This window comes from Pseudomonas sp. WT-JTC, assembly GCF_056711565.1.
In genome coordinates this window covers 576,374-634,044 of sequence record NZ_CM160042.1, presented here as the reverse complement: position 1 = coordinate 634,044, position 57,671 = coordinate 576,374, and the positions used below count along the sequence as shown (strand labels likewise).

52 protein-coding genes (2 of these 52 running past the window's edge) are annotated in these 57,671 nt (G+C 60.2%); 27 read left to right on the top strand and 25 right to left on the bottom strand.

All coding sequences use genetic code 11. From position 1 onward, the window contains the following. The 9 genes from urtC to ureC all read left to right on the top strand — a co-directional run. Positions 1-1,010 carry the 3' portion of an urea ABC transporter permease subunit UrtC gene (gene urtC / locus AC06G5_RS02780; RefSeq protein ID WP_413425484.1) on the top strand. Its footprint begins 70 nt before the window's first position, so the window shows 1,010 of its 1,080 coding nt (coding positions 71-1,080); its start codon lies beyond the left edge, outside the window; it ends in the stop codon at positions 1,008-1,010. Further along, complete coding sequence (gene urtD, locus AC06G5_RS02775) at positions 1,007-1,876, top strand: urea ABC transporter ATP-binding protein UrtD (protein WP_413425482.1); 870 nt, start codon at positions 1,007-1,009, stop codon at positions 1,874-1,876. The genes urtC and urtD overlap by 4 nt, the downstream gene beginning before the upstream one ends. Positions 1,877-2,005: 129 nt before the next feature. Then, the gene (gene urtE / locus AC06G5_RS02770) at positions 2,006-2,704 is read left to right on the top strand and encodes an urea ABC transporter ATP-binding subunit UrtE (RefSeq protein ID WP_413425480.1); all 699 of its coding nucleotides are present in this window, start codon (positions 2,006-2,008) and stop codon (positions 2,702-2,704) included. 198 nt (positions 2,705-2,902) lie between these two features. Then, a complete protein-coding gene (locus tag AC06G5_RS02765) occupies positions 2,903-3,742 on the top strand; it encodes an urease accessory protein UreD (protein ID WP_413425478.1) in 840 nt (279 codons plus the stop codon). 58 nt (positions 3,743-3,800) lie between these two features. Then, positions 3,801-4,103 (top strand): urease subunit gamma, encoded by a 303-nt coding sequence (locus tag AC06G5_RS02760; protein ID WP_007945249.1) that lies wholly within the window; start codon positions 3,801-3,803, stop codon positions 4,101-4,103. A 9-nt stretch (positions 4,104-4,112) separates the two neighbouring features. Further along, positions 4,113-4,646: a GNAT family N-acetyltransferase gene (locus AC06G5_RS02755; RefSeq protein ID WP_413425476.1), complete on the top strand. Its 534-nt coding sequence runs from the start codon at positions 4,113-4,115 to the stop codon at positions 4,644-4,646. A gap of 6 nt (positions 4,647-4,652) precedes the next feature. Beyond that, positions 4,653-5,192 (top strand): GNAT family N-acetyltransferase, encoded by a 540-nt coding sequence (locus AC06G5_RS02750; protein ID WP_413703660.1) that lies wholly within the window; start codon positions 4,653-4,655, stop codon positions 5,190-5,192. Next, the gene (locus AC06G5_RS02745) at positions 5,192-5,497 is read left to right on the top strand and encodes an urease subunit beta (RefSeq protein WP_413703661.1); all 306 of its coding nucleotides are present in this window, start codon (positions 5,192-5,194) and stop codon (positions 5,495-5,497) included. Before AC06G5_RS02750 ends, AC06G5_RS02745 begins: the two co-directional genes overlap by 1 nt. 141 nt (positions 5,498-5,638) lie before the next feature. Further along, positions 5,639-7,339, top strand: coding sequence for an urease subunit alpha (ureC, locus tag AC06G5_RS02740; RefSeq protein ID WP_413703662.1), 1,701 nt, complete (start codon positions 5,639-5,641; stop codon positions 7,337-7,339). A gap of 69 nt (positions 7,340-7,408) precedes the next feature. Here ureC and AC06G5_RS02735 read toward each other — a convergent pair whose 3' ends face one another. Then, entirely contained in the window at positions 7,409-12,694 is a 5,286-nt protein-coding gene (locus tag AC06G5_RS02735) for an NEL-type E3 ubiquitin ligase domain-containing protein (RefSeq protein ID WP_480458950.1), read from the bottom strand. A gap of 245 nt (positions 12,695-12,939) precedes the next feature. On the opposite strand from AC06G5_RS02735, the gene AC06G5_RS02730 reads away from it, so the two are divergent. Continuing rightward, positions 12,940-14,067 (top strand): sensor histidine kinase, encoded by a 1,128-nt coding sequence (locus AC06G5_RS02730; RefSeq protein ID WP_413425466.1) that lies wholly within the window; start codon positions 12,940-12,942, stop codon positions 14,065-14,067. Between the two features lie 138 nt (positions 14,068-14,205). On the opposite strand, the gene AC06G5_RS02725 is transcribed toward AC06G5_RS02730, so the two are convergent. Next, positions 14,206-14,511 (bottom strand): chaperone modulator CbpM, encoded by a 306-nt coding sequence (locus tag AC06G5_RS02725; RefSeq protein ID WP_413425464.1) that lies wholly within the window; start codon positions 14,509-14,511, stop codon positions 14,206-14,208. 27 nt (positions 14,512-14,538) lie between these two features. After that, complete coding sequence (locus AC06G5_RS02720) at positions 14,539-15,486, bottom strand: DnaJ C-terminal domain-containing protein (protein WP_413703663.1); 948 nt, start codon at positions 15,484-15,486, stop codon at positions 14,539-14,541. 297 nt (positions 15,487-15,783) lie between these two features. Here AC06G5_RS02720 and AC06G5_RS02715 point away from each other — a divergent pair, with 297 nt between their 5' ends. Further along, positions 15,784-17,058 carry an Hsp70 family protein gene (locus tag AC06G5_RS02715; protein ID WP_413425460.1) on the top strand — a complete coding sequence of 425 codons (1,275 nt, stop codon included), beginning with the start codon at positions 15,784-15,786 and terminating at the stop codon, positions 17,056-17,058. 136 nt (positions 17,059-17,194) lie between these two features. Here the strand turns inward: AC06G5_RS02715 and AC06G5_RS02710 are convergent, their stop codons facing one another. From AC06G5_RS02710 to AC06G5_RS02700, 3 genes are all read right to left on the bottom strand, one after another. Continuing rightward, entirely contained in the window at positions 17,195-18,208 is a 1,014-nt protein-coding gene (locus AC06G5_RS02710; protein ID WP_008016836.1) for an AI-2E family transporter, read from the bottom strand. 170 nt (positions 18,209-18,378) lie between these two features. Next, positions 18,379-18,687, bottom strand: a complete 309-nt coding sequence (locus tag AC06G5_RS02705) for a PsiF family protein (RefSeq protein ID WP_111284342.1) — start codon at positions 18,685-18,687, stop codon at positions 18,379-18,381. A gap of 64 nt (positions 18,688-18,751) precedes the next feature. Next, entirely contained in the window at positions 18,752-19,546 is a 795-nt protein-coding gene (locus tag AC06G5_RS02700) for an AraC family transcriptional regulator (RefSeq protein ID WP_413425457.1), read from the bottom strand. Between the two features lie 97 nt (positions 19,547-19,643). On the opposite strand from AC06G5_RS02700, the gene AC06G5_RS02695 reads away from it, so the two are divergent. Further along, positions 19,644-20,531 (top strand): DMT family transporter, encoded by an 888-nt coding sequence (locus tag AC06G5_RS02695; protein ID WP_413425455.1) that lies wholly within the window; start codon positions 19,644-19,646, stop codon positions 20,529-20,531. A 118-nt stretch (positions 20,532-20,649) separates the two neighbouring features. On the opposite strand, the gene AC06G5_RS02690 is transcribed toward AC06G5_RS02695, so the two are convergent. From AC06G5_RS02690 to AC06G5_RS02680, 3 genes are all read right to left on the bottom strand, one after another. Then, on the bottom strand, positions 20,650-21,540 hold the full coding sequence (locus AC06G5_RS02690; RefSeq protein WP_413425453.1) for an esterase/lipase family protein: 891 nt from the start codon (positions 21,538-21,540) through the stop codon (positions 20,650-20,652). A gap of 106 nt (positions 21,541-21,646) precedes the next feature. Then, a complete protein-coding gene (locus AC06G5_RS02685) occupies positions 21,647-21,952 on the bottom strand; it encodes a DMT family transporter (RefSeq protein ID WP_413425451.1) in 306 nt (101 codons plus the stop codon). Then, positions 21,953-22,591: an FMN-dependent NADH-azoreductase gene (locus AC06G5_RS02680; protein ID WP_413425449.1), complete on the bottom strand. Its 639-nt coding sequence runs from the start codon at positions 22,589-22,591 to the stop codon at positions 21,953-21,955. Between the two features lie 110 nt (positions 22,592-22,701). Between AC06G5_RS02680 and AC06G5_RS02675 the strand changes: the two genes are divergently transcribed. From AC06G5_RS02675 to AC06G5_RS02665, 3 genes are all read left to right on the top strand, one after another. After that, on the top strand, positions 22,702-23,616 hold the full coding sequence (locus AC06G5_RS02675) for a LysR substrate-binding domain-containing protein (RefSeq protein ID WP_413425447.1): 915 nt from the start codon (positions 22,702-22,704) through the stop codon (positions 23,614-23,616). Between the two features lie 188 nt (positions 23,617-23,804). Beyond that, positions 23,805-24,575 (top strand): hypothetical protein, encoded by a 771-nt coding sequence (locus AC06G5_RS02670; RefSeq protein ID WP_480458949.1) that lies wholly within the window; start codon positions 23,805-23,807, stop codon positions 24,573-24,575. A 78-nt stretch (positions 24,576-24,653) separates the two neighbouring features. Beyond that, a complete protein-coding gene (locus tag AC06G5_RS02665) occupies positions 24,654-25,340 on the top strand; it encodes a hypothetical protein (protein ID WP_413703664.1) in 687 nt (228 codons plus the stop codon). A gap of 74 nt (positions 25,341-25,414) precedes the next feature. Here the strand turns inward: AC06G5_RS02665 and AC06G5_RS02660 are convergent, their stop codons facing one another. Beyond that, positions 25,415-27,484, bottom strand: a complete 2,070-nt coding sequence (locus tag AC06G5_RS02660) for an AsmA family protein (RefSeq protein WP_413425441.1) — start codon at positions 27,482-27,484, stop codon at positions 25,415-25,417. Between the two features lie 380 nt (positions 27,485-27,864). On the opposite strand from AC06G5_RS02660, the gene AC06G5_RS02655 reads away from it, so the two are divergent. The 7 genes from AC06G5_RS02655 to AC06G5_RS02625 all read left to right on the top strand — a co-directional run bounded on the left by AC06G5_RS02655 (position 27,865) and on the right by AC06G5_RS02625 (position 33,151). Then, the gene (locus tag AC06G5_RS02655; protein WP_413425358.1) at positions 27,865-28,419 is read left to right on the top strand and encodes a WD40 repeat domain-containing protein; all 555 of its coding nucleotides are present in this window, start codon (positions 27,865-27,867) and stop codon (positions 28,417-28,419) included. Between the two features lie 172 nt (positions 28,420-28,591). Then, positions 28,592-29,224, top strand: coding sequence for a TetR family transcriptional regulator (locus tag AC06G5_RS02650; protein WP_008016847.1), 633 nt, complete (start codon positions 28,592-28,594; stop codon positions 29,222-29,224). A gap of 268 nt (positions 29,225-29,492) precedes the next feature. After that, complete coding sequence (gene ureE, locus AC06G5_RS02645; RefSeq protein ID WP_413425360.1) at positions 29,493-29,993, top strand: urease accessory protein UreE; 501 nt, start codon at positions 29,493-29,495, stop codon at positions 29,991-29,993. Then, the gene (locus AC06G5_RS02640) at positions 29,990-30,664 is read left to right on the top strand and encodes an urease accessory protein UreF (protein WP_413703665.1); all 675 of its coding nucleotides are present in this window, start codon (positions 29,990-29,992) and stop codon (positions 30,662-30,664) included. Before ureE ends, AC06G5_RS02640 begins: the two co-directional genes overlap by 4 nt. A gap of 23 nt (positions 30,665-30,687) precedes the next feature. Then, positions 30,688-31,302 (top strand): urease accessory protein UreG, encoded by a 615-nt coding sequence (gene ureG, locus AC06G5_RS02635; protein WP_413703666.1) that lies wholly within the window; start codon positions 30,688-30,690, stop codon positions 31,300-31,302. Positions 31,303-31,331: 29 nt separating this feature from the next. Further along, positions 31,332-31,904 carry a HupE/UreJ family protein gene (locus AC06G5_RS02630; protein ID WP_413425366.1) on the top strand — a complete coding sequence of 191 codons (573 nt, stop codon included), beginning with the start codon at positions 31,332-31,334 and terminating at the stop codon, positions 31,902-31,904. A gap of 113 nt (positions 31,905-32,017) precedes the next feature. Then, positions 32,018-33,151 (top strand): AGE family epimerase/isomerase, encoded by a 1,134-nt coding sequence (locus AC06G5_RS02625; protein ID WP_480458948.1) that lies wholly within the window; start codon positions 32,018-32,020, stop codon positions 33,149-33,151. Positions 33,152-33,158: 7 nt separating this feature from the next. On the opposite strand, the gene AC06G5_RS02620 is transcribed toward AC06G5_RS02625, so the two are convergent. From AC06G5_RS02620 to amaB, 10 genes are all read right to left on the bottom strand, one after another. After that, entirely contained in the window at positions 33,159-34,064 is a 906-nt protein-coding gene (locus tag AC06G5_RS02620; protein WP_413425370.1) for a cation diffusion facilitator family transporter, read from the bottom strand. 172 nt (positions 34,065-34,236) lie between these two features. Further along, positions 34,237-34,998, bottom strand: a complete 762-nt coding sequence (locus AC06G5_RS02615) for an SDR family oxidoreductase (RefSeq protein ID WP_413425372.1) — start codon at positions 34,996-34,998, stop codon at positions 34,237-34,239. A gap of 297 nt (positions 34,999-35,295) precedes the next feature. Then, a complete protein-coding gene (locus AC06G5_RS02610) occupies positions 35,296-35,484 on the bottom strand; it encodes a hypothetical protein (RefSeq protein ID WP_413425374.1) in 189 nt (62 codons plus the stop codon). Between the two features lie 354 nt (positions 35,485-35,838). Further along, on the bottom strand, positions 35,839-36,555 hold the full coding sequence (locus AC06G5_RS02605; RefSeq protein ID WP_008016858.1) for an ABC transporter ATP-binding protein: 717 nt from the start codon (positions 36,553-36,555) through the stop codon (positions 35,839-35,841). Beyond that, entirely contained in the window at positions 36,552-37,427 is an 876-nt protein-coding gene (locus tag AC06G5_RS02600) for an ATP-binding cassette domain-containing protein (protein WP_111284314.1), read from the bottom strand. The genes AC06G5_RS02605 and AC06G5_RS02600 overlap by 4 nt, the downstream gene beginning before the upstream one ends. Next, the gene (livM, locus tag AC06G5_RS02595; RefSeq protein WP_413425376.1) at positions 37,424-38,707 is read right to left on the bottom strand and encodes a high-affinity branched-chain amino acid ABC transporter permease LivM; all 1,284 of its coding nucleotides are present in this window, start codon (positions 38,705-38,707) and stop codon (positions 37,424-37,426) included. The genes AC06G5_RS02600 and livM overlap by 4 nt, the downstream gene beginning before the upstream one ends. 3 nt (positions 38,708-38,710) lie before the next feature. After that, on the bottom strand, positions 38,711-39,625 hold the full coding sequence (locus tag AC06G5_RS02590; RefSeq protein WP_008001868.1) for an ABC transporter permease subunit: 915 nt from the start codon (positions 39,623-39,625) through the stop codon (positions 38,711-38,713). 239 nt (positions 39,626-39,864) lie between these two features. After that, on the bottom strand, positions 39,865-40,998 hold the full coding sequence (locus AC06G5_RS02585; RefSeq protein WP_111284308.1) for an ABC transporter substrate-binding protein: 1,134 nt from the start codon (positions 40,996-40,998) through the stop codon (positions 39,865-39,867). 366 nt (positions 40,999-41,364) lie between these two features. Next, complete coding sequence (gene amaA / locus AC06G5_RS02580; RefSeq protein ID WP_413425379.1) at positions 41,365-42,648, bottom strand: L-pipecolate oxidase; 1,284 nt, start codon at positions 42,646-42,648, stop codon at positions 41,365-41,367. Positions 42,649-42,801: 153 nt separating this feature from the next. Beyond that, positions 42,802-44,292: an L-piperidine-6-carboxylate dehydrogenase gene (gene amaB, locus AC06G5_RS02575; protein WP_413425381.1), complete on the bottom strand. Its 1,491-nt coding sequence runs from the start codon at positions 44,290-44,292 to the stop codon at positions 42,802-42,804. A gap of 174 nt (positions 44,293-44,466) precedes the next feature. Here amaB and AC06G5_RS02570 point away from each other — a divergent pair, with 174 nt between their 5' ends. From AC06G5_RS02570 to nadE, 3 genes are all read left to right on the top strand, one after another. Continuing rightward, positions 44,467-45,378 (top strand): LysR family transcriptional regulator, encoded by a 912-nt coding sequence (locus AC06G5_RS02570; protein WP_413425383.1) that lies wholly within the window; start codon positions 44,467-44,469, stop codon positions 45,376-45,378. Positions 45,379-45,599: 221 nt separating this feature from the next. Continuing rightward, the gene (gene pncB, locus AC06G5_RS02565) at positions 45,600-46,826 is read left to right on the top strand and encodes a nicotinate phosphoribosyltransferase (protein WP_480458947.1); all 1,227 of its coding nucleotides are present in this window, start codon (positions 45,600-45,602) and stop codon (positions 46,824-46,826) included. A gap of 4 nt (positions 46,827-46,830) precedes the next feature. Further along, a complete protein-coding gene (gene nadE, locus AC06G5_RS02560) occupies positions 46,831-47,658 on the top strand; it encodes an ammonia-dependent NAD(+) synthetase (RefSeq protein WP_413425387.1) in 828 nt (275 codons plus the stop codon). 174 nt (positions 47,659-47,832) lie between these two features. On the opposite strand, the gene azu is transcribed toward nadE, so the two are convergent. Further along, the gene (gene azu, locus AC06G5_RS02555) at positions 47,833-48,279 is read right to left on the bottom strand and encodes an azurin (RefSeq protein ID WP_008016873.1); all 447 of its coding nucleotides are present in this window, start codon (positions 48,277-48,279) and stop codon (positions 47,833-47,835) included. Between the two features lie 357 nt (positions 48,280-48,636). Here azu and AC06G5_RS02550 point away from each other — a divergent pair, with 357 nt between their 5' ends. After that, a complete protein-coding gene (locus AC06G5_RS02550) occupies positions 48,637-49,224 on the top strand; it encodes an LOG family protein (RefSeq protein ID WP_413425389.1) in 588 nt (195 codons plus the stop codon). 68 nt (positions 49,225-49,292) lie between these two features. Continuing rightward, entirely contained in the window at positions 49,293-49,472 is a 180-nt protein-coding gene (locus AC06G5_RS02545) for a hypothetical protein (RefSeq protein ID WP_007973286.1), read from the top strand. Between the two features lie 161 nt (positions 49,473-49,633). Here AC06G5_RS02545 and AC06G5_RS02540 read toward each other — a convergent pair whose 3' ends face one another. From AC06G5_RS02540 to AC06G5_RS02525, 4 genes are all read right to left on the bottom strand, one after another. Further along, entirely contained in the window at positions 49,634-50,524 is an 891-nt protein-coding gene (locus AC06G5_RS02540; protein ID WP_480458944.1) for a transglutaminase family protein, read from the bottom strand. After that, positions 50,524-53,010 carry a circularly permuted type 2 ATP-grasp protein gene (locus AC06G5_RS02535; protein ID WP_413425395.1) on the bottom strand — a complete coding sequence of 829 codons (2,487 nt, stop codon included), beginning with the start codon at positions 53,008-53,010 and terminating at the stop codon, positions 50,524-50,526. Before AC06G5_RS02535 ends, AC06G5_RS02540 begins: the two co-directional genes overlap by 1 nt. A gap of 88 nt (positions 53,011-53,098) precedes the next feature. After that, positions 53,099-56,374 (bottom strand): transglutaminase family protein, encoded by a 3,276-nt coding sequence (locus tag AC06G5_RS02530; protein ID WP_413425397.1) that lies wholly within the window; start codon positions 56,372-56,374, stop codon positions 53,099-53,101. Between the two features lie 361 nt (positions 56,375-56,735). Continuing rightward, positions 56,736-57,671 carry the 3' portion of a YgiQ family radical SAM protein gene (locus AC06G5_RS02525; protein WP_008016881.1) on the bottom strand. 1,368 nt of this gene lie beyond the right edge of the window, so the window shows 936 of its 2,304 coding nt (coding positions 1,369-2,304); its start codon lies beyond the right edge, outside the window; it ends in the stop codon at positions 56,736-56,738.

Below are 57,671 nucleotides of genomic sequence, written 5' to 3'. Positions count from 1 at the left end.
TGATCCTCATTCTGCTGCTGGCGTTACCGCTGCTGTCGCTGTTATCGCCGGACAACACGCTGCACGTTTCGGCCTACACGCTGACGCTGGTGGGCAAGATACTTTGCTACGCCATCGTCGCACTGGCACTCGATCTGGTGTGGGGTTACGCCGGCCTGCTGTCCCTCGGCCACGGCCTGTTCTTCGCCCTCGGCGGCTATGCCATGGGAATGTACCTGATGCGCCAGGCCTCGGGCGATGGTGTGCCGGCGTTCATGACGTTCCTGTCGTGGACCGAAATGCCGTGGTTCTGGACCGGCACCAGCAGCTTCCTCTGGACCTTGTGCCTGGTGGTACTGGCGCCGGGGCTGCTGGCGTTGGTGTTCGGTTTCTTTGCTTTCCGTTCGCGGATCAAGGGCGTGTACTTCTCGATCATGACCCAGGCCCTGACCTTCGCCGGCATGTTGTTGTTCTTTCGCAACGAAACCGGCTTTGGCGGCAACAACGGCTTCACCAACTTCCGCACGATTCTTGGCTTTGGCATCACTGAGCCGGGCACCCGCGCGGTGCTGTTTTTCGCCACGGTGCTGTTGCTGGTGGCGAGCCTGTACATCGGCTGGCGGCTGGCGCAGAGCAAATTCGGCCGGGTGTTGACCGCGCTGCGCGATGCGGAGAACCGCCTGATGTTCTGCGGCTACGATCCGCGCGGGTTCAAGTTGTTCGTCTGGGTATTGAGCGCGGTGTTGTGTGGCCTGGCCGGTGCGCTGTACGTGCCGCAAGTGGGGATCATCAACCCGAGTGAAATGTCGCCGACCAACTCCATCGAAGCCGCGGTGTGGGTGGCTCTGGGTGGGCGCGGCACGTTGATCGGCCCGTTGCTCGGCGCCGGTGTGGTCAACGGCATGAAGAGCTGGTTCACCGTGGCGTTCCCCGAATACTGGCTGTTCTTCCTTGGCGCACTGTTCATCGTCGTGACCCTGTACCTGCCCAAGGGTGTGATCGGTCTGCTGAAAAAGAGAGGTGAATCATGAGAGTCACTGCGACGGCTGAATTCATGCTTGAGCCAGCCTTTTTCCCCGTGGAGCCCAACAAGGACGCCGGCACCAGCCGCGATACGATCGGTCTCGGCGAGCGCGCCGGCAAAGGCCTGAATACGCGCCACGGCACCATCCTGACCCTGGAAGACATCAGCGTCAGCTTCGATGGTTTCAAGGCGCTGAACAATCTGAACCTGTACATCGGCGTTGGTGAACTGCGCTGCATCATCGGCCCCAACGGCGCGGGCAAGACCACGCTGATGGACGTGATCACCGGCAAGACCCGGCCCAGTCACGGCAAGGCCTGGTTCGGCGAAACCCTGGACCTGACGCAGATGAGCGAAGTACAGATCGCCCAGGCCGGTATCGGCCGCAAGTTCCAGAAGCCGACGGTGTTCGAAGCCTTGAGCGTGTTTGAAAACCTTGAGCTGGCGCAGAACACCGACAAGTCGGTGTGGGCCAGCCTGCGGGCGCGTTTGAGCGGCGAGCAGAAAGACCGCATCGCCGACGTGCTGGAGACCATTCGCCTGACCAGCTCGGTCAATCGCCCGGCCGGCCTGCTGTCCCACGGCCAGAAGCAGTTCCTGGAGATCGGTATGTTGCTGATGCAGGACCCGCAATTGCTGCTGCTCGATGAACCGGTCGCGGGCATGACCGACGCCGAAACCGAATTCACCGCCGAGCTGTTCAAGAGCCTGGCCGGCAAGCACTCGCTGATGGTGGTGGAACACGACATGGGCTTCGTCGGCTCGATCGCCGACCACGTCACGGTGTTACACCAGGGTAGCGTGCTGGCCGAAGGGTCGCTGGAACAGGTGCAGGACAACGAGCGGGTGATCGAAGTCTATCTTGGACGCTGATTGCTCTTTGCAGGAGCGAGCTCGCTCGCGATGGAGGTTAACGATGACGCGGGCTGACTGGATGAACGCGTCATCCTCCGGTTCTTCGCGAGCAAGCTCGCTCCTACAGGGAATGAGGAGAGTTTGAACATGCTGCAAGTCGACAAACTGCACCAGTATTACGGCGGGAGCCACATCCTGCGCGGCCTGACGTTTGACGTGAAGGTCGGTGAAGTCACCTGCCTGCTCGGGCGTAACGGCGTGGGCAAGACCACCCTGCTCAAATGCCTGATGGGCCTGCTACCGGCCAGGGAAGGCGCAGTGAACTGGGACGGCAAGCCGATCACCACGCTCAAGCCGCACCAGCGGGTGCATGCCGGTATCGCCTACGTGCCGCAGGGCAGGGAGATCTTCGGCCGCCTCACCGTGGAAGAAAACCTGCTGATGGGACTGTCGCGGTTTCCCGGCAGCGAAGCCAGGGAAGTTCCGGCGTTTATCTACGAGCTATTCCCGGTGTTGCTGCAAATGAAGCAACGGCGCGGCGGCGACCTGTCCGGTGGCCAGCAACAGCAATTGGCCATTGGCCGTGCGCTGGCCAGTCGCCCTCGCCTGCTGATCCTCGACGAGCCCACCGAAGGCATCCAGCCGTCGGTGATCAAGGAGATCGGTGCCGTGATCAAAAAACTCGCCGCCCGGGGTGACATGGCGATTTTGCTGGTGGAGCAGTTCTACGATTTCGCCGCTGAACTGGCCGATCAATACCTGGTGATGTCCCGGGGCGAAATCGTGCAACAGGGGCGCGGAGAAAACATGGAAGCAGAAGGTGTACGCGGGCTCGTTACGATCTGAGTCGTCACGCTCCGTACTCACCGAGCCGGAACCTCCCGAAGCGGAGCGCCTCGGGAGGCAAGGCACCAATTTGTCGCGTCAAACCTGCAACCGCGCACACTATTGGTGCGCCAATACATTTAACCGCCACCTCTTGCCTGCAATATCTTGCGGCACAGCCTTTGCAACATCCTGATGACCTCACGATAAGCACTGACCATGACTCTTCCCGCTTCCGGTGCCTTGTTCACCCCCAGTTGGCACGCCGAACTGGAACTGGGCTACGCCAGGTTCGACAACACCACTCGCCCGGTCCAGCGCCGGCACAAAGGTCCGTTGCGGGTGCAAAAACACCTGTATGCCGAGGGACCGGAAGTCTGTCAGCACATCATCGTCCACCCCCCCGGCGGAATTGCCGGCGGTGATCGGCTGGACATCTCGGCCTTCGTCGATGGCGATGCCTGGGCACAAATCACCAGCCCCGGCGCGGCCAAATGGTATCGCGCCGCCGGTCCCGCTTATCAGCAGCTGAAATTGAAGGTGGCGGCCGGCGCGACACTGGAATGGTTGCCCCAGGAGACGATCATTTTCAGCGCTGCCCAGGCTGAACTCAGCACGTCCATCGACCTTGAGGGCGATGCACGGCTGTTCTACTGGGACGTCGTGGCCCTTGGGCGCCCGGCCAGTGGCGAGCGTTTCGAACTTGGGCATTTCCAGGCACATCTGGATATTCGCCGCGACGGTCAGTTGCTCTGGCATGAACGCCAGCGCATTGTCGGTGCGGACGGTCTGCTGGATTCGCCTATCGGGCTGGATGGGCAACCGGTGTTTGCGACGTTGCTGGTGACGGGTGAAATTGATAGCGAGCTGCTGGAGAAGTGCCGTTCGCTGACCAACGACGTGCGCGGGGATTTGACCCAGTTGCCGGGATTGCTGATTGCCCGGTGCCTGGCCAGTGAGGCGCTGTTGGCACGAGGCTGGCTGATTGAACTTTGGAAGTTGTTACGCCCCGCCCTGCTGGGTCGCGAGGCTGTAGCACCCAGAATATGGAATACCTGAATTGCTTTCTGTGGGAGCAGATCCCACTCTTTTTAATCTGCCCGGATGGATGTCTACGATGGACCTGACCCCACGCGAAAAAGACAAGCTGCTGATTTTCACCGCTGGCCTGGTGGCCGAACGGCGTTTGGCTCGCGGTGTGAAGCTCAATTACCCGGAGGCCATGGCCTACATTTCCGCCGCACTGCTCGAAGGCGCCCGCGACGGCCAGACCGTGGCCGACCTGATGCACTTCGGCACCACCCTATTGACCCGCGAACAAGTGATGGAAGGTATCCCGGAAATGATCCCGGAAATCCAGGTCGAGGCCACCTTCCCCGACGGCACCAAACTGGTCACCGTCCACCAACCCATCGCCTGAGGTCGCGCCATGACTTACCACATCCGCGATGCCGTGCATGCCGATCTGCCGGCGATCCGCGACATCTACAACGACGCGGTGCTCAACACCACGGCGATCTGGAATGAACAGACAGTCGACCTCGGCAACCGCCAGGCCTGGTTCAGCGCCCGGCAATCCCAGGCTTATCCGGTTCTGGTGATCGTCGATGCCGACAACACCGTGCTCGGGTATGCCTCGTTCGGCGACTGGCGGCCATTCGACGGTTTCCGCCATACCGTCGAGCACTCGGTCTACGTGCGCAGCGACCAGCGCGGTAACGGCCTCGGCCCGCAATTGATGCAAGCGCTGATCGAACGTGCCAAAGGCTGCGGCAAGCACGTGATGGTCGCCGCCATCGAAAGCGGCAACGCGGCCTCCATTCGCTTGCATGAACGCATCGGCTTTATCACCACCGGGCAAATGCCTCAGGTCGGCACCAAGTTCGGCCGCTGGCTGGACCTGACGTTCATGCAACTGACCCTCAACCCCGGCGCGCAGCCGCCAGGCATCGACCAGGAGTAATGCCCGATGAACGCCGCCCAACTGCGACGCGTCAACGTTGAAAGCTTTGCGCATTACCGCCAGGGCCTGATCGACCTGCTGCTCGATGCTGTCGGCCATGGCGCCAGTGTCGGCTTCATGGCTGACCTCGATGCGACTCAGGCCCATGCCTGGTTCGATGAGGTCCAGGACAACCTGAACAAGGGCCGTGTGTTGCTGTGGGTGGTGGTCAAGGACGAGGACGAGCAGGTGCAGGCCAGCGTACAGCTGAGCCTGTGCCAGAAAGCCAACGGCCTGAACCGTGCCGAAGTGCAGAAGTTGCTGGTGCGCGAAGATGCGCGGCGGCGAGGGCTGGGCCAGCAATTGATGAGCGCTCTGGAGGCGGCCGCCCTGCAGCACAAGCGCGGCTTGCTCTACCTCGACACCGAGGCCGGTTCGCCCGCCGAAGACTTCTACCAGTCGCTGGGCTATACCCGCGCCGGCGAGATTCCCGATTACGCCTGCGACCCGAGCGGCCGCTACAAGCCGACCGCCCTCTACTACAAGATTCTCCAAGGAGCCCATTGATGATTCCCGGTGAATACCAGATCCAGTCCGGCGAGATTGAGCTCAACGTTGGCCGGCGCACCCTCAGCCTGAAGGTGGCCAACAGCGGCGACCGACCGATCCAGGTGGGCTCGCATTACCACTTTTTCGAAGCCAACGACGCCCTGACTTTCGACCGTGCCGCCAGTCGCGGCATGCGCCTGAACATCCCGGCCGGCACGGCGGTACGTTTCGAACCGGGGCAGAGCCGCGAGGTCGAGCTGGTGGATCTGGTCGGGCATCGCCGGGTGTTCGGGTTTGCCGGGCGGGTCATGGGTGACCTCTAAGTAATGCGATGTCCCCACTGACGCCTTCGCGAGCAAGCCCGCTCCCACAGGGGAACGCGATCGAATGTGGGAGCGGGCTTGCTCGCGAATCTGTGAGCGAAGCGAACAGTCTCAAACTCAATTGAATTCCAGGGCGAACGAATGAAGATTTCCCGTCAAGCCTACGCCGACATGTTCGGTCCCACCGTCGGTGACAAGGTGCGCCTGGCCGATACCGGGTTGTGGATCGAAGTGGAAAAGGACTTCACCACCTACGGCGAAGAAGTGAAATTCGGTGGCGGTAAAGTCATCCGTGACGGCCAGGGTCAGAGCCAGTTGCTGGCCGCCGAGGTGGTCGACACCCTGATCACCAACGCGCTGATCATCGATCACTGGGGCATCGTCAAGGCAGACGTCGGTCTCAAGGACGGACGCATCGCGGCGATCGGCAAGGCCGGCAACCCGGACATCCAGCCCAACGTCAACATCGCCATTGGCGCCAGCACCGAAGTCATCGCTGGCGAAGGTATGATCCTCACCGCCGGCGGCATCGACACCCACATCCACTTCATCTGCCCGCAACAGATCGAAGAGGCATTGATGAGCGGCGTCACCACCATGATCGGTGGCGGCACCGGACCGGCCACCGGCACCAATGCGACCACCTGCACTTCCGGGCCGTGGCACCTGGCGCGCATGCTCCAGGCCGCCGATGCGTTCCCGATGAACATCGGCCTGACCGGCAAGGGCAATGCCAGCCTGCCGGAACCTTTGATCGAGCAGGTCAAGGCCGGCGCCATCGGCCTCAAGTTGCATGAGGACTGGGGCACCACGCCTGCGAGCATCGACAACTGCCTGTGCGTGGCCGACCGGTTCGACGTGCAGGTGGCGATCCACACCGACACCCTCAACGAATCCGGTTTCGTCGAGACCACCATTGCCGCCTTCAAGGGCCGCACCATTCACACCTATCACACCGAAGGTGCCGGTGGCGGTCACGCGCCAGACATCATCAAGGCCTGCGGTCTTGCCAATGTGCTGCCGAGCTCCACCAACCCGACCCGGCCGTTCACCCGCAACACTATCGATGAACACCTCGACATGCTGATGGTCTGCCATCACCTCGACCCGAGCATTGCCGAGGACGTGGCCTTCGCCGAAAGCCGGATTCGCCGCGAGACGATTGCCGCCGAAGACATCCTCCACGACCTCGGTGCGTTCTCGATGATCAGCTCGGACAGCCAGGCCATGGGACGGATCGGTGAAGTCATCACCCGCACCTGGCAGACCGCCGACAAGATGAAAAAACAACGCGGGCCGCTACCCGGTGATGGTGAAGGCAACGACAACTTCCGCGCCAAACGCTACATCGCCAAGTACACCATCAACCCGGCGATCACCCACGGCATCAGCCATGAAGTGGGTTCGGTCGAAGTGGGTAAATGGGCGGATCTGGTGCTCTGGCGCCCGGCGTTTTTTGGTGTGAAACCGACGCTGATTCTCAAGGGCGGTGCCATTGCGGCCAGCCTGATGGGCGACGCCAATGCATCGATCCCGACGCCGCAACCGGTGCACTACCGCCCGATGTTCGCAAGCTTCGGTGGTTCGCTGCACGCCACCAGCCTGACCTTCATCAGCCAGGCGGCGCAGGATGCAGGCTTGCCCGAAGCCCTGGGTTTGAAAAAGAAAATCGCCGTGGTCAAAGGTTGCCGCGACGTGCAGAAAACCGACCTGATCCACAACGACTACCTGCCGAACATTGACGTCGATCCGCAGACCTATCAGGTCAAGGCCGATGGCGTGTTGCTGTGGTGCGAACCGGCTGAAACCCTGCCAATGGCCCAGCGGTATTTCCTGTTCTGAGCCTGTCCGCTGTGCAAAAAAAGCCTCGACGCCAAGGCTCACTCCCTTGGCTCGAGGCTTCATGTGCAGCTAAACCGAATAGTCGGGATCGATCGTGAACGGGATATCCACCCGTTGCAGCCCCGCCCGGTCCATCGCCTGCTGGGTGAGTGTGCTCATCTGTGCCTTCATTTGAGTGTCGATGTCACTCAAGGCTTGGGTGTATTGCTCCTCGGTCATGACACGGCCAGGAGCGAATTCGTTTTCCGGTCTTCCGGCCTTTACCGCCAGCGCCTTGATTTCCACCTCCAGCTCAGCCTTCTGCGCAACAGAAAGGCCTGTTCCTTCAGTCCGTCTTTGCAAGGCATCGTATAAGTCCGTAACGACGTCGACACGACGCTTGAACCCGTTCAGGATTTCCTCGTACTCACTCTCCAGCCAGTTTCTCCAGAGCGGTTGCTCGAGGATCCGCGCACGCAGCAGATCGCCTTCCTCCAGGGCGGTGATTCGCTGGAATGCCGCCTCGATCATCTCCTTTGTCACCCCGGCAATATTGCGAAACTGCATGCCACGCGCCTGCCACGGCAAATCCAGGCGCTCGGCAAGTTCCGTCATGTACGCCAGGTGAACTTCGACCTCGTCGATGGTGCCGCTGACGTTCCCTTGAGCGTCGACGCGCGTGAAACCCTCGCCCGCCGCCAACCGTTCAGCCACTCGCTGGCGAGCAATGGCTCCCAGCTCATCGAGCCGGGATTTGCCCCGCGCCAGTTCGAGCAGTTGAGGCTCAACCAGATCCGGGCGGATCAAGTCGTAGGCTTCTTTAACGAGCACCTCGACCCCCATGGCGTTGAACAGCTGCGTACCGCCATCCACACACTGCGTGGGTGTCGCAGCCTCGCTGAAGAGCTTCGTTCTCAGCTCAGTGTCTTCGGCCATCGCCTCCAGCATTCGCCAGACTTTAGCCGTCAGCTCCTTGCGATATAGACCGCCAGCCCTGAAGTCGGCGGATTGGGTGAGCCGGTTGATTTCGTTGAAAAAGGACTCCGAATGAAACTCATCTTCAACCGCATTCCATATCTGTTGATTGGCCCGCCACTGCGCCTCTGAAATTCCTTCCCCCCATTCGGAACTGTCCACCGTGCCCATCGGCGGATACGGCCGCTCAGGGTCCATGCCAACCGACTCGATATACAGCTTGAGGGTCTCCAGATTTTCCTCGGAGAGCCATTGAGGTTCACGGCTGATGAATGTGCGCGCCAGCAATTCGGCGCGGAACGAACCCGGTGCGACTTGCGGAATCTGATTGATCGGATTGCTGCGCAGATCCATGAAAATACTGCGCGGACGTGGCTGGGAAAACAGCCCGACCGGCCAACTGCTCAACCCTGTTCCGTTCAGTCTTACTACTTGCAGATGAGGCATCTGGCTGATGTCGGGGGCGAGTCTCAATGGATTACCTTGCAAGTCCAGCCATCTGAGTTGAGTCATGTGTCTCAGCCGCGCTACCGCCAGCGCATCCAGTTCAATCATGTTGTCGTTGAGGACGAGGTGGGTGAGATGGCGCATATCACCGATCCCCTGCGATAGCCGGGTCAAACGATTGCCTTGCAGATTCAGGTGACGCACCTGGCGAAATGCCTGCAGGAAATGCTCCTCGCCCGGACCGATGCCGGCGTTGCGCAAACCCAGGCCGGTGACGTGATCGAAATTGGCCTCCAGCCTCGGAAGTGTCGCCAGGTGCTGCCCCAAGGGCATGCCATCCAGCACCAGCGCTTGAGGCGCAATAATGCCCGGCACCTCAGCCCCTCCGGGCCCGGTTCTCTGCCAGCATTGCCTGAGCGCCTGATAGACCTGATTGCGCGAGTTCCACTCTGCCACGCCTGCCGGGCTGAAACGAAAAGACTCGGTTGGCGAGTTCATCCAGCGCTGCATGGTTGCGTTGAAGCGGTTGAATTCGGTTTCAAGTGCTGTCAGTCGTTGGCTCGCAGATCCGCCGTTCTGCTCGAATTGCTCCAGCAGTATCCCGACCTGGTCGTTGCTCAAGCCTGGATAGAGCGATGTCGTCCGACGCTGCAGCAGTTCCCGTTCAGGCGAAAGTCGCGCATACCCTGGCATGCCACCGCGAAGACGCATGACTGCCGGGTCGTACGCCGGTTTGCGAATGGGGTTTTCCAGAAGAATCCGCTCAAGCTTCTGGCGCGCCAACGGTCGCGCTCGCACCAGCCTTTCAAGCCTTGCTGCCTCATGGATTTCGAAGTCCAGGGCTGTTCGTTGCGAATCCGGCAACGCATGCAGCACCGCGGCATACACATTGTCTGCGCCGTGCAGGTGTTGATCTCTGTCGTCCCGTGCTTCGTATTTGCCATCCTCCCCCAGGATCAGCACTTTGCGGATCGGTGCGTCGACAGGGCCAATACTGTCAATCAAGGCTCCCCCGAATGAATACTCACGAACCTCCACACGCACATCCCCCGGCCAGCCCGGCAGAGCCGCCAGGGAATGCAACTCCAGACGCGCAGTGTCAGCGCTGTGCAACCCGTCGAGGTAAAGGCCTTCATAGGCCCGTGTCATCCGCAATTGTTCGGCGGCCTCCCGGGCCTGTTGAGCCAGCCGCAATGGCACACGTTTCTTTTCGGTCAGGTGTTGCATGTCGCAAGGGTGCGCCTCACCCAGCAGCTCTTGCGCCTGGCTGACCGAGATATCTGCAAAATCGCCCTTGAGCAGGTTCACCAAAGGATCGTCCGAACGGGTCCGACGACGGTACAGAAGGTCGAACAACTGCCGCTTGCGCTGGCGTACCTGTGCCGCCCATTGCTCACGCAATGCCTGGGCACGCTTCTGTGCGTCACCGGATAACCACTCGTCGAGCAGTTCGCGAAGCTCCCGCTCGTCCAGGAACCCCACCACACGCTCGGGCAGCGCCCCCACCAACAAGTCCGACCAGGTCATCTGCAACGTATTGGCCGCTGACGCCCCGGCATAGCCTTCCTTGATCGCGGCCCCTGTCAGACCCGGCCCCTGGAAGACCTCAATGGCCTTGTCACTGGGCCAGCCGTCCATTTCGGTCATGGATCGCACGGCGTAATCGGCCCATTCCTCACCGATCCGGTTGGCCAGAATCTGCTCTGCGCAAGCTTGCGCATCGGCAAGGGCCTTGAAGCGCTTGAGGGTATCGGCCAACAGCGCCGGAGGGGTCTCGTGTTCGACGTGAAGTCGGCGCAGCACATTTTCGTGCACGCCGCTGGCGGTCATAACCTGCTCAAGGGTTTCATCGGAGAGTCCATCCACCGAAGCGCCCAGACGCCTGAGTACTTGCTCCTTGTCCCATTCGAGTGGTTGATCGAGTTCGGTTTTCCAACTGCCGGCACCGTTGTGCTCCACCCGCGGCTTATACGCATCGGCGCGAGTCGGGTGTTGCAGCCGATACCGACCAGTGTCCGGGTCCTGCTTGACTTCGTAGTACTTGTCGTCGAGCCGCAGCAGGTCCTGATCCTGATGACGGTACAGCCCTGTGTCACTGGCCCTCGCCCCATCGGGCAATGCGATCGATCGTTCATAGGGACCGAGGTCAGGGCTCCACAAACGCCCCTTGTCGCCGATCTCCACGGGTTTGAGACCCTCGACAAATGACGAAGGCTTGATTGCAGTCGGAGCACCACCGGGCAGTACATGCCCCGCGCCCATGGCTGCCAACTGCGCAAAATTGATCAACACGTCATTGAAGTATCTGCCGGCCTCCTCCTTATCTCCCTTGCTCCAGTCCTCGATGCCCTCCGTTACCTCGGCAAGCATTTGCGCGACCATGACGCCGAGCATGGCCTCGCCCAGACCCGGCACCAGCATTGCGGTGAAATTGAAGATGTTCCAGCCAAGTTCCAGGTAACTGGTCAAGCGCTTGAAGCGGGCTGTCGCATCTTCATCACCGGTGGGCACCGCAATGACCCTGGCGTCGGCGATGGCCTTGTTGCGACGTTCGATAAACAGCGTTACCCACAGATCACCATCGATCGCATTGGTGACAGGTTCGGCATTCGGGTTCTCGACTGCGGTTTCACGCCACCATGGCCCCATATCCAGCGGTTCGCGTTGATGCCAGGTGAAAGTCTTGAAGCGTTCATTGGCGCGGGCGAAAAAACGTCCCTTGTCCTTTTGTGCCACGAACCGGCTGAAAAAGGCCTGGTAATCCGTACTCAGCAGTTGACCGATCAGCGTCTTCATAAATTCGGTCAGCGACGAATACTCCTTCAAGGGATGGTCTGGATCATCCGGAATATAGGCAATCAACGGGCCGGACAATCGGCTCTGATGGTAGATATCTTCATTGCGAGCCAACTCTTCGGTCACGCCCTGGGGACCATTGGCAAAGAATGCTTGCAACAGCTTGTATTGCTCGTACGCCTGGTTGGGTAACACAGGGACTCGGTGCGACCATTCCAGCCAGAATTTCAGCTCGGCGGGGGTCAACGCATCGATGGTCCGTTTGATCTGCGACGGCTCGCTGACCGCACTGAACAGCACGATGCCGGTCATCCTGAACCCCATCAGCGACAAGCGGTGAGGCAGTAACGGGCGTTGATACAGGGTGACTCCCGGACGACCTTCAGCCACCTGACGGAGCTTGCCATACGCGTGATCGCTGATATCGCCCTTCAATCTTGCGATCAGTGCCGCCACTTCAAAGGCCGCTTTCTCACTGGCGACTGCACCTTGCTGCAAGGTCTGCCGCGCCGCGGCGCTTTCGGGCAAGAGAATGGACTTGAGGTGTTGCTGATACTGCCCGCCGATGTCCAGGCTCCGGCATAGCGACGTGAACCTTGGCAACGTGATCGTCGGGTCGAGCGCAAGGCCGCCGTATTGGTCCTTGCGATAGATACCAGCCGTGTTTCGCCATGCGCCTTCGGTGGTTTCCGATTCCTCGAAATTATGCAATGCAGCTTCGAGCAGTGTGGAGCGCCGCACGCGACTGCCACCTGTATCAATTCCAAGAATAATAGTGATCGGCACATCAAGCTGCACAGTGAACTCATTGATGTTCACATCGGTATTGAAGTTCGTCCGCAGTGCGGTTTTGATCAAGGGTTCGGCAAATGTATTGATGTCGTGCTGCAAGTTACCCAGGGTCTTGTCCAGAACGCCTTGCAAGCGCCATCGCTCGTTAATCAACTGCTTCAGGTACTGGCGGTCAATATGTCGCGCGGCGCTGTACCACTCGGGTATCTGCGGCTGCAAACCTTCTATGGTTCTCAACCTCGATATCGATGCATCTTTAACAGCGCTCGGTACAACATCCAATACACGACTGTAATGAACGCCCCTGTTTTCCGTGCGTAGACTTCCAGAAGTTTCCAGCGTATTGCTTCCATGCAATTCAGCCATTTTAAATTTCCTTGATGACCGGATAAGAGCCAACAGCTTATTCAATGTGACCTTGAATAAAAGACCAAATAACTGTTGAGCCGATCCCCTTTGAAGCACCGCACAGTTCGAAAATCAGGGCTGTTTCAATATATAAGTACCACCCTGGAGGCTCCCGTTCATGGCACCGGGCGCGCGCTCTTTTTTTCGTGAAAGGCGCTAATATGCTTCTGGCTGTTTTCCAGCCAATGCTCAGGGGACCTGACATGCGCCTTTCCGAATTCATCGTGCAGCGCGTTGATTGCATCGTCGATGAGTGGGAGCAGTTCGCCAAAACCATCACCCCGGCCGCCGAATTCATGGACTGCGTCGCCCTGCGCGACCACGCGAAATCGATCCTGCTGGCAGCGGCGCGGGACATGAGCAAGCCCCAGTCCCCCACTGAACAGGCGGCCAAGGCCTGCGGCGAAGGCCCGGAAAAAACCCCAAGCCTGGACCAGGCCGGCGCCAGCCACGGCGAACTGCGGCACACCGTGGGCTTCGACCTGGTGCAGATGACCAGCGAATTCCGTCACCTGCGCGCTTGCGTGATCCGCCTGTGGATCAACAGTCTTGAGTCTCCCGACATGGCCAGTTTCCAGGACATGATCCGGTTCAACGAAGCCATCGACGAAGCCCTGGCCGAATCCACCGCGGCCTATGCCGAACAGGTCAACCGTTCGCGGGACATCTTTCTGGCGATCCTCGGTCATGATCTGCGCGCGCCTCTGCAAGCGGTGAGCATGTCCATCGAAATGCTCCTGCGCAAAACCACTCTCGAGGGCGATGCCCTGACCTGTGCGACCCACATCCAGCGCGGCACCCGGCACATGGCGGTGATGGTCAGCGATTTGCTGGAACTGGTGCGCAGTCGCCTGGGCAAGAGCCTGCCGATCGATCCGGCGCCCATGGACCTGGCCGATGCAGTACACGCAGCCATCGCCGAGGCCTGCGCCGGCAATCCCGCATGCGATCCGTCCCTGAAAACCGTGGGTGATACCCGCGGCATCTGGGATGCCGGGCGACTCCAGCAACTACTGCAAAACCTGATCGGCAACGCGCTGCAACATGGCTCGAACAAACACGACGTGACCGTGACCCTGACAGGCGAGCCGGAAACAGTTCGCCTGACCGTTCACAACTACGGCCCCCCCATTCCCGAAGATGCCATCGGCACGATCTTCGATCCGATGGTGCGCAGCGCCGACGAAGAACTGGGCCAGCCTTCTACCAGCCTTGGGCTCGGCCTGTTTATCGTCAAGGAAGTGGTTAATGCCCATCAGGGCACCATCGAGGTGAGTTCCAGCGAGGCGGCCGGAACACTGTTTACCGTGGTATTGCCCAGGAACGTTTAATACCTGGCGACCGCGTTATCGTTCTTCGTCGGAACGCCGCCCGGAGCAAGCCCACTCCCACATGGACGGTGAACAACCTGTGGGAGCGGGCTTGCTCGCGAAAGCGGTCTGACAGACCAGGCAAATACAACAGAACACCTACTCGACCAACAACCGCCCCAATCGCTGCTTGAGCATGCGGTTCTCGGCCCGCAGTTGCTGGACCTCTTCGAGCAGATCCAGCGCCAGGGCGACGCCTTCCCATTCCAGGTCAAGGTCGCGCCGCAGCTTGGCGGCGCGCTTGGCCAGGGTCAGCTCGTAGTCATTGAAACGCCAGTCCTTGGGCTGAGCACCCTGAGGTTCGAGGATGCCGTGTTCGACGATTTCGATCACGTAGACGGCCGACAGCTCGGTCGCCTCACAGAATTCTGCCATGTCCAGTTGAACGTTCAGGGGACTGCTCATTGTCAGTGTCTCCTTGGTTCCAAGGGATCAAAAATGCTCTCGCGGGTCGAACGCGGCTTTTTTCGCCAGCTCCTGCCACAGGGCCTTGATGTCATCGTCGGATTTCTTCGGCATCACCGCTTTCAGTTGCACGAACAGGAACCCGCGCTCACCGGCCTTGTTCATCAGGCCATGGCCCTTGGCGCGCATGCGCTGGCCGTTCTGGCTGCCGGCCGGCACCTTGAGGTTGATCCTGCCGGTCAGGGTCGGCACGGCGACTTCGGCGCCCAGCGCCAGCTCCCACGGTGCCAGTGGCAAGGTGATGATCAGGTTCTCGCCTTCGACGTCGAATTTCGGATGCGGAGCAAAACGGATCGTCAGGTACAGGTCGCCATTGGCGCCGCCACCCACACCCGGAGCGCCTTGCCCCTTGAGGCGAATGCGCTCGCCGTCGGTCACACCGGCGGGGATCTTCACGTTCAGGCTTTTGCTGGTGTTGCTTACATGCTGGCCGGCCGCGTTGTACTGCGGCACCTGAAAGGTGACCTTCTTCGACTCGGTCGACAGTGTTTCTTCGAGAAAAACCCCAAGTTCCATTTCCACGTCTTGCCCTCGACGTCCGGTGCTGCGACGCGACTGTCCTCCACCCCCAAAGCCTGGCCCACGGTTGCCGAAGATCGAACTGAAAAAGTCCGAGAAATCGCCCGTGTCCTGACCGCCGCCACCGAAACCACCACGGCTCTGCCATCCCGGTGGTCCCTGGAACGGCTGGCCATGCTGGCCATAGCGGCGCAAATCATCGTATTCGGCGCGTTTGTCGGCGCTTTTCAGCGCTTCATAGGCTTCCGAAGCGTCCTTGAATTTGGACTCGGCATCCTTTTCCTTGCTGACGTCAGGGTGGTATTTGCGCGCCAGCTTGCGATAGGCGGCCTTGATCGCCTTATCGTCTGCGGTCGGCTCCACACCGAGAATCTTGTAATAGTCTTTGAAGTCCATCGCGGGAATCACCATCCGTTATCAAATCGCGCCACAGGCCACAGCATGCGCTTGTTTGCAGCCATTGGTCTGACCGATCTCAAGTTTGTGACCGGGTGGCGCAGCAGAAGTTTATCGGCAGCAGGCGGGGCTTCTTGCGAGCACTCTCGCGGCTGTCCGGTTGATGCAGGGTAGTTTGGGGGGAATGCCCCATCTTTCAAGGCATTGTTTGCGAAGAATTAGCAGATAACCGGCCTTCGAATCTGGCGCGCTCTGACATACACTGCGCGGCCGTTTTTTAACCGGAACCTGAAAGACATGAACAACGCATCTCCAGCCCGTGCCGTGGGTATCGACTTTGGCACGTCCAACTCCACCGTCGGCTGGCTGCGCCCCGGCATGGAAACGCTGATCGCGCTGGAGGACGACAAGATCACCCTGCCGTCGGTGGTCTTCTTCAACATCGAAGAACGCCGCCCGGTGTACGGCCGCCTGGCGCTGCACGAGTACCTGGAAGGCTACGAAGGCCGCCTGATGCGCTCGCTCAAGAGCCTGCTGGGCTCCAAGCTGATCAAGCACGACACCAGCGTCCTGGGCACGGCGATGCCGTTCAAGGACCTGCTCGGGCTGTTCATCGGCCAGCTCAAGAACCGTGCCGAAGCAGCCGCCGGTCGGGAGTTCGAAGAAGTGGTGCTGGGTCGGCCGGTGTTTTTTGTCGATGACGACCCGATGGCCGACAAGGAAGCCGAAGACACCCTGGTCGATGTGGCGCGCAAGATCGGCTTCAAGGAAGTCTCGTTCCAGTTCGAACCGATTGCTGCGGCATTCGACTACGAGTCGACCATCGAGAAAGAAGAGCTGGTGCTGATCGTCGACATCGGCGGTGGTACGTCCGACTTCTCCCTGGTGCGTCTGTCGCCGGAGCGTCGCGCTGTGGATAACCGCCAGGATGACATCCTCGCCACCGGCGGCGTGCACATCGGCGGAACCGATTTCGACAAGCAACTTTCGCTGGCCGGCCTGATGCCCCTGTTCGGCTATGGCAGCCGGATGAAGAGCGGCGCCTACATGCCCACCAGCCACCACATGAACCTGGCGACCTGGCACACGATCAACTCGGTGTACTCACAGAAATCCCAGCTGGCCTTGGGCAGCATGCGCTACGACATCGAGGACACGGGCGGCATCGATCGCCTGTTCAAACTGATCGAGCAGCGCGCCGGGCACTGGCTGGCGATGGAAGTGGAAGAAACCAAGATCCAGCTGACCCACGCCGACAGCCGCCACGTGCCGCTGGACCGCATTGAAGCGGGCCTGAGTGTGGACTTGAGCCGTGCACTGTTCGAGTCGGCCATCGACAGCCTGCTGGAGCGGGTGCGTAACAGCGTCACCCAACTGCTGGCAAACGCCGACGTGCGGGTCGACCAGGTCGATACGGTATTCTTCACCGGCGGTTCGAGTGGTATCCCGGCGCTGCGCAACAGCGTCTCGGCGATGCTGCCGAAGGCGCGGCATGTGGAAGGGAACATCTTTGGCAGTATCGGCAGCGGTCTGGCGATCGAGGCTGCAAAACGCTACGGCTCGATGGACTGATCCGAAATCTGCGGTGCGCCCTTCGCGAGCAAGCCCGCTCCCACATTCAACCGAGTTCCTCCAGATGGAATACGCTCAAATGTGGGAGCGGGCTTGCTCGCGAAGGCGCCAGATCAGGCAATAAAGATCCAGCGGATCAAACCATCCCCACCTGCTTCAACTCACTCTTCAGATACGCGTAGTAAATCGGCCCCGCCACCACCCCCGGCAGGCCGAACGCGGCCTCGAACACCAGCATCGCCAGCAGCAACTCCCACGACTTGGCACTGATCTGCCCGCCGACGATGCGCGCGTTGAGGAAGTATTCGAGCTTGTGGATAAAAATCAGGTAACCCAGCGCCGCCACGGCGACCCAGATCGACAGCGATAGACCGACGATGGTGATCAGGGTGTTCGACATCAGGTTGCCGATCACCGGCAGCAGGCCGAGCAGGAACGTCAGCACGATCAGGGTTTTGGTCAGCGGCAGCTTGATGCCGAACAGCGGCAGGATCACCGCCAGGAAAATCCCGGTGAAGAAGGTGTTGAGCAGGGAAATCTTGATCTGGGCGAACACGATGTTGCGAAACGCCTGGACCAGCAGGTGCAGGCGATCGAACAGCGCCGCAGCCAGCGGCTTGCGCTTGGTCAGGTCCGGCACACGCTGCAAGGCAATGATCGCCCCCAGCACCATGCCGATCAGCAAGGTCACGAACATGTGCGCCGCGTCCTTGCCCACCAGTTGCAAATCGCTGAGGTGCTTGCTGACCCATTCGCCGATTGCCACGCGAAACTCGGCGGCACTGGCCGGCAGATAGGCGTCGATGAACGGCGGCAGTTGCCCGCGTGCACGGTCGACCACCCCCATGAACTTGTCGAGGGAAGCACCTGGGTTTTCCGCTTCGTGCAGCAGAAAACTGATGGCGCCGGCAAAGATCAGCGACAGTACGCTGACAATCAGAGTCCCCAGCAACGCCACTGCCAGCCAACGTGCACGTCGGCCTTCAATCAGTCGTTGCAGTTGCGGGGTGAGCATGTTGACCAGTTCGAACACCAGCAACCCGGCGAGCAGGCTGGGCAGCAACCGCAGCGGCAGGACCAGCAGCAACCCGCCAAAAATGATGACCCAGCTGATGACCAGCAAAACTTGACGCTGAGAAAACGTTGGCATACAGCCTCAAAAACGAACGGCATAAAAAGGATTGGCAGTCTGCCAGCGATCCGGTGCGAGCACTAGGGATTGTGTGGGGCGACCTTGGTCGGGGGCAGGGCAAATTGTGAAACTCCCCAGTCAGCCCATACAACGCCGCTCCCACACTCGACTGAGTTGATCCCTGTGAATTATTTTTTCTTCAGGCAATCACTCATGAACGCCTTGCGCTCATCCCCCTTGAGGGCCTTGGTGGCGGCGTCGGCATTGCAGGTTTTCATTTTCTCTTGCTGCGGCGTCAAGGCTTTACCGGCATCGTTTGCCGCCGGAGCGGCCTTCAGGCAGGTGCTCATGAAGGCTTTGCGCTCGTCGCCCTTGAGGCTTTTGGCCGTGGCGTCGGCGTTGCAGGTGGTCATCTTTTCCTGTTGGGCTGTGGCGGCGAAGCCTTGGGAACAGAGCAGCAAACCGATCATCAACAAAGGGACACGCAACATCTTCATGGAGTTTTCTCCTTGTTGCCACACCGAGGGGCGTGGCCTCGTACTGGAGTGTAGACAACCCCTGTTACACCTTCCTGTTCTCCAGATGGCTGCGTCGATACTGCTCCGGCGTGCACCCGGCCTGGCGCTGAAACATTGCGATAAACGCAGAGCCAGTGCTGTAGCCCATGTCGAAGGCGATTTCTTGAATGCTTCGCGGGCTTTCCAGCGCTTCGATTGCCGCCAGAAAGCGCAGGCGCTGGCGCCACTCGCCGAAACTCATGCCCAGTTCCCGCATGAACTGCCGTGCCAGCGTGCGCTCGCTGACATGGATGCGCGCGGCCCATTCCGACAGCGGCCGGTTATCCCCCGGCTCGGCCTGCAACGCTTCCAGGATCCCCAACAGTCCGGGGCTGCTGGCGTACGGCAAATAGCACTCGTGCACCGGCGCCTGTCGTAGCTGGTCCACCAATACCTGGGCCAGACGCTGATCGGCAGCCTGCTCGGGAATTTTCACGTCCCGAGCCGCGAAGTCCTTGAGGATCGCCTTGAGGATGTCGCTGATGGCCAGGGTGCAGGCTCGCGACGGCAGATCGGTGCACACCTTGGGCGCCAGGCACACGGCGCGGTAGTTGACCGGTTGGTGACTATAGAAACTGTGCTCGATCTGCGGCGGTACCCACACCGCGTATTGCGGTGGCGACATGAAGCGGCTGCCCTCGACGTCCATGTGCAGCACGCCATGGGCTGCATATTCCAGCGTCCCCCAGGGATGTCGATGGGGTGCTGCGTATTCGTGGGCGTCGAAATCGGCGTAGCGGAAGTACACCGCCGACGGCAGTTCGCTGAAGTCCAGCAGGTCGATGTGTTTACTGCTCATGCTGTCCGTCATCAGGGGCGGGTTGTCTGGTTCGAAGTATAGGCTTGCATCCAGACAAGCGGATAATTGCCCCTCATTAACGTTCTGGTTTTTCCCGATGCAATACGCTTATCCCCTGCTGGCCATTTTTATCTGGGCCGGCAACACCGTGATCACCAAAATGTCGGCCGGGGCGATCTTCCCCGCCGAGATCGGTTTCTACCGCTGGCTGCTGGCCGGGTTGCTGTTCACGCCCTTCATGCTCAAACCGGTGCTCGCCCATTGGCCGCTGATCCGACCGAACCTGGGCAAGATCCTTGTCCTCGGTGTTCTCGGCATGGCGGTCTATCAAAGCCTGGCGTACTTCGCCGCGAGCCTGACTACGGCCACCAACATGGGCATCATCCTGTCGCTGATGCCGCTGATGTCGCTCGCCATGGCAATCATCAGCCTCGGCCAGCGCCTGACCATGGGGGCCCTGGCTGGTGCGGTGCTGTCATTCACCGGTGTCCTGGTGGTGGTGTCATCCGGCAGCCTTGGCATATTGCTGGAGCACGGGGTCAACCTGGGCGACGCGATGATGCTGATCGCCACCCTGGCCTACGCGGTCTACAGCACCCTGTTGAAAAAATGGCAGCTGAAACTGCCGCCGCTGGTGCTCCTGTATTTGCAGGTACTGGTGGCCGTGGTGGTGCTGTTTCCGCTGTTCCTCGCCTCACCGAAAGTCGGCGCGACCCTGCAGAATATTCCGCTGGTGTTGTACGCCTGCCTGCTGGCTTCGATGGTCGCGCCGCTGGCGTGGATGCAGGCCGTGGTGCGTTTGGGTCCGAGCCGGACCACGCAGTTTTTCAACTTGCTGCCGTTGATTACCGCATTGATTGCGGCAGTGGTACTGCATGAACAACTGGCGATGTATCACCTGGTGGGCGGAGTGTTGACCTTGGGCGGGGTGATTGTTTCCGAGCGTTGGACGACGGTGTTGGGTCGCAAGGTCAGTGTTGCCTGAGCCGCCGCCTTCGCGAGCAAGTCGAATCGTCGCACCGCCGCTCCCACATTTGGAATGCATTCCCCTGTGGGAGCGGGCTTGGTCCGGGCGGCGTTCCGACGAAGAACGATAACGCGGTCTAGACGCCTTCCGCCGCCAGCCGCGCCGCATGCTCGACAAACAACCTGATCGGCTCGGCCCCCTTGCCCACCAGCCCCAGTGACTGGTTGACGATATCGAAGTGATCCAGCGGATACTCATCGCCAATCACCGTCCCCAGGTGCGAGCTGTAGCGCCCGACCATGCCGTCGCAATGCCCGGCTTCGCAGACGAAGGTTTTGGCGAATAACCGGCAACTGCGGTTGGTGCCATCCAGCAGGTTGCGCCCGCGATCGGTAATGCCCGGTTGCAATGTGCCGGACCAGGAGTAATAACGCACGCCGTTGACCTCTTCCGGCCCGTGACCGCCCCAGATGTCGGGCAGCCCCTGTGGATAACGCTGATTGAACAGCGCGACGCCAGCGGTGGTGAGGGAGTGGTGGGACGCATGGATATCCACCGGTAGCTTCGGCCCGCGGTAACCGGTATCCAGCCACCCCATCAGCGCACTGATAATCCGCAGCAAAAAGCACAGCAACCGGCCACGCATGCTGTCATGGGGATAATGCTCGTGCAGGTAATCGGCGAGTTCCGAACCGTGATTCGGCCCCGCAACCGAGGTCACCGAAGCGATCAGGTCCGGACGCTTTGCCGCCGCATAACGGGCGGTCAGCGAGCCCTGGCTATGGCCGATCAGGTTGACCTTGCCGGCCCCGGTTTCCCGCAGGATTTCCTCGATGCGTACCAGCAGTTGCTCGCCGCGCACTTCGTTCGAATTAAGCGGCGAGACCTGCACGGCGAACACCACCGCACCACCACGGCGCAATGCCTCGACGATCCCGTACCAGTATGGATAAAGCACCAGGCGGATAAACCCGAGCATTCCGGGTACCAACACCAGCGGATAGCGCGGGGCAGAACCTTGCGACATGGGTGGACATCCTTGTGGTCGGAGGGTGACGCAAGGCGGAAGCAAGACATCCGCCAAGCATCACCAGCGAAGATGACAACTCGACGACAAGTCTATGTCATCCACCCTACTTCAACCCCGCCACGCCCGCCACGATCAGCCCGACCGAGACCAGTTTGATTGCGGTCAGGCTTTCACCCAGCAGCGCGAAACCGAGAAACACCGTGCCCAGCGAACCGATGGCGGTCCAGATCGGGTATGCAATGCTCACCGGCAATTCGCGCATGGCCAGGGTCAGGAAGTAGATCCCGCCCACAGCGGCCACCACAGTGATCAGCGAAGGCCAGAGCCGAGTGAAGCCCTCGGCGTACTTCATGCCCATGGCGAAGGTGACTTCGAACCCGGCGGCGATCAGCAGAAACAGCCAGGCCATCTAGAACTCCCCGGCCAGCGCCAACAAGCGCCGCTCAGCCTCGGCGGCGGAGATCTCAAAGGTGCGTTCGGCGGACTCTTCACCCTCGACGGCCACCACGGTGACGTCCGTGATGCCGATGAATCCGAGCACCGTGCGCAATAGCGTGTCGGCATGGTTCATGGCTTCCAGCTCGCCTCCCGGACCAAAACCAAAGCCGCCACGGCTGGTGACGATCAGGGCTTTTTTGCCCTGCACCGACGGTTGGTACTGGGCCACGCCATTGTCCAGGGTGTGATCGAAGGTCACCCCGACGCGCACGATCTGATCAATCCAGGCCTTGAGGCCACTGGGCACGCTGAAGTTGTGCATGGGCGTGGAAATCAGCAACACATCGTGGCCCAGCAGTTCGCCGACCAGCTCGTCGCTGAACGCCAGGTCGGCCTGCATCGATAATGGCCGGGCATCAGGCTCGGGGTAAAACGCGGCGGCCACGAATGCTTCGTTGACCGGCGGTATCAGCGCCCGACCGACTTCGCGCCGGGTCAACTGTGACTGTGGATGACGGGCCTGCCAGGCCGTCAGAAACACTTCGGCCAAACGGCGCGAGTGAGAGCGTTCACCACGTGGACTGGCATGAACGGCAAGAATTTTACTCATCTGAACCTCCTCAAGGACTAAACTCAAACGGCTTGTGGCTTGCAGCTTGAAGCTGTCAGCTGCGCCTCTTCAAATGAGCAAAAATCATTCAGGATGAATCCATTTCATCCGTGGAGCTTTCAGTGTTCGCCTCGCTACCTTTGACCGCCCTGCGTGCCTTCGAATCCGCCTCACGCCTGTTGAGCTTCAAGGCTGCCGCCGAAGAACTGTCGGTCACCCCGACGGCGGTGTCCCATCAGATCCGCTCCCTGGAGAGCTGGCTCGGCGTACCGCTGTTCGAGCGCCTGCCACGCCAGGTGCGCCTGACCGAGTGCGGTGAACGGTTGTTCCAGAGCCTGCACGGGGCTTTCCTCGAAGTGGCGCAAAGTGTCGACACCCTGCGCCCGCAACGCAGCAGCGCCAACCTGACGGTCTCCACCACCGCTGCCTTCGCCGCGCTGTGGCTGGTGCCACGGCTGGGACGCTTCTACGCCCGGCATCCGAACATCAACGTACGTCTCGATACCCACTGCGAGGTCATCGATCTGCATCAGGACGCCAGTGTCGATCTGGTGCTGCGCTACAGCCTCGACGACTACCCCAACCTGTACGGCCAGTGCCTGTTCGATGAGTCCTTCGGTGTCTACGGTTCCCCCGAACAAGTGGCCCTGGCGTCGAGTCGTGCCCCGACGCTGATCAGCGTGCGCTGGCACAACTCGAAGCTGTATGCCCACGGCTGGGAGGCCTGGTGCGCTCGCTCCGGCGAAACCTGGTCGAGCGGCCGGCCCGCCGTGCGCGAATACGACGAAGAGCATTACGCCCTGCAAGCGGCGATTGCCGGGCAAGGTCTGGTGTTGGCAAGCAATATCCTGGTGTCGGAAAGCGTGGCCGGTGGTCTGTTGCTGCCGTACCGGGGAGAAATCCAGGTCGATGGTGCTGGCTATAGCGCACTGTGCGTCCCGGGACGCGAACGTCATCCACCGGTTCGGGCGTTTTTTGCGTGGTTGCGTGAGGAGGCATTGTTGTCCGGGCATGCGGTGCGCTGATCAGGAAACGAAAACACTACATACTTTCGCAAGTCACAAGACCATTTAACCCGACACCACCGCATTAAAACATTTAAAGCACAATAAAACCTGAAGTTACAAACCCCAACTAGACTTTAAAAAAAACTAACTTACTCTAACAACCACAGCCAACCGGCTGTTTAAAAAACAAGTAAAGGATTACTTTCATGCTACTTGAACAACGACTTGAATTTATTGATTCCCTGCCAACCTTTCCAGTCACCACACAGCGCTCGCTACTTGAACTGCCTGAGTCCCCTGAAAAGCCTGAGCACGATATCGACAAACCAACTGCCAGCGTCATGCCTAATACTATCGATGCATTCCTGCCCGGCGTTTCGCAGGTAGTCATCGACGATGTCAACTTGTGCAAATTAGTCATGCAAAATGCCGCCACCAAAAATTTCCCCGAAGACGCGCAACTTTTCGAGTGGTATCGTTACTATGTTGACGGCCTGAGCAAGCTGGGTTGGGTGACTCAAAACAGGAACATCCAGGAGGTCACTATCAAGAGAGCCGCCCTGACGATGGATCAGGTTGCCTTGGAAGTAGCAGCAGGATTGATTGGCGCCAGTGCTGCTCAAATTCTCGCCGGGGTTGCCAAAAAGGCAGTTGAGGCGGTGCAGAACAATCCCGGTGCCATTAAGATTTTTGATAGCTACAAAAAGCTCGGCGCTCAGACAAAATTCGACATCGCGCCGGTCTGGGTTGATAACAGCGGGCAAGCGAACATGCTCCTCAACTGCATCGCCATGGATGCCAGGGAAAGCACCCATGGCATTCTGTTCTGGAAATCGACCAAGCAGTCCACCACGATAAAATCGGGCGCCGTACGCACTTACCTGGACACTAAGGTCTTTTCCGGCTTGCGTGAAAGCCTGTACGAAAAATTCAGCGAAAATGGCAAGAAATTCATTGCTGACCTGCCTGACTTCTAACAGTCGCTGATACGTTTAAATCGGCAAATACTTGCCGATTTAAACAACTTCCCGCGTACACGTCGCGATGGAAAAAACATGAAAAAAACAGTCTCTGATACCTGGCTTGTCAATGGCAACATTATGATTTTTTGCGGCCCGCACACTGACAGTTTCAAAAACGATATTTTAACATCCAGTCTGTTCGGTGAATTGGTGGCGGAACAAAAAAACAGCCCCCGCGCAACTTCGTGGTCCACCTATACAGATACAGTTATAAAATTTGGCTGGATTGTTAATAACCGAGCGACTCAGCAACTCGAATTTGAAAACATAAACCTGTCGAGTGTTGTGGAACAAAGTGCCGGGAGTGCCCTTCCACAAGACGAACGACAAGCGCTCGCCATTGCCTTGGCCCAATTGGTCAACCTCCCGGGTGATTCACCGGCAATCAGGGCAATAGTCGAAAAGCTGCAAAAAAACGCTATTGTGAGCACCACCACGGACACACCGGTTTCAACGGCTGTTCTGCTGACGATTATTCGCAACGACAAAACCGTGGTAACCCTGCAAGTGGCGTTCGAAACGCTTCACGAGATTTCCATCGATATTCTCGAGCAGCCTGTCTTGAGCGCTGACAACGACCGTCAGACCAACAGCTGGCTGTTGTGCAGCTTACTGGATGAGCGCCACTACAACCTGGTAAGAGCCGATGTCCTCAAGAAATTGGGGCGCAACATTGAAACAAGGCTACTGCAAATTCCTGTACCCGCCGACCTGGATTGAAAGCCTGGACAGTGCACGACGTTCAAGCGCCCCCGAATCGAAGGCTTGCGGCGCTTGAACACTGTTTGCACGAATCAGTTTTTGACGGTCTTGGGCACCTTGCCCGCCTTCATCTGCTCCAGCAACGGCGCGCATTGATTCGGCTCGCCCCCACTCGGTGCCACCAGCGCCAGCAACCCTGCCGCCGGCGCGGCGATCACGCCCAGCGCGACCATCCCGGCTCCGCGCAGCATCAACGGCACGGCCTTGACCCCGGCATCGGGCTTGATGAACTTGCCGCGCACATACAGTGGCGAGCGCAGTGAAAGCAGGCGCCAGCCCTTGGATTCCGGGGTGATGGTCAGGTCCAGTTGTTCAGTCGCCATGTTGGCGGTGCCGTCGATGTAGATGATCGCGTTCTCGGTGTCGAACACAAACAAGCGGGTACTCGCCAGGCCGGACTGGATACCGAAGTCAGCGGCCGCGCAGTTGATCTTCACTTCCTTGTCGCCAAAGATCTTGCCAACCACATAGTTGCCGACGTTCAGGCCCGCCAGCTCCATCAGTTCGCGACTGATTGCGCCATCATTGATCAGCATTTTCAGATTGCCATTGGCGCTGCCCAACAGCTTGGCCACCGAATTGCCGCGACCACTGATATCAGCGTCGCCGTTGAGTTCGCCAAAACTGGTTTTCATTGGTTCAAAGCCGGGGAACAACTGCTTGAGCTTGAAGCCCCGCGCGGTGAGTTTTGCCTGGCCCTCCAACGGCTCGGCATGGCCGTTCAGGCGAATCTGCGCATCCAGCTTGCCGCCAGCTACGCCGAAACGCAGCGGCTCGAGACTGAGCACGCCATCGGTGAGCACCAGATGGGTGTACAGGTCGTTGAATGGCAGTTTTTCGCTGTGCACGATGCGCTTGCCGGTGAACTCGACATCGGCGTCCATATCGCGCCAGCGATCGGTCTTGAACTCTTCGACCGGCAGAACCTTGTCCGCCGGTTGTTTGCTGTCACCGCCACGGGCCTTCTGTTTGGCGTTGGAGTCGGCACCAATCAGCGGCGCCAGATCGGCGAACAACAATTGATTGGACAACAACGAGCCGCTGAGTTTTGGTCGTGGCTGGCTGGCCACGTAAGTCAGGTTGCCGTGGATGTCGCTCTCACCGACCTTGCCGTTGAATTCTTCATAGCGGAACACCGCGCCACCGGCCTCGTGCAACCTGGCAATCAGGTGGCCGTCGGTGGCATAGGGTGGCGTGTCCGGCAGGGTTACGCCGGTCAGCGGATAGAGGTTGCCCAGGCTGGTGCCGGCCAGTTTCAGGCGCAGGTCCAGGGCGCCGAGATTCATCGGATCGGTCAGGGTACCGGCCAGTTCAACGCTGGAATCGCCGATCTTCAACTGTGCCTGAAGCGGAAACGGCCGTGCTGCGTCCTGCAACGCCAACAGCCCGCCAATCTTGCCCTGGCCCGCGAGTTTCTGGCCGTGGTACTGGCCGTTGACCTTGAGGGCGAACGCATAATCCTGGGGTGACGAGCCCTTTTCCTGCGCGGCTTTCGCCGCTTTGTCGCCGACGATATCGCTGAACGGAACCGGTTTGCCCAATGGATCGATCAGCACGTCGAGTTGAGTCATCAGGCTCTGGTCGTCGAGGATGACGTGGCCCTTGTCGAAGCCGATCGCGCCGATATCCACCCCCCAGCTGAAGGGCTCGGCGTTCGGGTCTTTCGGGTCGAATTTGAAGGTCCAGTTGGCGCGCCCGTCAGCCAGGCGTTGCAGGTGGGCATTCGGCTCGGTGAGATCGATACGCGGGATCACCACCCGCTGCGCCAGCAATGCCAGGGGAGAAATACGCAGTTCTACCCGCTTGAGGGTGACCATCTGCGGTTGCTTTGACCAATCCGGATTGCCCAGGCTGAGGTCCTCGGCCACCACGTGGGGCCACGGAACCCAGGCGCGCCAGCCGTTTTCATCGGGTTCGGTCTGCCAGGCCACCGACAGATTGCCGTTGATGGCAAAAGCGCGGTGCAGTTCTTCGGAAACTTTGGCGTTGAGTGGCGCTTTGATCCGGTTCCAGTCGAAGAACACGATGATCAGCACCAGCACCACCAACAAGGTAAGGAAAGTGGAAAGGGTCCAGACAAACGTCTTTTGAGTGCGCGTCATTGCACAAGGCTCCTGATACGACCGGGCGCCCCGACTGCGACGCACATGTGAAACGGGGAACCGCAAGCGGCTCGCCATGAAGTCTACGACTGATAAAAACCCGCCAGGTTTAATCGACAGACAGTTTTCTCAAAGTCAAACAATGACCAGCTGGTCAACCAGCGTTACCGACCCCGCACTTTTGCATGTCACAGGTGAGTCGAAAATACCCACATCGGTGCAAATCAACTCGCCGGAAACGCCCGGCCTAGAGCCTCCGCAGCAAACAATCAATTCCGTTGATTATTACCATTGCGTTTATGAACTTTTATATCGACTTATCGAGAGTAGCATTGCTCTCGTACCCACTTTCTCGCCCCCCCCCAAGGAGCAAAACAATCATGAAACGCCAACTACTGCTTAGCCTTTCCCTCTCGATGCTGGCCAGCACTGCTTTTGCCCTGCCAGCCGCTGACCAGGCTACGCCACAAGTGAAACAGAACCACTCGGTGTTCAGCCAGACTGTCGCCGCCGATGGCTCTGAACGCACTCCACAAGGTCAGACCCTTGCCGAAGGCGGTAATGATCGCCTGAAAGAAAAAGGCCTGATCACTCAGGATGGCTCGGACCGTACTCCACAAGGCCAAACCCTGGCTGCCGATGGTTCCGATCGCACTCCACAGGGCCAGACCCTTGCCGCTGACGGTTCGGATCGCACCCCACAAGGTCAAACCCTTGCCGCTGATGGCTCGGATCGCACCCCACAAGGTCAAACCCTTGCTGCCGACGGTTCCGACCGCACTCCACAAGGTCAAACCCTCGCTGAAGGCGGTTCGGATCGTACCCCACAAGGTCAAACCCTTGCTGAAGGCGGTTCGGATCGTACCCCACAAGGTCAAACCCTTGCTGAAGGCGGTGGTGATCGTGTGATCGAACGCAACAGTGCCCTGAGCTAAGCCCCATGGCCGCCCTGAAAAGAAGCCCAATCCCCGGATTGGGCTTTTGACTTTTCAGCGGTCCGCTTGATAGATGTCGCACTTCCCCGCTCGATCCCCCCACAGTCGTTCGACGCAGGCAAAGCCGATTTGCTAGAGTGCGCCGCGTCCCTGTCCAGAAAACGCCCTTGCGATGCTGCCCCGCGCCGAACAGAAGCAACAGACCCGTAACGCCCTGATGGACGCTGCCCGGCGCCTGATGGACGGCGGCCGAGGATTCGGCAGCCTGAGCCTGCGCGAAGTAGCGAAAACCGCCGGCATCGTACCGACCGGTTTCTACCGCCATTTTGCCGATATGGATGAACTGGGCCTGGTGCTGGTCAGCGAAGTCGGCCAGACATTCCGCGAAACCATTCGCCTGGTACGACACAACGAATTCGTGATGGGCGGCATCATCGATGCCTCGGTGCGGATCTTTCTCGATGTGGTCAGCGCCAACCGTTCGCAGTTCCTGTTTCTCGCCCGCGAGCAATACGGCGGTTCGCTGCCGGTACGCAAGGCCATCGGCCGTTTGCGTGAAGACATCAGTTCGGACCTGGCGGCGGATTTGTCACTGATGCCGAAACTGCAGCATCTGGACATCGCAGACCTGAGCGTCATGGCGGATCTGATCGTCAAAAGCGTGTTCGCCACCCTGCCAGATATCATCGACCCGCCAACCGAAGCCTTGCCCGAGCACCTGACGCCCCAGGCGAAAATCACCCAGCAACTGCGTTTTATCTTTATCGGCCTCAAACATTGGCAAGGGCTGGGCAGCACTGAGTAAACCTGTGGGAGCGGGCTTGCTCGCGATGGCGTCGGCACAGTCAGCATTCATATGACAGACACACAGCCATCGCGAGCAAGCTCGCTCCTACAGTGACGCGCATCGCATCATCTTGGTGCGCAGCGCAAAAGCAGCGCACTAAATTCATCCAAAAACCTCACATCAAAAAATCCCGTCCTACACCACCGTCAGGCATTTCCTACGCATCACGTCGATTGGCAAGCCCCTTGCTCTAGCCTGAACAATGTTCATAGCTGGAAGCCTTCCGATGCTGGTGATTCACCGCAGAATCGACCCTCAACCCGTTTGGGCCGCCGAACTGCACCTTACGTTCGAAGCCCGCAGCAAAAGCCGTTTGCGCTGTTTCAGTGCCGAAGGCGAAGACGTCGGGTTGTTTTTGGAGCGCGGCCAGCCGCCGTTGCATGACGGCGAATGCCTGCAAGCCGAAGACGGGCGAATCGTGCGTGTCTGCGCCCGCCCCGAACAATTGCTGCACGTCACCTGCGCCAATGCCTTCGAACTGACTCGCGCGGCCTATCACCTGGGCAACCGCCATGTCGCCCTGCAGGTCGGCGACGGCTGGTTGCGCCTGCTCGACGATTACGTGCTCAAGGCTATGCTCGAACAACTCGGCGCCGTTGCCACGAACATCGAAGCGCCGTTCCAGCCGGAACACGGTGCCTATGGCGGTGGCCACCATCATTCGCGTCACGGCGATGAAGACTTCAACTACGCGCCGAAACTGCACCAGTTCGGCGTACGCCCATGAACCCGGCCTGGGCACTGCTGCGCCTGGCCAGCCCACAATTGCCGATTGGCGGCTACAGCTACTCCCAAGGGCTGGAAATGGCGGTGGATAACGGCCGCGTTCACGACTCCGACAGCGCCCGACGCTGGATCAGCGATCAGATGTTGCTGAACCTGGCCCGCTTCGAGGCACCGTTATTGCTCGCCCATTGCATGGCCGCCAGTGAGGACAACTGGGGCCAATTGCTGCAACGCTGCGAGGAACACCGCGCCAGTCGCGAAACCCGCGAGTTGCATCAGGAGAGCCGGCAGATGGGCTACTCGTTGCAGCAACTGCTCAATGGCTTGCCGGAACTCGACACTGCCGCCCGCGCCTTCCTCGAACAACGCACCGAGCCACATCTGGCCCTGGGTTGGGCATTGGCCGCACGCGCCTGGCAGATCAACCCGCAGGACGCCCTGGCCGCGTGGCTGTGGAGCTGGCTGGAAAACCAGTTGGCGGTGCTAATGAAGACCTTGCCATTGGGTCAGCAAGCCGCCCAGCGCCTGACCAGCGAACTGTTGCCGCTGCTTCAACAGGCTCAACAGAACGCCACTCGAATCGATCCCGATCATTACGGCAGCGCCGCTTTCGGCCTGTCCCTGGCGTGTATGGCCCATGAGCGCCAATACAGCCGCCTGTTCCGTTCCTAGGGCCCCTTATTTTGGAGAATCACATGAACACACAACCCCTGCGTGTCGGCATCGGCGGCCCGGTCGGTTCCGGCAAAACCGCCCTGACCCTGGCCCTGTGCCTTGCCCTGCGCGAGCGCTACAACCTGGCCGTCGTGACCAACGACATCTACACCCGCGAAGACGCCGACTTTCTGGTGCGCAATGAAGCCCTGGCGCCGGAACGCATCATTGGCGTGGAAACCGGCGGCTGCCCGCACACGGCCATCCGCGAGGACGCCTCGATCAACCTCGAAGCCGTGGATCAACTCAATCGCCGTTTTCCGGGGTTGGACCTGATTCTCGTGGAGTCCGGTGGCGACAACCTCTCCGCGACCTTCAGCCCGGAACTGTCAGACCTGACCATCTACGTGATCGACGTATCCGCCGGCGACAAACTGCCGCGCAAGGGTGGGCCGGGGATCTGCAAATCCGACCTGCTGGTGATCAACAAGATTGACCTGGCGCCGCTGGTCGGCGCCTCACTGGACATGATGAACAGCGACACGCAGCGCATGCGCAACGGCAAGCCATTCGTGTTCAGCAATCAGAAAACCGGCCTGGGTCTGGAAGAGATCATCGCCTTCATCGAACGCCAGGGTTTGCTGAACGCGGCCTGATTACGAATTATCAACAAGGAAGCTTATCCATGACACTCAAACGCATTTTCGGCGCCCTGGCCCTGCTGCTGACTCCGGCCCTCGCCTTCGCCCATCCGGGGCACGGCGACAATGGCTTGATCGCCGGTATCAGCCATCCGCTTGGCGGTCTCGATCACCTGCTGGCGATGCTCGCGGTGGGGTTGTGGGCGGCGCAGCAGAAAGGTGCTGCGCGCTGGGCCCTACCATGCACATTCGTGGGCACCATGCTGATCGGCGGCTTGCTGGGCTTTGAAGGATTGAACCTGCCGGCACTGGAAAGCGGGATTGCGGCATCGGTACTGGCGCTGGGCCTGGCGGTGGCATTGGCAGTGCGTCCACCACTGGGCATGGCGCTGGCTGCGACGGCGTTGTTTGCGCTATTCCATGGTGTGGCCCATGGTCTGGAACTGCCGGAGATGTCGAGTCCCTGGACCTACGCCGCAGGCTTCGTCGCGGCGACGGCTGTGTTGCACGCGGCAGGTTATGCGCTGGTGCGGGTGTTGCCGCAGGCGGCGGCACCGTTGGTGCGATTGGCGGGTGCGGCTTCGGCGGCGACCGGCGTGTGGTTGTTGGCGGGTTGATCACGTGAAGCGGCAAGCTGAACTGCTCTTGCTTGCAGCTTGCCGCTTGAGCTTGATTCCTGCCCCTCTGCTAACATGTCGCGCAATCGCCCCTGCCGTGACGACGCCAGCCAATGCCGCCTGTTTCCCGCTCCGCCTCTCAGCCTGAATTGACCGCTCTGTTCGCCTCGGTGCAACAGCATTTCCTGAACGTCATCGTGCCGCTCTGGCAGGGCCCGGGCTGGAATGCCGACATGGCGTTGCCCTACGAAGCGCTGGATGCCGAACATCGGCCGCTGCCCCCACAACGCTACCGGGCCATGGCCTGTGCGCGGCAGTTGTACCTGTTTGCCAGCCTGATCGGTCAGGTGCCCAAGGCTGAAGAACGCGCGGCGGCGCTTTTCCGTTCCTTGCAACGGCATTTCCACGATGCCGAGCATGGCGGCTGGTTCTACAGCATCGACCCGCAAGGTACGCCGCTGGATCAGCGCAAGGACCTCTACACCCACGCCTTTATCCTGTTCGCCTGCGCGCATTATTGGGACAAGGTCCGCGAGCCATTGGTGGAATCAGTGCTCAACGCCGCACTGGAAGTGGTGTCGCAGCGCTTCGCCACCGGCGACGGCCTGTACGAAGCCAGCCTGGACCGTGATTGGTCCTCGCTCGACTCCGGGCCATTGCAGAATCCTCTGATGCATTTGGCCGAAGCCTTCCTCGCCACTCTGTCGGTGCGCGAAGACGCGGCTGTGCAGAACGCGCTCGTCGAGTTATGCACAGCCATGCAAAAGCGCTTCATCGACCCGCAACGCGCGGTGTTGATGGAGAAGCCGCTCGGAGCTGTGGATAACTGGTTCGAGCCGGGCCATCAGTTCGAATGGTATTTCCTGTTGCAATCCTCGCCACTGCTGCGCGGCTCGACACTGCATGCCTCGCTGGAGCGCGCGTTTGCGTTCACCGAGCAATGGGGTGTCGATCAGCAGACCGGTGCCGTGGGAGCGATGCTGGAACTGGACGACCACCCTCGCGACGCAACCCAACGCATCTGGGCACAGGCCGAATACTTGCGTGCCCTGACCTTGCGCCCGGGCAGTGAAGCATCGGTACAACGCCAATTGCAGGCGTTGCAACAGCGCTTTCTGCATACGGGCGGTTGGTATGAGTGTCGCGATGAGCAGGGCGAAGTGAGCCGCAAGGACATGCCGTCAACCACGCCTTATCACCTGGCGACCTGTTATCGCGGGTTGGCGGAATATCTCGCCACAAGGTGAAATCCAATCACTCAATCCACTTGCGATCCCCGGTAAAGCTGATGGTCAGCCATCGCGCGGCGTCCGGCTCGCCAAGCCTTGTGGAAATTTCCTCACGCAGACTGTCCAGTTGCCCCACGCCGTCCAGCCAGTAATCCTTCGGCAACACGATGTGTATTTCGATGAAACAGGCCCTGCCGTGTTTCTGCACGTAGGAAATGTAATCGTCGAAACCATGCTCGACCTTCGCCACCTCCATCACCTGACGCACCTTGTCGTCCAGTTGATCCGGGACGATCCCCAGCACATCGCGTAAGGCCGGGCCAAGGATTTTGAAGGCCGGGGGGAGCATGCCCAAGGCCAGCAGAATCAGGATCATCGGATCGACATACACCGCCCACTTGTCGTACCCCTGAGTCTTGAGCAGCAGCGCGATCAGGAAACTCACCAGCAGGCCCGCCGACAGCATCGCGTCCACCAGCCAGCTGATGTTGTCGAACTGGATCAGTGATGATTTGAGTGTGCGATTGCGATGGCGGACGTAGAAGAAATAAATGAGCTCGACGACGGTGAACACCGCCGCATAGACGATCACCAGGCCTAGTTCGACCTCGCGGCCACCACTGATGATGCCGAACACACCGTTGAGAAACGCATAAACGGCCACCAGGAATATGAAACAACCTTCGATCACCAGCACCATGGGCTCCAGGTGCCAGGAACCGAATTGGAAGCGCTGATTGCTTTCTTTGGCGATCAGCCGGGCGGTGATCAGCATCAGGACCTTGATGAAGGCCGCGATTAACGAAAAGAAGCCATCGAACAGGATGGATTGGGCACCTGAAACAAAACCGGTGATGATCCCGGCAAATGTCACGGCGAGCATCAGGAAGGTCGATTGTTTGAGCAGCGACTGCTCGCCTCGATTACTCACTTGATCTCCTCTGGTACCTCTGGACCGCCGGGTGTGGCGGGTAGCTTGAGGGAGGAGTCTAGCTGATGTCCGGTTTTGCCTGTTCCGGCCCCTTCGCGAGCAAGCCCGCTCCCACAAGGATTACGTTGAACCTGTGGGAGCGGGCTTGCTCGCGAATAGCCGTTATACGGTCTTAAGATTTACGGTCGATGGCAAACCCGGCCCAGGTCTGGCTCACCGGCATCAGCTCCAGGCTGTTGATGTTGATGTGTGCCGGGGCGTTGAGCACCCAGAAGATGGTTTCGGCGATGTCTTGCGGCTGAATCGCCTCGGCGCCCGCGTAAGTGGCGTTGTAGCGCTCCTGGTCACCGGCAAAACGCACCAGCGAAAACTCGCTCTCGCACAGGCCCGGCTCGATGTTGCTGACCCGTACGCCCGTGCCTTGCAGGTCGCAGCGCAGGTTCAGGGAGAACTGTTTGACGAACGCTTTGGTCGCGCCATACACGTGGCTGCCCGGGTACGGATAGTTGCCGGCGATGGAACCCAGGTTGACGATGCCGGCACCACGACCGTGGGCAATCAGGCGTGGCAACAGCAGACGTGTGCTGTACATCAGGCCTTTGACGTTGGTATCGACCATCGTGTCCCAATCGTCCAGGTCGCACTTGGGTGCCGGGTCAACACCCAGGGCCAGCCCGGCGTTGTTGATCAACCCGCGCAGTTTGGCAAAGGATGGCGGCAGATTGGCAATCGCCTCCTCCATGGCCTTGCGATCACGCACGTCGAGCACCAGGCCATGGACTTCCGTTTGCTGGGACAGCTCGGCGCACAGCGCATTGAGGCGCTCTTCACGACGCCCCGTCAGCACCAGTTTCCAGCCGGCCTCGGCAAAACGACGGGCACAGGCTTCACCAAAACCGGAGGTCGCGCCGGTAATAAACAGGGTGTTGGACATCGTGTTCTCCTTGCTTCGGCTGATCGCCAGCCATTGGAATAGAAAATCAGCAGGCAGCATGCCCGGCCTTGTTCGCAGCGGCAACCACCGCTCAAGCTGTGCAAAAAACGCTCAACTCCGGCAAGCCCTTTACCAACGTGGCCTGCAGCCATGTGCGCGCACGTTATCCACAGGCCGGTCCACAGTCTTTGGGGGCAAGTGGAAAAGCTGCAAGCCGCTATCCACAAGGCTTTGCGTGGGGTTTTAAAACTTTTTTGCTTGACCCTCAAGTACCGGCTGTGTAGCCCTTGGCCATTTTCATGACTGACGGGTCAAACCGGCGATGGCGCCAAGCCAGTAACCACGGCCTTCAGCCGAGTCTTTCCAGAGTTTAATCACAGACTTATCCACAGGCTTGTCCACGCTGATTCCGCACACTTTCATCACGAACAAAAAGGTTGACAAAGCAGCCTTGAAGTTGCGCAAAACTGCCTGATCAAAAAACAATCACAGCTCTGCAGGCCACGGATTCAAAGGCCTCCAGCCAGCTACTCCCACGTTATTCACAGCCGGCTCCACAGCAAACGGGGACAAGTCAAAACCGTGGCAAAACAACTATTTGCAGCGGCTTTATGTCGCGCTTCGGGAGCTTTGGAATATTGTTTTCCACAATTTCCCGGATCCCCCTGTAGGAGCGAGCATGCTCGCGAAGAGCGTCGGGATAATGCGGGCATTCAGGTAGCCCGCGTCATCGTTGACGACCATCGCGAGCATGCTCGGCTCCTACAGGAGGCGTGGTGTTCGGGATAAGAAAAAGCCCCGGCGATTGCTCGACGGGGCTGTGGGTATTTCAGAAAGGTATCAGTGCCCGCCGAGGTAGGCGTTGCGCACATCCTCGTTGACCAGCAGCTCCTTGCCGGTGCCGGTCATGCGGATTTCGCCGTTGACCATCACGTACGCCCGGTCCGACAGACGCAAGGCGTGGTTGGCGTTCTGCTCCACCAGGAAGATGGTCATGCCGGTCTTGGCCAGTTCACGCAGGGTCGCGAAGATCTGCTTCACCACGATCGGCGCCAGGCCCAGGCTCGGCTCATCCAGCAGCAGCAACTTGGGCCGGCTCATCAGGGCCCGGGCGATGGCGAGCATCTGCTGCTCGCCGCCGGACATGGTCATCGCCCGCTGGGTACGCCGCTCTTCGAGCCGCGGGAACAGCTCGAACATGCGTTGCATGTCTTCCTTGGCGTACTTGTCACCGATCGGGATAGTGCCCATCAGCAGGTTTTCCTCGACTGTCATGTCGGGGAACACCCGCCGCCCTTCCGGCGACTGCGCGATGCCGTTGGAGGCGATGTAGTGGGACGACTTGTGAGTAATGTCCACGCCCTGATAAAGGATCTGCCCGTCGGCTGCCCGTGGCTGGCCGAAGATCGACATCAGCAGGGTCGACTTGCCGGCACCGTTGGAGCCGATCAGGCTGACAGTTTCGCCTTCCTTGATGTGCAGCGAGACTTTCTTCAAGGCCTGGATCGGCCCGTAAAACACATCCAGTTCCTTGAGTTCGAGGATGGGTTGGCTCATAGCACCACTTCCTCTTCATCGGCGCCCAGGTAGGCCGCAATCACTTTCGGATCGTTACGAATCGCATCGGGGCCGCCCTCGGCGATGACGATGCCGTGGTCCAGCACCACGATGTGGTCGGAAATGCTCATTACCATGCCCATGTCGTGTTCGATCAGCACCACGGTCAGATCGTGCTCGTCGCGCAGCAGCCGGATCATCGCGCTCAGCGCTTCGGTTTCCTGAGGGTTGAGGCCGGCAGCCGGCTCGTCGAGGCAGATGATCTGCGGACGGGTGCACATGGCGCGGGCGATTTCCAGGCGGCGTTGCTGACCGTAGGACAGCTCACCGGCCAGGCGATTGGCGCAGTCCACCAGATCCACCACTTCCAGCCAGTAGAACGCGTGGTCCAGCGCATCGCTTTCGGCCTTGCGATAGCCCTTGGTGTTGAGGATGCCGGCCAGCATGTTGCGGTTGACCCACATGTGCTGGGCCACCAGCAGGTTTTCCAGCACCGACATTTCCTTGAACAGGCGAATGTTCTGGAAGGTCCGAGCCAGCCCGGCACGGTTCACCAGGTGGGTGCCGCCGAACGCCTTGTAGAACAGCCGACTGGCGAAGGATTTCGGCGAGACGAAATCGGTCGGCTTGAACGATTCGCCCAGCAATTTGATGACGTTGGTCTGCTGACCACGCACATTGAGTTCGATTTTGCCGCCGGTAGCCTTGTAGAACCCGGTCAGGCAGTTGAACACCGTGGTTTTGCCGGCGCCGTTGGGCCCGATCAGGGCGAAGATCGAATTGCGGTGGACTTTCAGGCTGACATCGTTCAACGCCTTGATGCCGCCGAAGTGCATCATCAGCTTTTCGACACTGAGTACGACTTCGCTCATGGCGCTACTCCTTTACGCGGGGTCACACCGGTACGGCTGATCCGAATCAGGCCGCGCGGTCGCCAGATCATCATCAACACCATCAGGATGCCGAACAGCAGCACGCGGTATTCGGCGAAGCCACGCAGCAGTTCCGGAGCCACGGTCAGCACGAATGCCGCAATGACGACGCCTATGGTCGAGCCCATGCCGCCGAGTACCACGATGGCAAGGATCAGCGCCGATTCGAAGAAGGTGAACGACGTCGGGTTGACGAAGCCCTGGTAAGTGGCGAAGAACACCCCGGCCAGACCAGCCGTCGAAGCGCCGATGGTGAACGCCGAGAGCTTGACCAGTACATGGTTCAGGCCCATGGAGCGGCAAGCGATTTCGTCTTCACGCAGCGCTTCCCAGGCACGGCCGACCGGCATGCGGGTCAGGCGGTGCTTGATGTGCAGCACGGCCAGGACCACCAGGAACAACACGGCGTAGATGAAGTAGTACTTCACATCAGGGTTGTAGGCGATGCCGAAGAACTCATGGAACGGCACCCCGCCCTCTTTCGCCCTTTTGCCGAACTCGATGCCGAAGAAGGTTGGCAACGGCGCTGCCATGCCATTCGGGCCGCCGGTCAGGGACAGCCAGTTATTGAGGATCAACCGGATGATTTCACCGAAGCCCAGGGTCACGATCGCCAGGTAGTCACCGTGCAAACGCAACACCGGGAAACCGAGGATGCAACCGGCCAGGCCGGCGGTAATTGCAGCCAGAGGCAACACCGTCCAGAAACCCAGCCCCAGGTACTGATAACCGAGCGCCAGGCCGTAGGCGCCGATGGCGTAGAACGCCACGTAACCCAGGTCGAGCAGGCCGGCCAGGCCGACCACGATGTTCAAACCCAGCCCCAGCAATACGTAGATCAGCCCGAGGATAACCACGCCCAGCAGGTAGGAGTTGGAGAAAAACGGGAACACCACGGCGATGGCAATCATCAGCGGGATGATCCAGCGCAACCGGGATTTGTAATCAGGCGCCAGTACATGAACCCCGGAGCCGGTGCTTTCAAAGCCTTCGAGAATTCTCAGGCCCTTTGGGGTTTGCAGGAACAGGCTCAAGGCAAAACGACCGGCCATGACGATAGCGACAATCCAGGCCACCCGGGTCGCTTCCAGGTTGAAGCCATAGCCATCGAGGACGATGCCGACAATCGGGCCGAATACAATCAGGGCCACGAGGCCGGCAAGAATCGCGTCAACCAGGCTTTTTTTGAGATCAATGGTTATTTTAGTGGTTGAAGACATCGCTTACACCTTCGACACAAGAGGACGGCCGAGCAGGCCCTGGGGCCGAAAGACCAGAACGAGAACCAGCAGCGAGAAGCTGAAGACGTCTTTGTAGTCCGAGTTGACCAGACCTGAGAACAGCGACTCGGAGATGCCGAGGATGATCCCGCCGAGCATGGCGCCAGGCAGCGAGCCAATCCCGCCGAGCACCGCTGCGGTGAACGCCTTGATGCCGATGACGAAGCCTGCATAGAAGTCGAACGTGCCGTAGTTCATGGTAATCAGCACACCGGCCAGGGCTGCCATCGCTGCACCGATAATGAACACGTAGGAAATGATGCGGTCGGTGTTGATCCCCAGGATCGAGGCCATCTTGCGGTCTTGCTGGGTCGCGCGGCACATGCGGCCGAGCTTGGTGTATTTGATGACATAGGTCAGCAGGCCCATCCCGACAAACGCTGCGACCAGAATGAAGATCTTGGTGTAAGTGAGCTGGACGAAGCCGGTCCCGACTTCTACTCGCCATGCACCCGTCAGCAGTGTCGGAACGCCTTGTTGGCGGGCACCCTGGGCGATCTGTGCATAGTTTTGCAGGATCAGCGAAATCCCGATGGCGCTGATCAGCGGTGCCAGCCGGGTGGAGTTACGCAGGGGTTTGTAGGCAACACGCTCGATGACCCAGCCATACACCGCCGTGACGACGATGGTGAAGATCAGTGTACCGAGCATCAACAGGGGGAAGGATTCAATACCGAAGTATGCCAGCAGAGCCAGACTGATTGCCGCGAGGTAAGCGGAAATCATGTAAACCTCGCCGTGGGCGAAGTTGATCATGCCGATGATGCCATAGACCATTGTGTAGCCGATGGCGATCAGGCCATAGACCGACCCGAGGGTCAGGCCGTTGACCAGTTGCTGCAGGAAAATACCATCCATAACGCAATCTCACGCAATGAGAACCTGCACATGTGGCTGTGCGGTTCTTCTAAGGAAAATACAGATTTACGTCGGAGCAATGTCAGCCACGATCAGGCAGCCCATCACCGCCCCCTGTAGGAGCTGGCTTGCCAGCGAAAGCGGTGTATCAGCCAACATTGATGTCGACTGATCTGGCGCATTCGCGGGCAAGCCCGCTCCTACAAGGGATCAGTGGGCTCAGCCGATCAGGTCAGCCCTTACTTCTGTTTTTCCAGTTGGTGGTATTTGCCGTCCTTGTCCCACTGGTAAACCACGTAGTCGGAGACTTTCAGGTCGCCCTTGCTGTCCCAGGTCTTCTCGCCCATGACGGTCTTGACCGGGTTGGCTTTCAGCCATTTGGCAGCGTCTTCGCCCTTGTTGGACTTGGCGCCATTGAAGGCTGCGGCCAGGGTCTGAACCGAGGCGTAGGCGTACAGGGTGTAGCCTTCAGGTTCGGTGCCGGCCTTGCGGAAGGCGTCTACCACGGTCTTGCTGTCTGGCAGCAGACGTGGGTCGGCGCCGAAGGTCATCAGTACGCCATCAACGTTCTGTGGGCCACCGGCGGTGGTCACCAGTTCGTCCGTCACGATGCCGTCATCGGACATGAACTTGACGTCCTTGAGGCCCTGTTCACGCAGTTGCCGAACCAGTGGACCGGCTTCCGGGTGCAAGCCGCCGAAGTAGACCACGTCGGCACCGGCCGCACGGATCTTGGTGACGACGGCGCTGAAGTCTTTCTCGCCGCGGGTCAGACCCTCGTACAGCACCGGCTTCACGCCGCGTTTTTCCAGCTGAGCCTTGGTTGCGTCCGCCAGGCCCTGACCGTAGGTGTCCTTGTCGTGCAGTACGGCGACTTTCTTGCCCTTGAGCACGTCGACGACATAGTCGCCTGCCACGATACCTTGCTGGTCGTCACGCCCGCACATGCGGAACATGGCACTCAGGCCGCGCTCGGTCACCTTGGGGTTGGTGGAACCCGGGGTGATCGTGATGATGCCGGCTTCGTCGTAGATCTCGGAAGCAGGGATGGTGGACGAGGAACAGAAGTGACCTACTACGCCAGCGACTTTCTTTTCGGTCAGGTCCTTGGCGACCGTCACAGCCTGTTTCGGTTCGCAGGCATCATCGCCCTTGACCAGTACGATTTTTTCCCCGTTCACGCCGCCCGCTGCGTTCACCGCATCGGCCGCTGCCTGTGCACCCTTCATGTACTGCTCGCCAAATGCCGCGTTGGCGCCTGTCATCGGGCCCGCCACACCGATTTTCACGTCAGCTTGTGCAAATGCAGAAACACCCAGCGCAGTTGCCACTGCGAGAGCCAGAAAGCCTTTCTTGTAAAACGTATGGGACATGAGGTGGTGCTCCATGGTTTTTTTTTAATTGGCACTGCGACTTCACTGAATGCTCAGAGCAAGGGCCGTGCCATCGGTTTTTTATTCTGAAAAAAGTCGCTGCTTTCTTGTTATTTCGACTGTTTCGGGCCCATTTTCATTGGGCGTGCAACCGTCTAAACCGCGGAAGGTAAAACCATTATTTTTTTGAGGCGCAACCCGCCTGCGCCATCATTGCAACCGCGGCATTAAACGACGTGCAACCAGCCTGTAACAACGTGCGTCACCGAAGTGCACACTGCTGGTGCGGGGACTGCTACAACCCGCACCATTGACAGGCTAGCTGCAGATCGAAAAAGCGCCGCTTCCCGCTGCAAAAATCAACATTCAGATCACGATCCGCAGGCACTGGCCTGCGTGATACAGCGAGAATCCCGCCTCATACAGACAGCTGCGCAACCCCACCCCGGCCAGTGGCTGCATGGGGGCAAAGGGGATCGGTAGCGCTTGAGGATTTCCGTTACACAGGTAGTCGGCAAAGGCCTTGCCGACCACCGTCCCCGTGGTCACGCCCCGCCCGTTGTAACCGGTGACGGCCACCAGACCGGGCGCAGGTTCGAACAGGCGCATCAAATGATCGGGGGTGAAGGCGATGCGACCGGTCCAGGTGCACTCCCACTCCACCGGCTTGAGGTACGGGAAATAGTGTCGTTGTACCCGATCGGCCCAGGCCTTGAGAAACCAGGCCGGTTTCTGATTGCCATTACCGAGGCTACCCAGCAGCAGCCTTCCGTCTTTATCCCGACGGATGCTGCTCAGGACCTGGCGGGTGTCCCAGGAACCCTGGCCGCCGGGAAGAATCTGCCGGGCGGCCTCTTCGGTCAGCGGGACCGAGGCCACCTGATAGTAATAACCGGGGAAAAAATTGCGTCGCAGCTCCGTCCAGTCGCCTTCGGTGTAGGCATTGGAGGCAATCACCACTTTCTCGGCCATGACCGAACCCTGGGCGGTTTGCACTGACCAGCGCTGACCCTGGCGTTCGAGCCGGGTGACCGGAGAATGATCGAACAACTGCCCGCCCAGACCGATGGCCGCCTTGGCCAGCCCGGTGGTGTAGGCCATCGGGTTAAGCGTGCCGGCACGGCGATCGAGCAGCGCGGCGGCAATCTTTTGGGTGCCCGTGGCCTGCTCGCAAGCCTGACCGGTCAACAATTCCACCGGCGCCCCGCGGCGTTTCCATTGCTCTTCACGACTGCGCAAGTCGGCCTCGCCACGGGCGTTGTGCGCCATGTGCAGCGTGCCCTCGCGGCGCAGCTGGCAATCGATGTCGTACTTGTCCACCAGGCTGAACACCAGGGATGGCGCCGCGCCCAGCATGCGGTTGAGCTGGCTGCCGACTTGCGTGCCGAACCCGGCTTCGATCTCGTCCGGGGGAATCCACATCCCGGCATTGACCAGCCCGACGTTGCGCCCCGAACCACCGTGGCCGGCGCGATGGGCCTCCAGTACACAAACGGTCTTGCCTTGCTCCAGCAGATGCACCGCCGCCGACAAACCGGTAAAACCGGCGCCGATGACGCAGACATCCACCGTGACCTCACCCTTGAGGGCCGAATTGTCCGGCCTTTGCGGCGTCAGTTTTTCCCACAGACACTCTTCGCGTAACGGCATTGCCAGACTCCAACAGAAACCTAACCAACACATCATTCAACTGTAGGAGCGAGCTTGCTCGCGATGGACGCCAACGATAACGCGTGCTTGCTGCATAAACGCGTTGCCTTGACGTTTTTCGCGAGCAAGCTCGCTCCTACAGGGGATCACCGATCAGTCGAACGTGATGCCCTGCGCCAACGGCAACTCCAGCGAATAGTTCACGGTGTTGGTCTGGCGGCGCATGTAGCCGCGCCATGCATCGGAGCCGGATTCACGACCACCGCCGGTTTCTTTCTCGCCACCGAATGCGCCGCCGATTTCCGCGCCGCTCGGGCCGATGTTGACGTTGGCGATGCCGCAGTCGCTGCCCACCGCCGACATGAACTGCTCGGCTTCACGCACGTCGGTGGTGAAGATGCACGAGGACAGGCCTTGTGGCACGGCGTTGTTCAGGCGCAGGGCCTCCTGGAAATCGCTGTAACCGACCACGTACAGGATCGGGGCGAAGGTTTCGTGACAGACCACGTCGCTCTGCTCCGGCATTTCGACGATGGCCGGCGACACGTAGTAGGCATTCGGGAATTTGTCTTCCAGCTGACGCTGGCCGCCGAACACCCGACCGCCTTCGCTCAGGGCCTGTTCCAGCGCGTCCTGCATGTTGTCGAAGCTTTGCTTGTCGATCAGCGGACCGACCAGATTGCCTTCCAGCGGATGGCCGATGCGTACTTTCGAGTACGCGGCTTTCAGGCGAGTGACGATTTCTTCTTTCACCGACTCATGCGCAATCAGGCGACGCAGGGTGGTGCAGCGCTGACCGGCGGTGCCCACGGCGCTGAACAGGATCGCGCGAACGGCCATGTCCAGGTCGGCGCTCGGGCCGAGGATCATCGCGTTGTTGCCGCCCAATTCCAGAATGCTGCGGGCGAAGCGTGCGGCGATTTTCGGCGCCACTTCGCGCCCCATGCGGGTGCTGCCGGTAGCGCTGACCAACGCGACACGCGGGTCATCGACCAGCGCTTCGCCAGCATCGCGACCGCCGATGATGACCTGGCTCAGGTGTGCAGGTGCATCGCTGAAGTTCTTCAGCACGCGGTCGAACAGCGCCTGACAGGCCAGGGCGGTCAGCGGGGTTTTTTCCGACGGTTTCCAGATCACCGGATTACCGCAGACCAGCGCCAGCGTGGCGTTCCAGGCCCAGACCGCTACCGGGAAGTTGAAGGCGCTGATCACCCCGACGACGCCCAGCGGATGCCAGGTTTCGCGCATGTGGTGGCCTGGACGCTCGGAAGCGATGGTCAAGCCGTACAACTGGCGGGACAGGCCGACGGCGAAATCGCAGATGTCGATCATTTCCTGAACTTCACCCAGTCCTTCCTGAGTGATCTTGCCGGCTTCCCAGGAAACCAGTTCGCCGAGGTCGGCCTTGTATTCGCGCAGAATGTCGCCCAGTTGACGCACCAATTCGCCACGGCGCGGTGCCGGGACTTTACGCCACAGTTCGAACGCATGATCTGCGCGACTGATGTGCTGCTCGACTTCAGCCGCGCCTTCCCAGTTCACGGCGGCGATCCTGCTGCCATCGATCGGCGAATGCACCGGCACTTTGCCGTTCTGGTACAGGGCCGGATTCACACCTAGACGATCAAGCAATGCGGCAACCATGGGTCACTCCTCAAGCAAAAGACAGAACACGTGCAGCCGGAAAATCACGGCTGATCAGACCTGTAGTTTTAGCTGCCCGGAGGTTACTCAACAAACGACCTTTAAGAGAGATATCATTCCGTTTATTCATGCTGTGCATTGCTGGCAATAAGAAACAAGAACCAAGGACCGCCCATGCTGAATAAACGCTACTTGCCATCGATCGCTGCGTTGCAGTGCTTCGAAGCCGTCACCCGGCACTTGAGCTTCACCCGGGCCGCCGAAGAGCTGAACCTGACCCAAAGCGCCGTGAGCAAACAGGTCGCGCAACTCGAAGAGTTGTTGCAGCACCTGCTGTTTCGCCGGGTGCGCCGCCGCCTGCAGATGACGCCGGCTGGCGATCTGTACCTGGTTGAGGTGCGAAAAATCCTCACTCAGGTCGAGATGTCGACCCATTACCTGCGTTCCTACGGTGGCGAAACAGAAGTCCTGCGGGTTTCGACGCCCCCCACCTTCGGCGCGCGCTGGCTGGTGCCGCGCCTGAAAGGCTGGCGCTTGCGGCACCCGTCGATCCACCTGGACCTGTGCAGCGAGCAGGAAGCCGACGATCTGCTGCAAGGTCGCAGCGACCTGGCGTTCTACTTCGGCCAGGGCTCACGGCCCGGTACCGAATGCCTGAAGCTGTTCGGCGAAGAGTTGGTGCCGGTGTGCGCCCCCGGCAGCCTGCCGGACACGCCATTTACCGATCCGACGCAACTGACCGACCTGGTCCTGCTGCAAAACGCTTCCCGCCCCCAGGCCTGGCACGACTGGTTCGACCACCAGGGCTACCACACCGAGCACAGCTACCACGGCCCGCGTTTCGAAACCTTCTACATGTGCATCCGCGCCGCCCAGGTTGGCTGCGGCGTGGCGCTGCTGCCACGGTTTCTGGTGGAAGAGGAACTGGCCGACGGCAAGCTGGTCATTCCCTGGCAGCATGCAATGCCCAGCAGCGATGCCTATTACCTGGCATACCCGGAGCACTCGGCGGAAGTGCCCAAGGTGCGGGACTTTGTGAAGTGGATGCTGGAGCAGATAGACAGCCCCGAGATCTCGCAAATTTAGCGTTGCACGCTGTACCTGTGGGAGCGGCGGTGCGGCGATCCGACTTGCTCGCGAAAGCGGTGTGTCAGTCACCGTAAATGTTGAACGAGAAGCCGCCTTCGCGAGCAAGCCCGCTCCCACAGGGTTCTGTTGCGAACCAAAAAATTGCTGGCAATCCCTGCCACCGATATGCGCCACTAGCGCCATTGATCAATACCGCTGCAACGCTGGAGATTCCCGTTATGAGCGAGAGTGTGTTTGCCGATCGCATCGTGCAGAACCTGCTCGACACCGACTTCTACAAACTGACGATGATGCAGGCGGTGCTGCACAACTACCCGAACGTCGAAGTCGAATGGGAGTTTCGTTGCCGTAACAGCGAGGACTTGCGCCCCTACCTGGCGGAAATCCGTTTCCAGATCGAGCGCTTGGCCGAGTTGAGCCTGAGCTCCGATCAATTGAGCTTTCTGGAGCGCATCAGCTTCCTGAAGCCGGATTTCCTGCGTTTCCTCGGGTTGTTTCGCTTCAACCTGCGCTATATCCACACCGGCATCGAAAACGGTCAGCTGTTTATCCGCCTGCGGGGCCCCTGGCTGCATGTGATCCTGTTCGAAGTACCGCTGCTGGCGCTGGTCAGCGAGGTGCGCAACCGCTATCGCTACCGCGAAGTCGTGCTGGAGCGGGCCCGCGAGCAGCTCTACCGCAAGTTCGACTGGCTGAGCGCCAACGCCAGCAGTGATGAGTTGTCCGAATTGCAGGTGGCCGACTTCGGCACCCGCCGTCGCTTCTCGTATCGCGTGCAGGAAGAAGTGGTGAATGTGCTCAAGCACGATTTCCCCGGACGCTTCGTCGGCACCAGTAACGTGCACCTGTCCCGGGAGCTGGACATGAAACCGCTGGGCACCATGGCCCACGAATGGATCATGGCGCACCAGCAACTCGGCCCCCGGCTGATCGACAGCCAGATCGCCGCACTCGATTGCTGGGTCCGCGAATACCGTGGCCTGCTGGGGATCGCCCTGACCGATTGCATCACCATGGATGCCTTCCTCGGCGACTTCGATCTGTTTTTCGCCAAGCTTTTCGACGGTTTGCGCCACGACTCGGGCGATCCGGTGGTCTGGGCGGAAAAAGCCATTGCCCACTATCACAAGCTCGGCATCGACCCGATGAGCAAGACGCTGACCTTCTCCGACAGCCTGACCCTGCCCAAGGCCCTGGAGATATTCCGGGCGTTGCGCGGTCGGATCAATGTCAGCTTCGGCATCGGCACCAACCTGACCTGTGATATTCCGGGTGTCGAACCGATGAGCATCGTGCTTAAAATGAGCGCCTGCAACGACCAGCCGGTGGCAAAGATTTCCGACGAGCCAGGCAAGACGCACTGCAAAGACCCGAATTTCGTCGCTTACTTGCGACACGTTTTCCAAGTACCTGCCGCCCTTTCAAGTACATCAAGCAAGGAGTGAATTCATGCAAGCCGTACAGCGTGAGATTGCTGAACAGCTCAAGGTCCAACCGCCATTCGCCGACGAAGCCGCCCTCGAGGCCGAAGTCGCCCGGCGGGTGACCTTCATCCAGGACTGCCTGGTCAACTCCGGGCTCAAGACCCTGGTATTGGGCATCAGTGGCGGTGTCGACTCCCTGACCGCTGGCCTGCTGGCCCAACGTGCCATCCGTGAACTGCGCCAGCGCAGCGGTGATGCCGCCTACAAATTCATCGCCGTGCGCCTGCCCTACGAAACCCAGTTCGATGAGCACGACGCCCAGGCTTCGGTGGATTTCATCAAGCCGGACGAGCGCCACACCGTGAACATCGGCCCGGCGGTCAAATCCCTGGCCAATGAAGTGGCGGCCTTTGAAGGCAAACATGCGGTGTCGGTGGATTTCGTGCTCGGCAACACCAAGGCGCGCATGCGCATGGTCGCCCAGTACACCATCGCCGGCGCGACCCATGGACTGGTGATCGGCACCGATCACGCGGCAGAAGCGGTGATGGGTTTCTTCACCAAGTTCGGTGACGGCGCCTGCGACCTGGCGCCACTGAGTGGCCTGGTGAAAAACCAGGTCCGCGCCATCGCCCGCAGCTTCGGCGCGCCGGAGTCGCTGGTGGAGAAAGTCCCGACCGCCGACCTTGAAGACCTGTCGCCCGGCAAACCGGACGAAGCTTCCCACGGCGTGACCTATGCCGAGATCGATGCGTTCCTGCACGGCAATCCGGTGCGCGAGGAAGCATTCAGGATCATTTGCGACACCTACAACAAGACCCATCACAAGCGCGTGATGCCGTTTGCACCTTGAGGTGTGAGTGAATGAAAAAGCCCGCTGAAGTGTTGAGCTTCAGCGGGCTTTTCTTTGGCCAGAACATGCGTTGATGCTTCTGGCCCCTTCGCGAGCAAGCCCGCTCCCACAGGTACTGTGTTGTCCCTGTGGGAGCGGGCTTGCTCGCGAAGAACGATGACGCGGTGTGCCTGATTACTTCAGGGTCACGGTACCTTTCATCATCGAGATGTGGCCCGGGAACGAGCAGAAGAAACCGTATTTTTCAGCGGCATCCAGCTTCGACACGTCGAAGGTCACCGAGTCGGTTTCATTGGCGCCGATGATCTTGGTGTGGGCGATCACGCGGGCGTCGCCTTCCTTCAGGTAGTTCTTGTCGATGCCGGCGCTCAGGCCGTCGGTGGCGATCGGCTGCATGTCGGCTTCTTTGCTCAGCACCCAGTTATGGCCCATGACGTTCTTCGGCAAGCTGCCGGAGTGCTTGAGTTCCACGGTAAACGTCTTACAGCTCTTGTCGATTTCAATGGCCTTCGTGTCGAAAGACATCTGGTCGGTGGAGTCGACGGTGACTTTGCACTCTGCAGCCATCAATTGGCTGCTGGCCAGTGTCAGCAGGGATACAGCAACAAGTTTGGCAAACATGGTGAATCTCCAAGGCAGGGTTAGCAGAAATGCGAATGGACAGAAGACTGCCTGAAAACTTCGCAAGTTCATATGACTTGAATCAAAAATTGTATACAACTTTCGGGCTATGGGCACGATGCAAACAATCTACCGGCCAGGCGTCTGGTCCGGCCCTATCATCAGGCCGTCCCCCCCTCTCCACCCAAAAAAGCCGGAGCACTGATCATGTCCATCAACAGCCTGTTGTGCAGTTTGCTCGCCGCCTACGCCTGCGGCGCCAGCGGAACGTACGAAACGCCGAAACACGAAGTCTAGCCCTTGGAGGGCCGTGCGCATGCCTTTACTCTGTGGCCCTGATCGACCAAGGAGCAAGGCATGTCTTTAACATCCGTTTGTGTATTTTGTGGTGCCAGCACCGGCACCAACCCGGCTTACCATGAAGCAGCCGTGGCTCTTGGCCGGGCTTTGGCCGAACGCAAGCTGACCCTGGTGTACGGCGGTGGCGCCGTGGGCCTGATGGGCATTGTCGCTGATGCGGCCCTGGCGGCCGGCGGTGAAGTGATCGGCATCATCCCGCAAAGCCTCAAGGACAAGGAAATCGGCCACAGCGGCCTGACTCGCCTGGAAGTCGTTGATGGCATGCACGCGCGCAAGGCCCGGATGGCCGAGCTCAGTGATGCCTTTATCGCGCTGCCCGGTGGCCTTGGCACCCTCGAAGAACTGTTCGAAGTCTGGACCTGGGGCCAGCTCGGCTACCACGGCAAACCGTTGGGTTTGCTGGAGGTGAACGGTTTCTACAGCAAATTGACGTCTTTTCTCGATCACATCGTCGGCGAAGGCTTCGTTCGCGGGCAGCACCGTGACATGCTGCAAGTGAGCGAGTCGCCGCAAACCCTGCTCGATGCCCTGGATGCCTGGCAACCGTCCATAGCGCCAAAATGGGCCGAGCAAAAACCCAGCTAACGGCTCGACACCGATACAGGGCAGAATATGCGCCGCTCAACCTCACCTTCGACCCCAGAGGATCGCCCATGGCCAAACCTAATTACTCCTTCGCCAAACGTCAGAGAGACTTGGCCAAGGAGCAGAAGAAAGAGGAAAAGCTTCAGCGCAAGAAAGCTACAGCTGAAGAAGCTGCCCTGAACCCTGAGGGTGAAGTGGCGGCAGAAGATGATGTTGATGCACCGAAAGACTCGGCGCCCGACGCCTGAGAACCTCCGGGCCGGTTGATCTGATCCGGCCCACCGGATCTGTGTCCGTGTAGGAGCGAGCTTGCTCGCGAAGATATCGAAGACAGCGCGTTTTTCCAGACAGGACGCGTCATCGTTGACGTCCATCGCGAGCAAGCTCGCTCCTACAGGGTGGATCGTTGTTATTCCAGTGGCATCACCGTTACCCGAACTTCCGGGTCGTGGTTCCCTCCTCCCAGTATTACCCCCCGCAATGGCGACACATCGGAAAAATCCCGGCCCCAGGCCAGGGTGATGTGCTCCAGCGCCGGTTGCACATTGTTGGTCGGGTCGAAATCTACCCACCCCAGCACCGGGCAAAACACCGATACCCAGGCGTGAGACGCATCAGCACCAATCAGCCGTGGCTGGCCCGGCGGTGGCTGGGTCAGCAAATAGCCGCTGATGTACCGTGCCGCCAACCCACGGGAGCGCACGCAAGCGAGCATCAGGTGAGCAAAGTCCTGACAGACCCCGCGTCGGCGCTCCAGCACCTCTACCAGCGGCGTCGCCACCTGTGTCGCTTCGGCATCGAAGGTGAACTCGCTGAAGATTTTCTCCATCAGCGCCTGCACGCCGAGTAGCAACGGTCGACCCGCCGGGAAGCAACTTTCGGAAAACTCCACGAAGTTTTTCTTCAAATGCACATACGGCGATTCAAACCGGTATCGGCAGGCTTCCAGCAATTGAGGCGACAGCGGCTGGCTGCTGTAGGTCAGCGCACTTCGTGTGCCTTCCCACGCCGGAGACCGGCTGAAGTCCGACACAGGTCGGGGCAACACTTCGATCGTGAGGCTGGCGTTGACCAGCAGTTCATCGTGGGGACGCTCGAACGCCAGCCGGGTCAGCGGGTTGCCGAATACATCCAGTTCATCGCGACGCGAGGTCGGCTGCGGACTGATCTGCAACTGCCGGTCGGTGCAGCGCTGCAATTCACAAGGCCGCGGCCACAAATGCGCCAGTTGCTGGGCCAGGGACACCGGGCTGTCGTAGTGATAATGGGTGTCGTGGAAAATCTGGTAGTGAGCGCTCATCAGACGGACACCGTGCGCTGGCTGACATCGTCGACATGGGCGAAGTGTCGCAGCGCCAGGCGATCGGAAACCTGCCCGCTGGCGTCAGCGATCTCTTGCAGCAGCGCGGCCAGCCCCTCGATGGCGGCGCGAACACTCGCGTCACCGAACAGCGGGTTTTCCAGGCAGCCCAGATCGAATCGCGCCAGACGCTCGACCAATTGCGGCAGTGCGGCTTCGCGCGGCACCGCAAAGTCATCATTGAGGCGCTTGAGGGTGCGCGTCACCAGTTTCAACTGGAACAACACGGCGTGAGGGTTCTGCTCGTCGAGCAACAACAGGTCGAGCACCGGGATCAGCTGCGCCACCGCCAGGTAGCGAGAACGGTAGGTGATACTGCTGTTGCCCAGTTCCAGCAACCATTCCAGCCCGGCCTGATCGAAAGCCCCGGCACCCCGCAGGAACGCCGCCAGGCTGCCGCTGAGAAATTGCAGTCGCTCGAGCCGCCGGCCAATCATCAGGAAACGCCAGCCTTCGTCCCGGGTCATGTCATCCAGGGCAAAGCCGGACAGCGCCGCCAGGGACATCACCAGACGGTTGAGGAAGTCCAGCAACTCGCCGAAATCCGGCTCTTCGGTTTCCAGCTCCATGGCTTCACGCTGCAACTCCACCAGCGCCTGCCAGTTTTCCCGCGAGAGCTTGCCGCGCACTTGCGAAGCCGCCCATTGCAAGCGTTGCAGGTTGGAACGCAGGCTGAACGGCCAGTCATCGCCGAGCAGCGCCGCCAACAGACGTTCCGGCAATTCACCCTCATCGGGCAGCAGCATCAGCCGCTCGCCCAGATCCACCGCCGCCTGCAGGGCTTGCGGGTCGTCGCCATCGACATAGCGCGCCAGCATGATGCGCAGCAAACGGGCACTGTCGTCGCAACGTTCGCAGTAACGACCGAACCAGAACAGGTTTTCCACCACCCGCGATGGCAGGTACGGATCGCGCCGCACCAGGTCATGCACACCGATGTTGCGTTGGGCCTTCCATTGCTCGCCGCTGGGCGCACGATCGCCCAGCACCCAGGTGTCCTTGCTGGCGCCGCCGCGCTGCATCGACACCACTTCGGCATCGGCCTGGGCGGCGACCCGGGTCAAGCCACCGGGCAGCACCCGATATCCCTCGCGGCTGGCGACCGCATACACGCGCATGCCGATGGCACGGGGTTGCAACTGACCGTCTTCGGCTTGCCAGATCGGCGCCTGAGACAATTGCGCAAGTTCTTGCGCCACATAAGCGTATGGCCGTGCCTGCATGCGCTCGGCGAGCTCCTGGCGCTGTTTTTCACTCAAGTCACGGCCAAATACCGGTGCAAAGCTCTGGGACGGAAACGCCGGCTTGATCAGCAGTTCCGGCAGTTTTTCCAGGGCCTGGGCCAATACCGGCGCCTCGCCGCACCACCAGGTGGCGATGGACGGCAGGATCAGTTCTTCGCCGAACAGGAATTGATTGATCTTCGGCAGGAAACCCAACAGACCGGGCGACTCCAGCACACCGCTGCCCAGAGCGTTGGCCACCAGCACCCGCCCCTGCCGCACAGCCTCAAGCAGCCCCGGCACCCCCAGGGCCGAGTCGGTACGCAGCTCCAGCGGGTCGCAGAAATCATCGTCGAGCCGGCGCATGATCGCGTGGACCCGGCGCAGGCCACTGAGGGTCTTCAGGTAGACCGTGGCGTCGCGCACCGTCAGGTCGCCGCCCTCCACCAGTGGGTAGCCAAGCTGTCGAGCGAGGTACAGATGTTCAAAATAGCTTTCGTTGAAACGCCCCGGCGTCAGTAGCACGACCAGTGGCGCGTCCCCGTCACTCGGGGCCTGACGAGCCAGCGTTTCCTGCAAGGTGCGGAAGAACCCGGCCAGGTGTTGCACTTTCAGATCGCGGTACAACTCGGGAAAGGCCCGGGACACAATCGTGCGGTTTTCCAGCGCATACCCGGCACCCGAAGGCGCCTGGGTACGATCCGCCGTGACCCACCAGCGGCCATCGGGTGTGCGCGCCAGATCCACGGCATACAGATGCAGAAAGACCCCGTCAGGCGGGCTGATGCCCTGACAGGGCCAAAGAAAATTATTGTGACCGAACACCAGTTCCGCCGGCAGCAACCCCTCGGCAATCAGGCGCTGTGGCCCGTACAGGTCAGCCAGCACGGCATTGAGCAACCTGGCCCGTTGTGCGATGCCGACCGCCAGGCGCTCCCACTCATCATCAGCGATGATATGCGGCAGCAGGTCCAGCTCCCATGGCCGGTCAGCGCCCTTGGGATCGGCATAAACGTTATAGGTAACGCCGTTTTCCTGAATCTGCCGGGTCAGCAGGGCCTGACGCTGCACCAATTGCGCCGGCGTGCTGCGTTGCAACTGCTCGAACAGCCGGCGCCAGTGCGGGCGCACGGCGCCACAGTCGTCGAGCAGTTCATGATAGGTGCCCGCCGTCAGCGGGTAGCGGTCTAGCAGGTCAGGCATGGAAAGCTCGGCAGACAGCAATGAATGGTCAGACTAACGCAGGCTCGTGACGCCCGGATATACGAAAAATCCGAGCGTCGCGCACGGTTCAGAAACGTCGCAAATCGAGTGTCATCGGTAGCTCGTCGTTAATTTCCATGTTGGGTACAGGAAGCTTCCCTGGCGTGTGTCCGATACGGAAGAAACGCGCCATGCGCCGGCTCTCGGCCTCGTTGGCATTGACCGGCAAGCTGTCGTAATTGCGCCCGCCCGGATGAGCGACGTGGTACTGGCAGCCGCCCAGCGATCGCTGCATCCAGGTATCGAGCAGGTCAAATACCAGCGGCGCATGGACCGGGATGGTCGGTTGCAGGCAGTTGGCCGGTTGCCAGGCTCGAAAGCGTACGCCGGCCACGAACTCGCCGACCCGCCCCGTGGGCTGCAACGGCACCGGGATACCATTACAGGTCAGCAGATATCGCTGGGGCGGCAAGCCGCTGAGCTTGACCTGCAAACGCTCCAGCGACGAATCCACGTAACGCACCGTACCGCCCATGGCGCCCTCTTCACCCAGCACGTGCCAGGGCTCGAGCGCCTGGCGCAGTTCCAGCGCGATACCACTGACGGCGTAATCGCCAACCTTGGGAAAACGGAACTCCAGATGCGCGGCGAACCATTCGGCCCGCACCGGATAACCGGCGGCGTTGAGGTCGACGATGACATCGGCGAAGTCTTGCTCGATAAAGTGCGGCAACAGGAAGCGATCGTGCAGCTCCGTGCTCCAGCGCGCCAGTTTCTGCGGTGCATAGGGCTCGCGCCAGAACCGCGCCACCAGCGCCCGCAGCAACAACTGTTGCGCCAGGCTCATGCGGGCGTGGGGCGGCATCTCGAACGCACGCAGCTCCAGCAATCCGAGACGTCCGGTGGCACCGTCCGGCGAATAGAGTTTGTCGATGCAGAACTCGGCGCGGTGGGTGTTGCCGGTCACATCGATCAGCAGGTTGCGCAGCAGTCGATCCACCAGCCATGGCGGACATTCCTCACCCGCTTCAGGCATTTGCGCGAAGGCAATTTCCAGTTCGTACAAGGCATCGTTGCGTGCTTCGTCGACCCGCGGTGCCTGGGACGTCGGGCCGATGAACAATCCGGAAAACAGGTAGGACAGCGACGGATGGTTGTGCCAGTAGCTGATCAGGCTGCGCAGCAGATCCGGGCGACGCAGAAACGGCGAGTCCCCCGGGGTCGCGCCACCCAGCACGAAATGGTTACCGCCTCCCGTACCGGTGTGCCGACCGTCGATCATGAATTTCTCAGTGGTCAGCCGGGTCTGGCGCGCTTCTTCGTAAAGGAATTCAGTGCGCTCGACCAATTCATCCCAGGTTGCGGACGGCTGCACGTTGACTTCGATCACCCCCGGATCCGGGGTGATACGGAAGTTGCTCAGGCGTGGATCGCTCGGCGGCTCGTAGCCCTCCAGCAATACCGGGCACATCAGCTCTTCAGCGGTGGCTTCGATGGCAGCGACCAGTTCGAGGTAATCCTCGACCCGCTCCAGCGGTGGCATGAACAGGTACAAACGGCCTTCCCGCGCCTCGGCGCAGAACGCCGTGCGGGTCAGCCAGTCGGCGGATTCATCGATCTTCGGTACGCGCTCCTGCACCTCGGCAGTCTCGCCCCGGCTTTGCAGTTGCGCGGTGTCGGGCAGCGGCGGGAAATCCTGATTCGGGTCTCGCGGATGAATAAACGGATATTCCGCCGCTTTCACCCACGGCTGCGAACCCAGCGGCAAGCGATAACCCAGCGGCGAGTCCCCCGGCACCAGTCGGCAGTGCTCATCGCGCAGATACCAGCGGCCGCTCTGCCACTGATCGCCCTTGGCGGTGCGCGCCAGCGGAAGGACCTGGCCGATGACCTTGTCCAGGCCTTGACTGAAGACCTTGCGCAGACGCGCACGCTCCAAAGGCTCTTCCAGGCGCGAATCTTCGGCGCTGACGTTTTGCGGCAACATCCCTTCGCGCCAGAGGTAATAAAAATTGTCTTCGTAGGCTGGAAACACAAAGCGTGTCGGAATGTTCAAACGCTCGGCCACGCTTGCCAGAAAACGCCCGGCCAGTGCGCCATCGACACCGTAGTCTTCCTGTTCATCGGCGATCAGCGCGCTGTTGTGCCAGATCGGCACGCCGTCACGGCGCCAATAGCAATTGAGCGACCAGCGCGGCAGTTGCTCGCCGGGGTACCACTTGCCCTGCCCGAAATGCACCAGCCCCTTGGGCGCGTAGTGTCTACGCAGGCGCTGGAACAGCTCGGCGGACAGCCGCCGTTTATCCGGCCCCAGTGCCGTGGTGTTCCACTCGGCGCCGTCCGGGTCATCAATGGACACGAAGGTCGGCTCGCCGCCCATGGTCAGGCGCACATCGCCTTCCAGCAAATCGGCATCGATCTGTCGGCCCAGGGCTTGAATCGCCAGCCATTGGTCGTCGGTGTAGGGCTTGGTGACCCGTGGTGCTTCCCAAACCCGCTCCACAGACATTTCGTGGCTGAATTCACACTCGCACGGTTCCACCAGGCCACTGATCGGCGCCGCAGAGGACGGATCGGGACTACAGGCCAACGGAATATGTCCTTCACCGGCAAACAGCCCGGAGGTCGCATCCAGGCCGATCCAGCCGGCACCGGGCAAGTACACCTCGCACCAGGCGTGCAGGTCAGTGAAATCCACTTCGGTGCCGGACGGGCCGTCAAGACTTTTGACGTCGGCGGTCAGCTGGATCAGGTAGCCCGATACGAAACGCGCCGCCAGTCCCAGGTTGCGCAACAGTTGCACCAGCAACCAGGCGGAATCGCGGCACGAACCGGAGGCCTGTTCGAGGGTGTGTTCAGGTGTTTGTACGCCGGGCTCCATGCGAATCAGGTAGTCGATGTCTTCGCTCAGGCGCTGGTTGAGCGCGACGAGAAAATCCACGGCAGGCAACGGCGTGCGGTCGATGCCGTCCAGATAGGCCTTGAACTTCGGCGTCAGGGGCAGGGTTTCCAGGTACGGCGCCAGTTCCTTGCGCTCGTCGGCGGCATAGGTAAAAGGGATTTTTTCCGCGTAGGGCTCAAGGAAGAAATCAAACGGATTGAAGATCGCCATCTCAGCCAGCAGGTCGACTTCGATCCGCAGCTCTTCAGTCTTCTCCGGGAACACCAGCCGCGCCAGATAATTGCCTTGAGGATCCTGCTGCCAGTTGATGAAGTGCTGCTCGGGCGAGACTTTCAGCGAATAGGACAGAATCCGCGTGCGGCTGTGAGCGGCGGGACGCAGGCGAACAATCTGCGGGCCAAGCTCGACAGCGCGGTCATAGCGGTAATGCGTGACATGGTGCAATGCGACATGAATCGACACGGCGTGCCTCCTGCGAGCCTTGAGCGTTTTGGAAAGCGCGCAAGACTTATGCCATCCAGCAACGCTGGCGCTTTCCTCGGTTGCCTGAGGCAGTACAGCACCAAAATCGGGCGATGCGCAGAATTGGCTTGCAAGAGTTGCACGTATTTGTGGCGTTCAGTTGCATAGTCGCCGCCAAACCCGGCCTCTTCGCGAGCAAGCCCGCTCCCACAGGGGGGAATGCATTTCATTGTGGGAGCGGGCTTGCTCGCGAAGAGGCCAGTTGCCACACCCCACTTTCAGGCTGTGATACAGCTTTTACTCCTCCAGAAACGCAAAACGCCAACCCGAAGGTTGGCGTTCTGTTCAGCGCAGGCGCGGCTTAGCGCGGCACGACCGGCTTGCGAGCCGGCTTCGGCCCCTTGCCCTTGGCCGCTTCCTTGCGCTCCTTGGCCGCCTGCTGGTTGCGGGCGAACGCCGCAGCCTTGGCCTGTTCGCGCTTGTCCCACGGATTGCCGCCATCGCTGGCACGCGGTGGCAGGCCAGTGTGCTGGGTGAGGATCTTGGTGGTCTTTTCCTTGGCCACTTTATGGCTGCCGGCCGGCGTCGAATTCTTGCGACGGGCGCTCTGGTAGCTGTCGGTCGATGGCTGGTGCAAAGGAATCAACTGGTTCTTGCCCGGCCCGATCAGGTCGGCGCGGCCCATGCGGGTCAGAGCCTCACGCAGCATCGGCCAGCCTTTCGGGTCGTGATAACGCAAGAACGCCTTGTGCAGACGACGCTGCTCTTCGCTCTTGACGATGGTCACCGCGTCACTCTTGTAGGTGACCTTGCGCAGCGGGTTCTTGCCCGAGTGGTACATCGCGGTGGCGGTGGCCATCGGCGACGGGTAGAACGCCTGCACCTGGTCGGCACGGAAGCCGTTGCCCTTGAGCCACAGGGCCAGGTTCATCATGTCTTCGTCGGTGGTGCCCGGGTGGGCGGCGATGAAGTACGGAATCAGGTACTGCTCTTTCCCGGCTTCCTTCGAATACTTCTCGAACATGCGCTTGAACTTGTCATAGCTGCCGATGCCCGGTTTCATCATCTGGTTGAGCGGACCTTCCTCGGTGTGTTCCGGGGCGATCTTCAGGTAGCCACCGACGTGGTGGGTCACCAGTTCCTTGACGTACTCCGGCGACTCGACCGCCAGGTCATAGCGCAGGCCGGAAGCGATCAGGATTTTCTTCACACCCGGCAACTCACGGGCACTGCGGTACAGCTGGATCAGCGCCGAGTGGTCGGTGTTCAGGTTCGGGCAGATGCCAGGGAACACACA

Coding starts and splice junctions, on each gene's coding strand:
- urtD (WP_413425482.1), top strand. CDS start 1,007: ATGAGAGTCACTGCGACGGCTGAATTCATGCTTGAGCCAGCCTTTTTC.
- urtE (WP_413425480.1), top strand. CDS start 2,006: ATGCTGCAAGTCGACAAACTGCACCAGTATTACGGCGGGAGCCACATC.
- AC06G5_RS02765 (WP_413425478.1), top strand. CDS start 2,903: ATGACTCTTCCCGCTTCCGGTGCCTTGTTCACCCCCAGTTGGCACGCC.
- AC06G5_RS02760 (WP_007945249.1), top strand. CDS start 3,801: ATGGACCTGACCCCACGCGAAAAAGACAAGCTGCTGATTTTCACCGCT.
- AC06G5_RS02755 (WP_413425476.1), top strand. CDS start 4,113: ATGACTTACCACATCCGCGATGCCGTGCATGCCGATCTGCCGGCGATC.
- AC06G5_RS02750 (WP_413703660.1), top strand. CDS start 4,653: ATGAACGCCGCCCAACTGCGACGCGTCAACGTTGAAAGCTTTGCGCAT.
- AC06G5_RS02745 (WP_413703661.1), top strand. CDS start 5,192: ATGATTCCCGGTGAATACCAGATCCAGTCCGGCGAGATTGAGCTCAAC.
- ureC (WP_413703662.1), top strand. CDS start 5,639: ATGAAGATTTCCCGTCAAGCCTACGCCGACATGTTCGGTCCCACCGTC.
- AC06G5_RS02735 (WP_480458950.1), bottom strand. CDS start 12,694: ATGGCTGAATTGCATGGAAGCAATACGCTGGAAACTTCTGGAAGTCTA.
- AC06G5_RS02730 (WP_413425466.1), top strand. CDS start 12,940: ATGCGCCTTTCCGAATTCATCGTGCAGCGCGTTGATTGCATCGTCGAT.
- AC06G5_RS02725 (WP_413425464.1), bottom strand. CDS start 14,511: ATGAGCAGTCCCCTGAACGTTCAACTGGACATGGCAGAATTCTGTGAG.
- AC06G5_RS02720 (WP_413703663.1), bottom strand. CDS start 15,486: ATGGACTTCAAAGACTATTACAAGATTCTCGGTGTGGAGCCGACCGCA.
- AC06G5_RS02715 (WP_413425460.1), top strand. CDS start 15,784: ATGAACAACGCATCTCCAGCCCGTGCCGTGGGTATCGACTTTGGCACG.
- AC06G5_RS02710 (WP_008016836.1), bottom strand. CDS start 18,208: ATGCCAACGTTTTCTCAGCGTCAAGTTTTGCTGGTCATCAGCTGGGTC.
- AC06G5_RS02705 (WP_111284342.1), bottom strand. CDS start 18,687: ATGAAGATGTTGCGTGTCCCTTTGTTGATGATCGGTTTGCTGCTCTGT.
- AC06G5_RS02700 (WP_413425457.1), bottom strand. CDS start 19,546: ATGAGCAGTAAACACATCGACCTGCTGGACTTCAGCGAACTGCCGTCG.
- AC06G5_RS02695 (WP_413425455.1), top strand. CDS start 19,644: ATGCAATACGCTTATCCCCTGCTGGCCATTTTTATCTGGGCCGGCAAC.
- AC06G5_RS02690 (WP_413425453.1), bottom strand. CDS start 21,540: ATGTCGCAAGGTTCTGCCCCGCGCTATCCGCTGGTGTTGGTACCCGGA.
- AC06G5_RS02685 (WP_413425451.1), bottom strand. CDS start 21,952: ATGGCCTGGCTGTTTCTGCTGATCGCCGCCGGGTTCGAAGTCACCTTC.
- AC06G5_RS02680 (WP_413425449.1), bottom strand. CDS start 22,591: ATGAGTAAAATTCTTGCCGTTCATGCCAGTCCACGTGGTGAACGCTCT.
- AC06G5_RS02670 (WP_480458949.1), top strand. CDS start 23,805: ATGCTACTTGAACAACGACTTGAATTTATTGATTCCCTGCCAACCTTT.
- AC06G5_RS02665 (WP_413703664.1), top strand. CDS start 24,654: ATGAAAAAAACAGTCTCTGATACCTGGCTTGTCAATGGCAACATTATG.
- AC06G5_RS02660 (WP_413425441.1), bottom strand. CDS start 27,484: ATGACGCGCACTCAAAAGACGTTTGTCTGGACCCTTTCCACTTTCCTT.
- AC06G5_RS02655 (WP_413425358.1), top strand. CDS start 27,865: ATGAAACGCCAACTACTGCTTAGCCTTTCCCTCTCGATGCTGGCCAGC.
- AC06G5_RS02650 (WP_008016847.1), top strand. CDS start 28,592: ATGCTGCCCCGCGCCGAACAGAAGCAACAGACCCGTAACGCCCTGATG.
- ureE (WP_413425360.1), top strand. CDS start 29,493: ATGCTGGTGATTCACCGCAGAATCGACCCTCAACCCGTTTGGGCCGCC.
- AC06G5_RS02640 (WP_413703665.1), top strand. CDS start 29,990: ATGAACCCGGCCTGGGCACTGCTGCGCCTGGCCAGCCCACAATTGCCG.
- ureG (WP_413703666.1), top strand. CDS start 30,688: ATGAACACACAACCCCTGCGTGTCGGCATCGGCGGCCCGGTCGGTTCC.
- AC06G5_RS02630 (WP_413425366.1), top strand. CDS start 31,332: ATGACACTCAAACGCATTTTCGGCGCCCTGGCCCTGCTGCTGACTCCG.
- AC06G5_RS02625 (WP_480458948.1), top strand. CDS start 32,018: ATGCCGCCTGTTTCCCGCTCCGCCTCTCAGCCTGAATTGACCGCTCTG.
- AC06G5_RS02615 (WP_413425372.1), bottom strand. CDS start 34,998: ATGTCCAACACCCTGTTTATTACCGGCGCGACCTCCGGTTTTGGTGAA.
- AC06G5_RS02605 (WP_008016858.1), bottom strand. CDS start 36,555: ATGAGCCAACCCATCCTCGAACTCAAGGAACTGGATGTGTTTTACGGG.
- AC06G5_RS02600 (WP_111284314.1), bottom strand. CDS start 37,427: ATGAGCGAAGTCGTACTCAGTGTCGAAAAGCTGATGATGCACTTCGGC.
- livM (WP_413425376.1), bottom strand. CDS start 38,707: ATGTCTTCAACCACTAAAATAACCATTGATCTCAAAAAAAGCCTGGTT.
- AC06G5_RS02590 (WP_008001868.1), bottom strand. CDS start 39,625: ATGGATGGTATTTTCCTGCAGCAACTGGTCAACGGCCTGACCCTCGGG.
- AC06G5_RS02585 (WP_111284308.1), bottom strand. CDS start 40,998: ATGTCCCATACGTTTTACAAGAAAGGCTTTCTGGCTCTCGCAGTGGCA.
- amaA (WP_413425379.1), bottom strand. CDS start 42,648: ATGCCGTTACGCGAAGAGTGTCTGTGGGAAAAACTGACGCCGCAAAGG.
- amaB (WP_413425381.1), bottom strand. CDS start 44,292: ATGGTTGCCGCATTGCTTGATCGTCTAGGTGTGAATCCGGCCCTGTAC.
- AC06G5_RS02570 (WP_413425383.1), top strand. CDS start 44,467: ATGCTGAATAAACGCTACTTGCCATCGATCGCTGCGTTGCAGTGCTTC.
- pncB (WP_480458947.1), top strand. CDS start 45,600: ATGAGCGAGAGTGTGTTTGCCGATCGCATCGTGCAGAACCTGCTCGAC.
- nadE (WP_413425387.1), top strand. CDS start 46,831: ATGCAAGCCGTACAGCGTGAGATTGCTGAACAGCTCAAGGTCCAACCG.
- azu (WP_008016873.1), bottom strand. CDS start 48,279: ATGTTTGCCAAACTTGTTGCTGTATCCCTGCTGACACTGGCCAGCAGC.
- AC06G5_RS02550 (WP_413425389.1), top strand. CDS start 48,637: ATGTCTTTAACATCCGTTTGTGTATTTTGTGGTGCCAGCACCGGCACC.
- AC06G5_RS02545 (WP_007973286.1), top strand. CDS start 49,293: ATGGCCAAACCTAATTACTCCTTCGCCAAACGTCAGAGAGACTTGGCC.
- AC06G5_RS02540 (WP_480458944.1), bottom strand. CDS start 50,524: ATGAGCGCTCACTACCAGATTTTCCACGACACCCATTATCACTACGAC.
- AC06G5_RS02535 (WP_413425395.1), bottom strand. CDS start 53,010: ATGCCTGACCTGCTAGACCGCTACCCGCTGACGGCGGGCACCTATCAT.